This is a genomic window from Micromonospora sp. NPDC005172 (assembly GCF_040608555.1).
In the GTDB taxonomy this organism is placed as follows: Bacteria; Actinomycetota; Actinomycetes; order Mycobacteriales; family Micromonosporaceae; genus Micromonospora.
Genome location: NZ_JBEXIL010000006.1, coordinates 1 through 40,752 on the forward strand (window position 1 = coordinate 1; position 40,752 = coordinate 40,752).

9 protein-coding genes and 1 pseudogene are annotated in these 40,752 nt (G+C 70.5%); 3 read left to right on the forward strand and 7 right to left on the reverse strand.

The window, feature by feature from the left end:
• The coding region (locus tag ABZV06_RS05825; RefSeq protein WP_355618984.1) for a non-reducing end alpha-L-arabinofuranosidase family hydrolase at window positions 1-555 on the forward strand (555 nt) is incomplete at its 5' end.
• A gap of 60 nt (window positions 556-615) precedes the next feature.
• On the opposite strand, the gene ABZV06_RS05830 is transcribed toward ABZV06_RS05825, so the two are convergent.
• The 4 genes from ABZV06_RS05830 to ABZV06_RS05845 form a co-directional block, all read right to left on the reverse strand.
• A complete protein-coding gene (locus ABZV06_RS05830) occupies window positions 616-1,239 on the reverse strand; it encodes a response regulator transcription factor (RefSeq protein WP_355240681.1) in 624 nt (207 codons plus the stop codon).
• Between the two features lie 38 nt (window positions 1,240-1,277).
• Window positions 1,278-1,877 (reverse strand): response regulator transcription factor, encoded by a 600-nt coding sequence (locus tag ABZV06_RS05835; RefSeq protein ID WP_355240679.1) that lies wholly within the window; start codon window positions 1,875-1,877, stop codon window positions 1,278-1,280.
• A 98-nt stretch (window positions 1,878-1,975) separates the two neighbouring features.
• Entirely contained in the window at window positions 1,976-19,732 is a 17,757-nt protein-coding gene (locus ABZV06_RS05840) for a hypothetical protein (RefSeq protein WP_355618987.1), read from the reverse strand.
• A 28-nt stretch (window positions 19,733-19,760) separates the two neighbouring features.
• Window positions 19,761-21,959 carry a hypothetical protein gene (locus ABZV06_RS05845; protein WP_355240674.1) on the reverse strand — a complete coding sequence of 733 codons (2,199 nt, stop codon included), beginning with the start codon at window positions 21,957-21,959 and terminating at the stop codon, window positions 19,761-19,763.
• 23 nt (window positions 21,960-21,982) lie between these two features.
• On the opposite strand from ABZV06_RS05845, the gene ABZV06_RS05850 reads away from it, so the two are divergent.
• Window positions 21,983-26,881, forward strand: a complete 4,899-nt coding sequence (locus ABZV06_RS05850) for a hypothetical protein (RefSeq protein WP_355618990.1) — start codon at window positions 21,983-21,985, stop codon at window positions 26,879-26,881.
• A gap of 72 nt (window positions 26,882-26,953) precedes the next feature.
• Here the strand turns inward: ABZV06_RS05850 and ABZV06_RS05855 are convergent, their stop codons facing one another.
• The 3 genes from ABZV06_RS05855 to ABZV06_RS05865 form a co-directional block, all read right to left on the reverse strand.
• Window positions 26,954-27,760, reverse strand: coding sequence for a hypothetical protein (locus ABZV06_RS05855; protein ID WP_355240668.1), 807 nt, complete (start codon window positions 27,758-27,760; stop codon window positions 26,954-26,956).
• 26 nt (window positions 27,761-27,786) lie between these two features.
• Window positions 27,787-28,101, reverse strand: coding sequence for a YbaB/EbfC family nucleoid-associated protein (locus ABZV06_RS05860; RefSeq protein ID WP_355240665.1), 315 nt, complete (start codon window positions 28,099-28,101; stop codon window positions 27,787-27,789).
• A 72-nt stretch (window positions 28,102-28,173) separates the two neighbouring features.
• Complete coding sequence (locus ABZV06_RS05865) at window positions 28,174-40,182, reverse strand: hypothetical protein (protein ID WP_355618992.1); 12,009 nt, start codon at window positions 40,180-40,182, stop codon at window positions 28,174-28,176.
• A 279-nt stretch (window positions 40,183-40,461) separates the two neighbouring features.
• Between ABZV06_RS05865 and ABZV06_RS05870 the strand changes: the two are divergent.
• Window positions 40,462-40,752 (forward strand): annotated as a pseudogene (locus ABZV06_RS05870) (hypothetical protein); the annotation flags it as partial.

Here is a 40,752-nt window from a genome sequence, read left to right on the forward strand (position 1 = left end):
CAGACCCTGTTCACCGGCAGCATCTCCGGCTCCGGCACGGGCCCCATCGACCAGACCCTCATCGCCGACGACACCACCATGTACCTCTTCTTCGCCGGCGACAACGGCAAGATCTACCGCGCCAGCATGCCGATCGGCAACTTCCCCGGCAGCTTCGGCTCGAACTACACCACCATCATGAGCGACAGCACCAACAACCTCTTCGAAGCCGTGCAGGTGTACAAGCTCCGGGGCCAGAGCCGCTACCTCATGCTCGTCGAAGCCATCGGCTCCCGGGGTCGCTACTTCCGCTCCTTCACCGCCACCAGCCTCGGCGGCACCTGGACCCCCCAGGCCGCCACCGAGAGCAACCCCTTCGCCGGCAAGGCCAACAGCGGCGCCACCTGGACCAACGACATCAGCCACGGCGAGCTGATCCGCACCAGCGCCGACCAGACCTTCACCGTCGACCCGTGCAACCTCCAACTGCTCTACCAGGGCCGATCGCCCTCCTCGGACGGCGTCGACTACGGCCTGCTGCCGTACCGCCCCGGTCTGCTCACCCTGCAACGCTGACACCACCCACAGCACAGAGCGGGCCCGGCTGTCACCGGGCCCGCTCTGCCACTGCCGGTGCTACCGATGCGGCGACACGTAACCCAGTTCGATCGCCCGACGGGTGAGTTCGGCCTTGTTGGCGGCGTTCAACTTCGTTCGGATGCGCTTCAGGTACGTGCCGACGGTCGACTCGGTCACGCCCATCTGCTCACCGATCATCACGTTGCTCAGCCCGCTGGCGACCAGCCGCAGTACCTTGATCTCGCGCTCGGCCAGACGAACCGGATTGGAACTGAGGTGCCCACATACGGCCTCGACCAGTCCGGGACTGATGTAGACGCTGTCCAGGGCGGCGGTCTCGGTGGCCGTCCGCAGGTCCCGCTCGGCGTCGTCGGCGAGGATCATCGCGCGGACTCCGGCACGGAGCGCGTCCGGCAACGACAGCCGTACGTCCGGCCGGCACACCAGCACCACCCGGGTCCGCCGCGGCAGCACCGACCAGAGATGGCCATGTACGGACGCGCGCCGCAGCCCCGTGATGTCGACGATGGCCAGGGGCGGGCTGGTCGGGAGGGCAAGAAGCCGCGCGACCGAGGCGAGTTCGAGGCTCACCTCCAGACCCGGCAGGTTGGACACCAACCGGACCAGCCCGGCCCGGGCGACGTCGGACGGGGACACCACCGCCACGTCGAGGGTGCTCACACGTGCTCCTTCGCGTGGTTCAGGGCAGCATCTCCCGGTCAGCGGGGTGCGACGTAGCCGAGTTCGATCGCCCGTCGCGTCAGGTCGGTCTTGTTGGCCGCGTTCAACTTGCTCCGTACCTGCCTGACGTACGAGGTGACGGTGGACTTCGTGAGGCTCATCCGCCCGCCGATCTGCTCGTTCGTCAATCCCCTCGTCACCCAGTGCAACAACTCGATCTCTCGTTCGCCCAGCGCGAGATGGCGGCGCTCGGTGTCCCCGGTCAAGATGCCCAGCATGTCGGCGGCCAGATGTATCCCGCCGTGCCGTGCGGCCTCCACGGCGAGAAGCAGGTCGTCCACCTCCGTGTCACGGGTCAGGAAACCTCGCACGCCGGCAGCTATCGCCCGACCGAGATCCGGTGGGTCGGTCGGGTCGCAGAGCAGCACGGCACGGGAGTTGGTCGGCAGCGTGCGGACGAGCGCGTCGACGGCGCGGGTCGGCCAGTCGAGCACCACCACGTCCGGAGCCAGTTCGGCAGGCATCTCCGCCAGGGACGCGAAGCCACACGGCGTGAACCTCGACGACGCCTCGGCGAGCAGACGACAGACGCCCTGCCGCACCACCGATCCGGCGGCGACGACAGCGATTGTTGTCATACGGACTCTCCTGTAGATCGCCCGACGAACATAAACAGATCGTCTTGACATCCACTGAATTCGCCTTGCGCGAGCGGGCGGTTACCGACGCCGCCCGGTCAGCAGTTGTAGACCTCCTCGGCCAGTGCCTGGAAGTCGGCGGCCCGGCTCTCATGCCCGGCGGCGACTCCACTGATCGCGTCCACCCAGTGCTGCTTCGCGTCGTTACGCAGTTCCGCCGAGTTTTTCTGCACCCAGTCGAGAGCAGCCGGCAGACCGTCGGCGAACATAAGGTCCACCGCCCGGAGAGCGGTGGCTGCGCCGGCGACCTGATGACCCGAGTCCTCAATGAGGCCTACGCGCAGGCCGACGTCCATCCCACGGCCCACGTCGCCGATCAGCAGGCTGTTGCGCTCCACCGGGCTCGTCAGCTCCTGGAAGTCGAGCACGAACTCGGCCCTGCCCGACCTACCGAGCTCGCCCAGCAGCGGCGTGAACTTCCGGAACCAGGGGTCGCCGTCCACCTGTTCGACGATCTTCCGCAGGTCGTCACGAGCGGGTTGACCAGTCAACTCGTCGCGGAACGCAGTGATCACGTCCAGCTTCGCGTTCCGGGTCGGTGCGAGCAGCAGCTTGCCGACCGCCCGGCTGGTCGAGTCGCCGTTCGGCCTGGCCAACTCAAGGGCCCGGAACAGGACAGAAGCCCGCAACGACTCGCCCTGTTCCTCGACGTCACCGTTGCCGCCGACGACCTGCCAGACCGGGGTCAGCGCGGACTGTTGGGACAGGACGGCCGACGGCAGCGCCGCCAGACCGCCCGACATCGCGCCCGATTTGGGAATGAGGTGCACGAAGCTGAAGCCGTACGTCTGTGCCATGGTCCTCAACGCAGGCGTCAGCCGGGCCGTGGTCACCACGACGGGTTGCTCTTTCCGCAGCGCCAACTGCTGCACCAGGCGCCCGACATCGCGTACGTCCGCGTCCAGCGGCTTCAGGCCCGGCCGGGCGCTGCCCAGGTAGACGACCGGGCCGTCCACCTCCGCGGCCGCCGAGCGGATTCTTTCGCCGCGAGCCGCGCTGGGTTGCGGCCCGACCCAGTAGAGCTGACCCGCATCGAGTTCCGCCCTGCTGCCCGGCGGCAGCACCACGGGGTCGGTCAGCGGTTCGACGGGCGTCGGCCGGGTTTCCAGGACCGGCGACGGCACGCGCGGCTCCGGTGTGACGAGGGTGTCGGGTACGCCGCTTCGGACGACGTCCGGTGGCGGATGGTCGGTGCCGGACGCGAGGTGACCGGCGGGGTCGATGCGCCGGGAGGTCACCGTGCCGTCCGCCTCGGTCAGGTCGAGGTGCACGTAACGACGCAGGTTGTGCGCGATGAGCCGGGCGGTGAGGAGCGGATCGTAGGTGTCCGGCGTGAGTCCGACGGGCGGTACGAGCGTGGGTTCCCGCTCCCGGACCAACTCGATCAACCTGGCGGTACGTGTCCGGAGCTCGTCGACGAAGGCGGGCGTCGGTTCGCTCTCGTTGATCTTCCACATCAGGTCGTAGCGGCCCGCGACGTCCCGGCGAAGGCGGACAGCCTCCGGGTCGGCCTCGCCGAGGTGTCGGACCGCCCACTCCTCGACGAGGAGAAGGCGGTGGTAGGCGCGACGGGCCGCCGAGGACGACACCACGACCTGGTTGGTACGAGCGTGGTCCCGGATGTGGTTGGAGATGTGCTCGGCGACGGTCAGCTGGTCGTGACCGGCCCGGCCCGGCACGTTGGCGAGCTGGTCGAGGTCGTGGCGCGGCGTGTGGTCGTCGGGTCGGGGCCACCGTTCCGGCTCGGTCGCCGGCTCCGACAGCGGAACGGCTTTCAGACGTGTCCGCAGATCGGCGATCTCGTGCTCGAACAGTTTGGCGTACACCGCACCGGTGAACCGGTCGCTGACGAAGCTGCCACTCGACCGGGACGGGTCCCCCTGCTCAAAGCGTTCCGCCTCCAACCGGCCCTTGAACCGCATGCGCACCAGGTACAGCCGGCCCTGTTGCTTGACGTGCTGTTCGGTCCGGTAGTTGACGGTCTGTCCGCTGCCGTCGCCCCGGGGAGCGACCCGGGCGAACTTGGGCTCGGCCGTCCCGGTGTGTGTTCCCCACGGCGCATCCGGTTGGGCGGTATCGTTGACACTCACCGCCTGGTTCTGGTTGACGCTCGTCGACAGCTCTACGCGCAGGTGGCTCCTGCTCGCGGTCGCGGTCGTACCCGCCTGGTCCTTCGCATACCGTCCGGTGCCGCTGCCGTCGAGTTGGAACAGCACCTCGATGTGGTGCAGGTCGCCGACGAGGTGCAGGCTGGCGCGGGTACTGGAGTGACCGGGCAGGAACATGTCGTCGGTGAGGGTGTGTCGCTGACCGGCGACCGCCTGGTGCAGGAAGTTGCTGAGGTGGCCCGGCGAGAGGAGCGCCGGCAGCGTGACTGACGACCGGAATGTCACGTCGTTCGCCTCGGGGCCGAACATGCGGCCGAGCAGACCCCAGCCGGCGGCCAGGGCATCGGCCAGGAACACGCTGTGGATGTACGTACCCGGCGGCAGTTTCGGGAGCGCACGCAGGTCGGACCTGTCGAACAGCCGGGAGAGCCGGCGTGCCTCGGCGACGCTGTGCGGCAGTTTCAGCACCAGTTCGCCCTGGTGCTCGCGCCGCAGCGGCGCCGACTGCCCGGTGAAGGGCCGGGCACCGCGTAGGAGCAGGTTGGACAGCGGCCGGTTCGGCATGTCGAGCCGGTTGACCTCGACGCTCAGGGAGACGTCAGCGCGGGCCAGGTAGTGCGCCACCCAGTCGTAGACGGTCTGTTCCTGGGTGCTCTGGTGGGTCTGGACGATGCCGGTCTGCCGTCCGCCGGAGACGCCGAGTCCGAGGCCGCCGCTGGTGTTCGCGGTGTCCTCGGCACCGGCGAAGGCCGGCTGAAGCGGTGCCAGCACACCGGAGAATCCCACCGACGTGCCCGAACTCTGCGCGTTGTACGCGTGGCCGTACCTCTCGATGCCGGTTTTGGGGACGAAGTCGAAGATCTGCGGGGGCGTGGCCAGTGTCAAACGCAGCTTGACTTCGACCACCTCGGTGAGTGCGCCCGCCACCTTGTTGACCAGGTAGAACTGGACGCCCTGCATCAGGTCGTCGCTCATCGACTTCAGGCGCGTGCCCGCGAACATGGTCTCCAGGTAGTCGAGGCCACCGACGAGACGCCCGATGACGGGCTTCTCGCCGACGAGACGCCGCCACCACACCTCCATCGGTCCGCGGTCCGCCGCGTTCGGGGTCCACTGGGATCGGCGCGCCCCCACGAGGCCCGGGACGGCGGCCTCGATCGCCTCGTGGACGATGTCGAAAGGCCGCACGCTCTTCTCCGCCGACCTGCGGAACGTCAGGGAGTGGACGCCGCTGTGGCCCAGCGAGGTCGGCCCGTTCGGGAGCAGGTAGTCCGGGATGGTCAACTCGGCGATGCTGTCGAAGCCGAGGGCGGCCAGGCGCGAACTGAGTGCGTCGTGGCCGCGATCGATCAGGTGCGTCCGCAGCTTCTTCAGCTCCTGGTGGTGCGGGTAGTCCGGCCACGCTCGCGCCTCCCGCTCCATCCGCTCGATGACGGCCCGGACGTCCCGATGGTGGAGTTCCAGCTTCTTTTCGCTGTCCCCGTCCCCGCCCTTCCAGCGGCGCAACGCGTTCAGGAGTTGCGTGTGGCTGATCGGTACGGCACCCGCGCCGTACCGCTTCAGCGCCTCGTTCTCGGGCAGCAGATAGATCATCTGGCGACCGTCGACGGACTCCGACGGCGGCCGGCGCACCGACGTGGGCAGCAGCTTCGCGTGCGCCTCATACGTTCCGGTGACGGTGAAGTCGACCGGGGCGAGGAAGGCGTACATGTTGTGGAAGTCCAGGTCGAGGATCTCCACACCGCCCGTGCGGGATGACGACCCCGACCTGTTGGTGCCGTACCGGACCCAGGCCGAAGGCTGACTCTGGACCGCGGAGAGGTTGGCGGCGGTGGTCACCACCCGGGTCCGATGATCCACCGAGAACTTGATGCCGTGGTCCCTGCTGTGTCCGTGTGACGCCTGGGACAGGTACAGCTTGATCAGGCCGGCGGTGAACTGGTCGCTGGTGGCACCGACGAACTCGCTGGCACCGAGCGCGCCGTGCACGCCGAGGCTGCCCTGCTTGTGCCGGACAAGGCCGGAGCGGAAGAGGTTCTCGGTCTGATACTCGTCGTGCAGGATCTCCTTGAAGTACGAGCGCACGGCGGCCGTGCCCGTGAAGATCGAAAGTTCCTCGTCCCCCGGCTGCCCGGGGCCGCTGAGGTCGGGCTGAAGCCGACGTGCCGCGTCCAGCAGCCCGTGGGTGTCCGCGTAATAGATCACCGCCTGGTCCAGCACGCTCACATCGGTGGGGTGGGTCATGGGCTCCTGGTCGTCGAGCCGAGTGTTGATCGAGGGCACGAGCAGCACGGCCGCCGCACCGTCGACCGGGCCGCTCTGCCAGGTCGAGGACTGCTGACGCGGCTTGTACTCGTAGTCGACGGTCACCTGATAGCGGCTCGGTAGACGGAACTCGTCCACGTCCCCCGGGTACTCCAGCAACTGCGGCTCGCTGAGAGTCTGGCCCGCGGTCTGCGTCGCGCCCTTCGCATAGCTGTACTCGGCCGCCACACCCCAGGTCTGCATCAGCTTCACGCCGGCGCCGAATCGGGAGCCCAGGGCCAAGCCCCGTCGACCACCGGCGGTGTACGACCCGGAACTACTCCCGATAGCGAGGTTCACCAGGTGGTACTCGCCGGTCCGGCGCTGCAGCAGCGTCGAGTTGCCCCGTTCGTCCGTCCTCTTCAGCTCCTCCGGATCCTGAACCGCCCTGATCGTCACCCGCGCCGCGTGTCGTCGGTGTCCACGCGGGTCGCCACGCAGAGTGAAGGAGAGACCGTCCTGGTGGAGCTGGTCGTAGAAGGCGGAGAAGGCGTTGGTGGAGACGAACTTGTCGATCAGCGACAGGTTCGCCAGGCGACTGTCGCTGCCGATGTGGGCGTTCGTGCCTAGCGTCGGTTGCGTGGCGAACGGGAACCGGCGCGGCGGGACGTACCCGGTCCGGGCCAGCTCCGACAGCACCTCCCCTCGAAGCTCCTCCGCGACGTTGTCGTCTACCGTCGCGAGACCCATGCCGATGCCCCGCCCCTGGGCGACGTGGCGGGGCAGGACCACGTCCTGGAGTTCGCTCGCCGGCGTGCTGCCGTCGTTGACCAGGCCCGGGGCGTACTCGACGGTCGCCACCGAAGGGGCCGGTGGCTGTCGGAGCGCGGCGGTGTCGACCGGGAAGCCGTGCGCGAACGCCGCCGGCTCCGGGAGTCGGAGCAGCGCCTCCCCGCGTACGTCGGCGGTGGTCGTGGGCGTGCTCCGGACCCTGTTCGCGACGTGCACGACCGCCTTGTGCCGCAGGCCCACCCGGTAGCCGGCGGTGCGTCCGGTGTACCGCGACACGTGCACCCAGATTCCGGTGTGACCACCGCTGACCGAGTCGCTGTTGCTCCAGGTCCAGCCGACACCGACGCTCGGGCCCAGCACCAGACCGGGCAGAGGCATGAAGTTCAGCTCCCCGCTGGCCCGTACCTCGCTCTCGTTGGTCAGCCCGAAGCTTCCACTGTGCGCGCCGATCGCCGTGCTGACCCGCTCGATGTGCGACTTGTCGCTGGTGGCCCCGACCCGGGTGATGGCGGCGTCGGCATCCCGCTCGGTCTGGACGACCACCACGGCGACGGCGTGACCGGCCCGGTCGTGCAGGGTGATCGGATAACCGCCCGCATTCGCCTGGACCCGCCGTCGCCGCGCCTCCTCGTCGTCGGTCACCGCCGCGGGCTGCCGGTTGTTGATCGCCGTGTCGAGGTTGAAGCTCAACTTCCACAACGCCTGGCGCAGCTCGCGGCGCTCCGGGCCGTTCGGGTCGAGCGACAGTCCGTTGGTCCGTAGCTCGGCGACGATCCGGTCGTACAGTTCCGGCAGCCCGGTCAGCCCGGTCGCGAAGTACGTGTCCGGGATCTGCCTGCTCAGACGAGCGAACTCCGCGCCGAGCCCCTCGTCGGTCGGCCGCATGGCCTGGACCTGCGCCTCCCCCTGTTGCAGGTAGTGATCGGGGACCCAGACCTCAAGGCGCTCCTGCCCGTCCGGGTGCTCAGCGGCACTCGACCAGGTGGTCGGCAGATCGGCCCACGCCGTCGAGTCGTCGGGACGCGTCCGCACCGACCAGTTCGGCGTGTACGACACCAGCGTCGAGTCGATCCGGTCGTCCTGCACCCGGCCGGACTCGGCGTCCTGCACGCCCACCGTCGTACGGTCGACCCGGTTGGCCGTACCGGAGATCGTGACCCCGGCCCGCGCGACCTCGAGTACGCCCGGCCCAAGACCGACTCCGACGCCGAGGCCGACCGCGCCACGCAACGCGCCGGCCTGACCCGAGTTCGACAGGGAAGCTCCGCCCGTGTTGAAGCCACTGCTGGTCGTCTGGGTGGCGTGGAAGAGCTTCTTCCTGGCCTCCGGGTCGGTCAGGTGCGCGCCGCCCACACCCTCGGCGTCCCAGTCGTCGACCTCGTCGGCCGCGTAGCGTCGGTCGGCGAGGTTCGGGGCGAGAGTGGCGTCGGTGGGTTCGATCCGGACCAGCACCTCGACCGGGCCGACCTGGACGAGGTGACCACCCCCGACGAGTTCCCGGTAGTTGGCGAGCAGCCGGGAGGGCAGCATCGCCTGCTCGTTCGGCGACATCGTCACGCCCCTGACGTGTGCCGCCGCGATGATGTTCGCGACCGCTTCGTCGAGGTGCGGCAGGGTCTGGTGCGGGGTGCCGATCGTGTGTACGATCGAGCCCGGCTCGGGTGCCCGCACCGGTCGGGATTCACCCTCGGCCGCGCGCGAGTCACCCGTCGCGGTGGCGTCCGCGAGGGCACCGGTGGCGTCGGCGGGGCGGCGGATCGCGTCGTACCGATCGGCCACCGGCACGGCTGGCATCACGTGACCGTCGGCGGTCACCAGCAGACGCAACGGTGGCGCGTCGGTCGGCTCGACGGACTCCGTTGCCGGAACGGATTCGACGTGGGTGGGATGGATCAGGTCCACCCGCACGGCGAACATCTGCGCGAGCACCTGGGCGATCCGTCGCGGCGTCTGCCGGGCAACGGGCGCTCCGGGGGTGGCTAGCCGGGAGATCCAGCGCAGCACCGACTCCCGGTTCGCCGCCAGCGTCTCCGGTGCGAGACCCAGCAGCGGGGCGGCGACACCACCCGACGCCACCAGATCCGCGAGCAGCACCGCGGCGATGTTGTGACGCAGGGCCGGCGCGGGGATCTCGGCAAGGCCCGACATGCGCTGCTGACCGTGGCGCGCCGAGAGGCGCAGGGCCTCGAAGACCGAGTCCGGACCGGGCCGCGTCCAGACCGCTCCCAGGCGTGCCTCTTCGAGCGTGGCGATCTGGAAGTCGGTGAGCCGGTTGACCGACGTCGAACCCGGTGGCAGCACTGTCAGTTCGGCCGGGTCGGTGGTGGCCCCCTCGCCGCGGTCGACCACCGCGGCGCGTACCTCGCGCAGCGCCTCGGCGAGGCCGTCCCCGACGGGGTCGGCAACGCCGTGCAGCGCGCCGGGCAGCGACGCGGCGAGGTGCTCGGACGCCGGCAGGGGCAGGTCCTCGGCATCGACGAGGTGCCGCAGGAACAGGTGCAACCCGTCGAACGTCGCGACGTCGCTCGGCATGCTGCCCTCGGTGCCGAACTCGGTCGCCACCACGATGCGGTCAGCTCCGGCCGGCACCAGGGCCGGCACCGCCGCACGGGGTACGGTCGCCAGGAGCTGACCGTCCTCGGTCGCGACCAGCAGCAGGGCGTCCCGAGCCGGGTCCGGGTCACCGGTCCGGTGCACCCCGCCGTCGGGAAGAAGCACGTCGATCGGACGCTCGACCAGGTGGGACATGAGCGTGACCATCGCCCGGGTCCGCCCCGACGCCGAGTCCTCCAGTCGCAGCGCGGTACGGATCGTCTCGGGCACCCGGCTCGGTGGCAGACCCTCGGCGAACCAGTCGACCACCTGTTGGCGCGCGGTGTCGTCGGCGGTGTCCAGGCCGAGCCGGCGACCGACGGCATCGACGCCCGACAGTTCGGCCTCCAGCATCCCGGCCATGGCCAGGTGGAACATCTCAGGAGGTTGCTGGGCGAGTTCGGCGCCGCCCGGCAGGCGACGGTGCGTGAGGGTGGCGGTGACGGCCGCGAGGTAGCCGTCGTTGGCGGGCACCAGGGCCCGGAGTCCCGCCCGTTCGAGCACGGCCGCCGCCGAACTTCGGAGCGCCCCGGGCCCGACCGTCCAGGCGAGTTCGTCCGCGACAGACGCCGCAGGGCCGCCGGCCGACAAGCGAGGCAGGCCGTGCGCCCGGAACTCCCGGTACGCCCGCATCGCATGGCTGTCGCCCGTTCCCAGCTTCGCGGCGTCCCCGTCGGGAATCGTCGCCGGCGCCAACCGGCTCGGATCGGCGGTGGACAACTGCTCCGGAGGTGCGGCAACCAGGCCTGGTTCCTGCTCGCCGGCCGGCGCACCCACCCAGACCCGGACCCAGTCGTGGCTCCGGCCCCGATCGCGGGACGCGGTGGAGACCAGACGGACGGCGTCCGGTGTGAAAGCCACGCCATTCTTCGTCTGGTCGTGCGCCGCCAACAGATCCGTCAGCGTCTCGGTCAGCCGGGTGGAACGGGCCTCCGCCGTGCGTCGGCCCAACCCGCGATCCAGCCCGGGTACCCGTTCCGCGAGGCGGTCGATGAACCCGGGCGCACGGCCCGGCCCCACGGCGGCACGGAGGCGCAGTGGTGGCAGTCCGTCCTCGACGCGCCGCGACGTCTCGGCCACGACCGATCTGACGAAGGCGTCCAGCTCGGCATGATCGGGCCAGGAGAGGTCAGTGGCACCGGGCGCGAGGACGAACTCGGCTTGGAGGTCACGCCCGAACAGGGGTGTGGGCAGGGGCGGCGGCCCGTCGCGCAGGAACCGGTCGACGAAGTCACCGGCCACCTGTTCCGCCTCGTACTGCTGCCGATGGTCGTTGTTACGCAGCAGGTCGAGCATCCGGTCGGCGAGTTCGGCGCGGCGCACCGGGGTGAGTGCCGCGACCGCGCCGGTGAGATTCCGGGCCTCGACGACCTCGTCCGCCCACGTTCGGTACTCGTTCCGCAAGCTCCTGGGCAGGGCCGCGACCCGCCGGAACACCGCCGCCGGGTCCTCGGACAACTCGCGGGACGGTGTCACCCGGTCGGGGGCCGGCCGCCGCCGGCGGGTCGGGGTCAGCGACGTGAGCGTCGGCTGGTCCATCCGACGGTCCGGTACGTGCCGAGGAACTCCGCCACGAGGCCGCGCCACAGTGGGTTCCGGTTTACGCAGCACCCGCTGTCCGGTCGGAGGACGGCGCAGCGCCGACCACTCGGGAACCGCCGGCTCCACCAGGTCCGACAGGTCGACCAGCACCCCGGCGACCTGGTCCGCCTCGGGCTCGGACGGCTGCTCCTGCTCGAAGTAGCCACCGCCGTTCGGCCAGGACTGGCGCAGGACGAGCGGCGCGTCCGGAGAGGGAAGGACGAATCTCAACTCTCCCTCGGGGCTGTGCAGCAACAGGCTGGTCGAGTGGACGACCACCACCGTGTAACCGTCCGGGACGTCCTCGAACTCGAAGTCGTCGCTCTGCCCCCGCAACGGGAACCGTTCACCCGCGACGAGACGCTCGGCCACCGTGGCGGGAAGCATGACGTAGGTGTAGCCCTCGACCCGATCCGGGTTCCAGGCCAGGAGAGCTGCGGTGACGTCGTGCTCGTACCGCAGGTTGTCGGCCAACCTGCCGGTGGTGACGGCTGGGTGCTCGGCGAACATCCGCTCCAGCAGGGGCGCCGGGCCGGGCGCAGTGGGCGCAGTGACGTCGATGGTCCCGCCGCTGCGGCGTACGACGGTGTGCGGCGCGGTGGCGTGGCTCTCCTGGACGAACGCGATCTCCCAGAGATAGCGCGGCGCGATGATGTGGTCCCCGCCCGCGCGACCGATGTCCTGCATCAAGGCGGGAGGCAGGTCCGGACGTCGCGGCCCCCGAGGATCGTTCGTCGCGCGCTTGGCGCGGCGCAGGACCGACGAGTTCCTGTCCGGGCCGCCGCTCGCCACGTACTCGTCCGGCAACCCCAACAGGTGCAGCATCTCGTGCAGGACCGAATCCCGGACCTGCTGGACAGGCTCACGCAGGACATCCCGGGGCCAGGTGCCGGCGTCCATTCCGCCGCTCTTCGGCACCCTGATGACGTGGTGAGCGTCCTTCGCGTCGTCGGTGAACCGTACGTCCAGGTGGAACTGGTCCCCGCCGGGCAGGCGGAAGCGTCCGTTGATCTCCTGTCGGACGGCGTCCCGTGCGTGCGCCGCGTACGCCTCGACATCCGAGACGGACACGTCCTCCTGGGCCGCGAGGTGGATCCTGAGGTGGAAGACCCGCAGGAAACGCGGTGCGGAATCCGCACCTGAGAGCGCGCCGTCCTGGACCTCGACCCGTGCCACGTCATATTTGACGTCGGTGCCGGACAGGCTGAACAGCTGCGGACGGCCGGATCGCTCACCGATGTCCCTGATCTCGGCGTCCACCGCCCGGAAGGCCGATCCCGGTAGCGCCGCCACGATGCCGTCCGCGTCCGACATCGGGTCGTGTGCACGCCACCACCCGTCCTTCTCCGACGAGAGCGGGCTCAGACGCCATCGGCTCAGGTAGTCCAGCTTCGGGCCGGCGAGATCGTCGACACGTGTCGACGGTGCGGGCGGAATGACGTAGCCGAGTTGCACGGCCGGCTCGGAGCCATCGAACACCGGGTATATCTCGTGCTGGACCCCCACGCGGGAGAAGATCTCCTGGACCTGCTCCGGATCGGCGCGGACGCCTGTCAGAGCCGTGATGCGGTCGCCGATCGCTGTCCGGAGGCTCCGCTCGAAAGGGTCGGCCACGTAGAGGATGGCCTCCTCCGCGTCGTCCGGGCTCTCGTTGGCCTCGTCGTACGTGGCCGCCAGTTCGACGTACGGGCCGGTCGTCTCCTTCGGGGCCAGCTTGACGATCTGCTTGCCGAAGAACTCGTGGACGATCAGGTGCCGGAGCACAGCCTGGTCGGCGACCTCCCGGGCCAGCGCGTCGATCGCCGGCACCGCCTGCTCGGTCGGGTGCCGCGAGGAGGCGTCCAGGGCCACGTCGATGGCGCGCCCCCGCAGGATGTTGGCCCACTGTCCGGTCAAGCGGTGGGGTTCGCCCGGTACCGGCTCGTGGGTGAGGCCCCGCAGGCGGACGAAGTCCACGGACGCGGTACGTACCACCGAGTGCCGTACCCGGACCTGCGGTAGAACCCGTTCCTTGCCCTCCCGCTGCGCCCACCCGGTCAGCCCGACGTTGAGGTGTCGGTACACCTGCGCCGTCAGCCAGCCGCCGAGGTCCGCCTCCCTCGCCTCCCGGATCTCACGCGCCTGCGCCGTCTCGTCGGCGGGCACCGGCCGCAGGCCGATCTCGACCTCGACGGTCAGCCCGCGCGGGCCCGTCCCCGGCTGTTCACCGAGCAGTGTCGCCAGTGCGCTGTCGGTGGTCGCCGCGTTGACCGTGTCGCGCATCCACTCGATGGTCCGCCAGGCGGCTCCGCTGCCCCGATCGGCCGGTACGTCGTTCTCGGCCGAGGGGGCGCGCAGTCTGCGGAGGTAGCTGGACAGGCTGTGGCCCCAGGACACCGGCCAGTGGTCCGGACCGGGTACGACGTCGAGCAGGCCGGGCTCCTGCGCCACGACCGGCTCGTCCCACAGGACGGGTCCGCTCGTCTGCCGCGTATCGGGCTCACCCTGGACGTTGGTCACGTGACCGTCGCCAGACTGGTCGACGACGACCGGCCACCGTCCATGCATGCCGATGGGAGGGGCGGCAAGGGCGGAGTCGCGCCCGCTCCGCGCCGGCTTCGAGGCGGCGGCGGGCGGCAGGACGAGCTGGCGATTCTCGATCGTCCCGCCACCGGGATCGACGAGTAGAATCCTCGACTCCACCGGGTTTCCCAACTCACCGACGACGCTCGACCGGCCGTCGTCGGTGACGAGCCGTGCCTCCTCGGCGGCCCGGGGAGTGATCCAGACGTTGCGCTCGTCCGAGGTGCGGTGAACGGCCAGGCTCCGAAGCCGCCCGTCGACTCCCGGAGCGAGGACGAGCGCCGTGCTGCCCGGTCCCGATCGTCGAAGGGCCTCCTCCACCGCCTCCCACGACGGGGGCCGACTCCAGTGCTCGATGGTCCGGAAGTCGTCCACGGCGGGACGCATACCGGTGACCATGTGCTGTGGGCCGGGCAGGGGTCGTACGCCCGCCGGGTAGAGCGCGCCGGCCAGGGCACCCAGCAACGCCAACTCGTCCTGGCTGCCCCCGACCGACTCGACCACGCGGTTGGTGATCGACGACAGCCGGGCCCGGGTGAACGCCCGACCGTTGAGGGCGAGCGACTCCCGGCGCGGATCGCCGTCGGCGAGCAGCTTCTCGGGCATCCGCCGGCTCTGGCCGTACAGGCTCTCGGGCGATCGCACGGGGACCGTCCGCCCGTCCGGCAGGTGCACCACGAACGTCAGTCCGTAGCGGTACAGCGCGTGCGGAGCGCGGCTCTCCGTGTTGCGCTCCACCACCTCGGTCAGGTCCTCGGCGAACGTGCCGGCCGAGCGGCGACCCGCCTTACCGGCGATACGTGCGCCGGCAGATTTGGCCTTCGCCGCCGGATAGGCAGCCCCGTCCGCGCTCAACCCCGCCTCCCAGCCGCTGGTGAAGCTGTTCGACGCCACCGGCTTGGTCTCGTTCTGCGCGTACCGGCGGGCCTTCACCGTGGCGCGCACGGGCATGCCGTCCTCGTCGAGCAGCTGCGCCACCTCGTTCAGCACGATGCCGACACGGACGTCGGTCCCGGGCACCCGGTACCGGTGGTCCAGCAGTTGCTGCACGCGCGGACGCAGGTTCGGCTCCGACACGAACCGCTCCGGATCGACCAGGGCGTCCCCGAGGGTGAATCCGGTGAGCGCCAACAGGTGGCGGTACACGAACTGCCCCACGCTGTTCGTCGGCGCGACCTTGGCCGACAGGTCCGTACCCGACCCGCCCGGCTCCAGCGCCTGGATGAGGTCGTGGCCGAACTGCTCGGTGATCGGCAGGGCGATCGGAATGAAGGTGGGGTCGGCCGCCACCAGGTCGTTGAGTCCCGCGTCGCCGGCCTCCGGGGCGGCGAGCAGCGGTTCCCACTGCTGGCCGGCGCGGCCGGCAGGCCCGGTCAGGTACGCGGGCAGCAGCCGACGGACCGCGCCGGCATCCGGCAGCGGTGTGGTGAGCTCCCACGCGTTGCGCTGCGGATCGATGATTTCGCGCAGCGCCGGGAAGCCGGACGCCAGAGGCAGCAGAGCCGACCGTACGGCGTTACCGAGCACTTGGAGCTTCAGCGGCATCCGGAACGAGTAACGCATCTCGACGGTGAAATGGACGCGGTTGTTGAGCTCGTGCGCCCCCTTTGTGCCGTACCGGAAGATGTTCTTGGTGGTGTGTTCCGCACCCTGCTCCTGCGACGCGCCGCGCCCGTAGTCGAACCGGAGGCCGCCACCCCCGATGCCCTTTTTCTCGCCGGCGGTACCCCGGCCTCGACCCGCGAGATTGACCTCCGCCGCCCATCCGGAGGAAGCGCTCTCTTGCGCAGAGTCGAGCGCCTGGGTGCGGAGGGTGAGGTCCACCTCGGGCCGGGACCGCTCGGACGTGACCGCACCGAGGCTGGCCTTGACCCGCACGGAGAGGTAGCCGGTGCCGAGCAGTCCGCCGGGAACGACGAACGACTCCTGGACGCCCCCACCGAACAGCTCGAACGCCTGGCTCTCCAGGGCGGACAGCGAGAACGTCCTGCTCAGTGCCGTACTCAAGCGCTTGGGGGCACCCTGACCCGGCGCGGGCAGGACACCTCGCTCGACAAGCGTGTCGAGGATGAACTGCAGCGGTGGTCGTTCGGCACGCAGCTTCTCGACGTGGCTGGCGGCCCGACCCAGCTGAGGGTCCAGCTCGTCGCGAGGCTGCGTCGGCGGCTGGACCGCGACCGCCTCGGGTAGGCCGAGGTCGTGAGCCAGCCGGTTCGGTACCTGGAACTCCAGGCCGTTGTGCAGGTCGACTGTCGCTTGACGGACGATTGGCGGACCCGACGAGCGCCAGCCGGTCAGCTTCACAGTGAAGCGGACGAGACCAGCCCGGTAGCTGTGCACGAGTTGTTTGTAGGTGGCCCGGGTGATGTCGATGCTGCCCACGCCACTCGCGGCCGAGGCGTCCTGATGCACGGAGCCGTGTACGACCAGGGTGCCCCCGCCACTGTTCGAGGCGATCGTGGAATCCGTCGTGTCGCCCGGCGAATCGGAGTAGAGCACCCCGCCGCCGGCACCGAGCGAGGCCTGTCCACCCGCCTCTTCGGTGACGTCGAACTGCGAAGCCGCCTGCGCGTACTGCTCGATCTCCACCCGCTCGCTCGACGAGAGGTGGCTGACCTGGTGCACGGTGGCCGAGATCTCCGCGACGGCGGTCACGTCCCCGTCCGCGCCGAGAGGGATGGTCCACCGCTGCTCTCCATCGACCAGATTGGCGAGGTTGGCGCTGAGTTCGGTCGGCACGGCGAGGTCACGCGCCCACAGTTCGGCGGGCCAGTTCGACGGATCGCTGAACCAGGTCGCCGGCTTGCCGTGCACCTGACCGTAGAGACGTGCCACCACCGCCGGCAGCTCGTGCAGTTCCGCGAAGCGCGGATACACCCCGGCGACGCCCTCGCGGTCGAACGGCACCATCTCCTCCGGCAGCGCGGGCAACGGGCCGGCGCCGTGCAGGGCGACCTGGACCCCGACCTGGTCGACCTGCGCCATGGTCGGAGTGATCTCGGGCAGATGCTCGACGGGTACGACCACCTGCTGCTGGACGTCCGGTCCGTCGACCACCATCCGGATGGGTGGACCGTCGTCCGGCCGCACCGTGATCTCGTACGCCAGCAGGTAGTCGTGCTGGACCACGTCACCGGTGGTCTCCGTACGTCGGTAGCTCTTCACCGCCCGGGCGCCGCCGCGCTCGGTGCTCCGCTCGTACGTGCCGTCGGCGCTCAGCCCGCTCAACTGCCCCCGGAGCTTGCCGTCGTACCCGAAGACGGCATTGGCGGAGACGCCGGCGTGCAGCCCCTGATCGCTGGTGACGCTGCCGCTCGTCGAGGCCGTCGACATGGCCCGGTTGTTGACCGACATCGGGTAGGTGCTGCTGCCCACCCACTCCCGCGTCTGGGCGGTGACCAGCACCTGGTACTGCCGGCCGCCGATGCTGAAGGTGGTGTGGATTCCCGCCCGCACTCGCGCCGGGTCGCCTTCGAGCGCCGGCAACCCGTAGCGCACGGCGACGAGCCGCCGTGCCTCGGCCCACTCGTCGCTTCCGGCCGTCGGACCGCGGCCGCTGCCCAGCGCGACACCCAACGCCTCCAGCACGTGGGCGGCGACCCGGTCCCCGCCGGGCAGGCCGATGGTGGTGCCCGGTCCGTCGCCCCGGCGGGCCGCCATGATCAGCGGCTCCCGGGGGGCCGCCGTCTCCGGCCGGTACGGCTCGCGGACCTGCGGCGCATCCACCCGGGGCGGGCCCAGTCGCTCCGCGACCTCGGCGGCGGTCACCTCGGTCGGCCGTGACACGGGCGGCACGATGGTCCCGTACCAGCCGACCTCGGCGGGCAGCGGAGCACCATGGTGGTGCCGCTCGAACGCCTCGGCCTCGGCCGTCGGAACTCCGAACTCGGCCTTGACCGCTGTCGCGAACCACGGAATCCGGTGGGTGGTCGACTCCAGCTTCACGTTGACCGAGACGTCGGCCGCGTAGCGGGCCTGTTCCGCCGAGCGGACGAGGACGGTGTGGTTCATCGCCGCGTCGCCGACGGCCTGCGCGGTGGTCTTGCCCCAGCCGGCCGACAGGACCGGCCCGATTCCGCCCCGGTCGTTGCCGCTCGCGCTCGCGGTCAACCCGGACGGCAGCAGTCGGGGGGCGAAACTCAGGGTGTACGACCCGCTCTGGTGCCGGGAGTCATCCCGCACCACACCGAGGTCGTCGCGGATCGCCACCCCCTCGGTGTCGCCGATCCGCTGTAACCGACGCACGACCAACTCGACGACGGCGTAGCCCTCGAAGCTCCGTCCCGTGCCGATCGGCACCGCCAGCCGTTCGGTCATGTCCCCGCCGCTGAGCAGCCAGCGGCTCCGGCCCCGCGAGGTGCGTTCGTTGAGGAGTCGCTGGCCCACCCGCTGTGCCACAGTCGCCGCGCTGTGTGCCGGCAATCCGCCGTCGCGCAACTGTCGGTGCAGTCGCGCGACCGCCGGGGTGTAGTCGATCGCGGTGAGCACCTCCCGCGCCGTCTCCGGTCCCGGCGTCAGGGTGCCGTCCGCCTCGACCACCGGGCCAGGACGGGGGCGCTGGTCCCGACCGACGTACTGCTCCGGGAACTTCACGACGAGCATTCCGTCGTCCGAGCCGAGCTGGTGGGTCTCGCCCCATCGCCTCCCGTCGACGAACACGTCGACGGCCAGCCCGCTCGCGTAGCTGGGCCCACCGTTGAAGAAGATTTTCCGACCGGAGATGACCCGGTACGAGGAGGTGCTGGCGTCCGAGGTGGAGCTCTCGACGTCGAACGGCAGCCCGATGGTCATGAGCTGGAACTTGCGGGGCAGCCGCAGCAGCAGGTCCGAGCCGATGCTCAACGCGCGGGAGGCGGGCGTTTCTCCGCTGACGCTGGCGGCGGTCGAACCGAACGACACGTCGTACGTCTGGTCATGCGTCGGAGTGGTTGGCACCGGTTTGGCGTCGTGCAGCCGCGGTTTGATCCAGACCAGCCGTCCGTCGATGACTCCCGTCCACCCCTCCCGCAGCAGGTCGTCCCACCGCTCGGTGTTGGCCGCGGCGGAGGACAGCTCGACGAGTCGCGCGGCGGCCTGCTGGTCCGGGGTCGCGGGCAGCGGAGCCTCGGCGTGGCCGTCGATGCCGAGAAGGTCGGCCAGTCGTGCTCGTACCGCCTCGCGCAGGTGGTGCGACTCGGCCTCGGTGGCCTCGTTCGGCGCCCGGTCGGGAAGCGCGTCCACGACCCGGTCCGCGATCTCGGCCGGGTTCCGGTAACCGGCCGCCTGGATGATCATCGCGCCGGTCGCGCCGTGCTCGATGTACCAGGGTGCGGACGGCACGTCCGGGTCGACGACGGTGGCGCTGTCCTCCGCACCGAGACCGCGCCGGGTCAGCTCCCGTGTCGCCTCCAGGTCGAGACCCTCCCGGGCCAGCGGATTCACCGGCTCGACCGGCAGGTCGACGACGAAGCGTCGTCCCGTCAACCGGTCGGCGGTTGTCCCGGTGACCTCCTGGCCGGTGACGCCGTGGGCGGGCACCGTCCCGGTCAGGCGTTCGGCGGGATAGACGAGGACGGCCCCGGTCTCGCCGAACGCCTCGAACGGCACCACCCGCGGTCCGCTCAGGGTCAGCGAATCCGGGGCCTGCACGAGCACCGGCAGGCCGAGCTGGTCGGCGTGGCCGACCGCGGCCTCCGGACCAGGTTCGAGAACCTGCGGTACGTAGACCATCCGTTCGATGACGGACTGCGGCTGAGTGCGCAGGGCGTCCGCGACGAGCCCAATCGCGGCCAGATCGACATGGACCTGGTGGAGTCCTGGTAGCTGCGCGGCGGCGAGCACCGAGTCGGGCACCGGGGCGCCGAGGCTGAGCCACTGTCCGGAGCGCACCCAGGTGGCGACGAACTCGGGGCAGCCCACCTCGGCGACGTCCGTCATCGCGGACCTCCTCGTCCGACCCGGCGCGTCAGTGGCAGGTCAGAATCTCGTTTGTCAGTGCCTTGATCTCGTCGGCCAACGCCGGCGTTCCGTTGAGCCGGTCACTCGCCAGGAGTTCCTTGAACCGGAAGTGCCAGGGCACCCGGTCCGCGCCGCTCAGACATTCCACTGACAGCACCTGACGCCAGTCGTCACTCCCCGGCACCCGATCCTCGCTGAGTAGCAGCTTGACCGCCTCGAAGATGGAGGCGTGCGCCTGGGCGACCTCCTTCGCCCCGTCCGCCACCCGCGCCATCTGTTCCTCGTACGACTCACCGACGGCGCGGACCAGCGTGATCGCCTCGGTCGGGTCGATGGCGTGGTCCAGCATGCCCTGGAACAGCAGGCTGTCCCATGCCATCCGGGTGCCGTGCGTCGTCCTGGGTCGCGTGCCCGGGTCGGGCACCAACTCGCCCTGCCATCGGGTCGACGCGGTCAGATAGTCGAAAACGAAACGCACGTCGACGGGCTGACCCGTCGGCCAGGGTGGCTGGGCGTCGAACATCTGCGCCAGGGCGGGTTCGACCGGCTCCGTCCCGGCGACGACGGGTGTCCGGGCGGCCACCCGCAGGGCCAGGTCGAGCCCTTGAAGCCGGAGATCCTCCGGGAACTCGGCGGCCAGGTCCCTCGAAGCCGTGAGAACAGCCGGATCACGCAACTGGTCGGCATGGTCGGCGAAGTGGTCCGCCGCCTGCTGGTAGGAGTTCTGGGTCAGGAACTCGACCAGAACGGGCGGCAACGGTTCATCGGCCGTCATGCTGGACAGGTTCGCGGCGTCCAGGATCTTGCGGGTCACGACGCGACCGTCGAAGGGCTGCGGCGCGGCGTCGGGCGCGATGACCTGCCAGCTGGATTGTGCGTCGATACCGCCCCGCATCACCTTTTGGACCACAGACGCTTTGTAGGTCCGGGCGAGCTGCTCGATCTCCGAGTTCGGGCGGGTCGCCACGACCGTCGGTCGCACGTTGTTCAGGTAGTACCGCTGCAGCTGCGACCTGATCTCGACGAACTGTGCCGGGTCCAACGGGTGGCCCTCACCGGGCTGCTCGCGCACGTCGACTGCGACGACTGGCTCGCCCAAGAAGTCGACCTCGTCCATCCCGTACCGCTTCACGTTCTCCTCTGGCCACGGACCGACCCACGTCACCTCGTAATTGAGCGGACGGACCATCCCGGGCCCGACGGCCTCGCGCAGGGCAACCGGCGTGCCGTCCGGGCCGACCAGCATCACTCGCGCGTCGTCGCGTTCGAGGACGGCCGTGCGCCAGTCGTTCCCGCCGTCGATGTCGAATTCCCGCGTCTTACCGTCGGCGCGCGGGTCGTGCCACGTGAGAGTGCCGTTCTCGTCCGAGGTCAGCCAGAACACCTGCTCGGTGGAGGTACCCGCCGCGGTACCGGTGACCAGCGCCGACGAACCAGGGGTATTGCGGAGCACGGTCGCCAGCGCCGCCGGCCGCACGGGTGTGAGGCTGCCCCCGATCGCGTTCGCCACGCGGGTGGTCGTCGGCGGCTCGGTCGAGGTGAGCAGGTCGAAGGCGCCGGTACCCCCGTACCGCGCGGCGTACGCGCCGAGCGCGTACATCGTCGCGTGCGTCGATGGTCCGGTGTGCGCGAGTTCCCCGGGGCTGACGCCAAGTCCGAGCTGCGTGCGGGTGAGCGCGGTCCGTTCGTGCCAGCCGGCGAGCCGATCCATTCCCTCGCGGATGCTGGACGGCGTCCCGGGCAGGCTGACTGCGTCGAGCAGCGCCGCTCGCTGAGCCGCCGCGCTCGGCGGAAGAACCCGGTAGCTGGCCGCCTCTTCGGCGGTCACGCGACCCGCGGCATCCACCGGCACGACATCCTCGCCCGCGAGTGGCTCGACCGTCGAAACGGGCAGGTCGAGGCCGGCCGCGACGGACCGCAGCGTCTCCGGGTCGCTGACCGGAAGCAGTGTTTCCGGGTCGAGCACGGTGACCACGTGCGTCGCCCGCGCCCTCGGGTCCAACTGGTCCAGGTACCGGCGGAACGCGGGATCGAGGGCGGTATCCCGGCCGACGAAGACATTCACCCCGTCGCCGACGCTCATCCGCTCGGCGGTCTCCAACATGCCGGTCTTGACCTGCGGCGCTGTCGAGTCGGCCAGGTATATGAACCCTTTGCCTAGCACAGTGGCCAGCACACCAGGCAGGCAGTCGGACAGTGCGGGCATAACTGCTCCCTCGGTGGCGGGGCGTGATACGTCGTGTCCGCACAACGGACGGGAGGGGTTCCGGGTTCAGTCCGCAACAGGCGAGAAATCGGAGCCGGGCAGGGACGTCGTGTCCCACACATGAGGACTACGGCCGTTCCGTCCCCTACTGGGAGGCTGAAATTTCCTGGTGTTCGGAGGCATGCGTGGCGGACGGCGCAGATGTGGATTGTCTCGAGTTCGTCACCACGTGGGTGCGATCCGGTCAGTACCTGAGCGTGGACAAGACCGCCCTCCCACCCGAGGTGCGTCTCGCCGAGCCAGTGGCTGGCCTGCACCTGATCCATTCGATCTCGGGGGCGACCGCCCCCGAGATGACCGCGCAGGCTCTGCTGGCACAACCGCTGGGCGTGCTCGCCCGCGCGGTGGACGCCCCGCCGATGTCGGTCGCCGCGGACTTGGATCTGGACGCGGCGATCACCCGCGCCGACGCGCTGCGACTACCGGTCCGCGTACCCGGCAACACGTTGGCAGGCTCGACCAGTGACCGAGTGCTGCCGATCGACGCCCACGGGATTCCCGCCGAACCAGCCACCGCGGAGTACGTGCTGGTGCTGCCGGCGACGCATCTCGTCGCCGAGCACTCCGCCGCCGAACTCGGTCACGACCTCGGTCGGATCGTCCCGGGACCACCGATGCCCGGCCAGGTCCGCCTGGCTGGTGACCGGGTCGAGCTTGGCCTGCCGCTACCCATCGTCGACGCCCGCTTCGCCGGTATCGACCTGACGGAGGTGGCGGCCGGCGAGTTCCGGACCGTCGAGGGCGGGATCAAGGGGCTCTGGCGCGATCTGGCGAACCTGGCGGTCGGACACGCGACGCGGGTGCGGGTCACCCAGGCCGGCATCGACGCACCCGAGGACTTGCTGGCAGTGCGCTCACCCGATGGTGTCGCCCTGCTGCGTGACACTCCCACGGGCGCGCAGGCCGCAACCCTGCCGCGCCACCCAGCCACGATCGAGGTCGGCCCGGCCATCGTCTCGGCGGAGCTGGACGCCGCCGCCGTCCTGCGGGAGCCGTTCGCCGGTGCCGTGCCGGCAGTGCACCCGGATGTGACGGCGGCGGCGGTCTACCTGGCCGGCCGAGGCGGCCTCCTACTGCTCGATCCCGACCAGACCGCGCAGATCGACGCCGCCCAGAACTTCCGGGCGGACTCGACCGAATATCCGGTGTTCGTGCACGGCACCCCGGCCGGCCCGGTCGTCGGGGGCCGGCTGGTCACGGCCGAGCAGCTACGCGATCTCATCGCTGCCGACCCCCTGTCCCGGGGCAGGACCATCATCCTTGTGCAGTGTGACGCGGCCTCGTCGACCACAATCGTCGATGATTTCGCCGCCGCGTTGTTCGCGGCGTTGCCACGCGAGTACCCCCGCATCGTGGCGATGGGGGGCACCGCCTGGGTCCAACCTAGACCGGTTGAGTCCGACGAACTCACCGAGGTGCTCGTCACCAGCACGGACCTCACCCCCGACGGCCAGTTCCGGCTCGTCGCTGGCGGCATCCGCACCTATACCGGCGCTGATGCCCTGGCCACCACGACCCCGGCACGCGTCCCAGTGGTCACCCAGCACGGGCCCGCACTCTCCAGGACACGCGGGGGAGACGGTGTACGCCTCACCGACGCATCCGGTGCGGTGCTCACCGGTGACGAGGCGCCGACGACCGAGACGGTGCGGGAATTGACCGGCATCGGCACAGCCGTCGACTCGACCGCGGTCGGTGTGCCGTTTTCCTACACATTCGCCCAGGCGTACCAGGGGGTTGAGGTTGCCCGTACCGCTGCGGCCAACGCGGCGGAGGCCATCGTCACGTGGGCCACGCAGGCAGGTGACCGCGCGCTGGCGCACGCCGGCATGCTGTTCCACGCGGCCGACGCACTTCAGCACTCCGACCCGGCAAAGATGTCAGCCAACGTCTTCGAGCGCCTCAGAGCGGACGATATCGAGAGGGTCCGTGCCGACCTGGTGCAACGCGCCAAGTCGGCCCGAGACGGCCTCTGGACGCGGACCAGAGAGCTCAATGACGCGGCCGGCCAGGCGCGGCACGTGGTAGCGCATATCGGCAGGGACCTGAACCAGCGCGTTCGACTGCCTGGGCTACGCCCGCACGTTCATCCCCAGCACCTACCGACCTTCGACCAGATCATCCAGTATTTGCACCTCTCCGCGCAGGGTCACTACCGCACCCCCCAGGAGAGTGGTGTGCTCAACAGCCTGCTCGCTCACTTCCGTGGGCCGCAAGGCGCTCTGACCGCTCTGACGACCATTCTCCACGAACTCGACACCAGGCTGACAACGCAGGCCACCCAAGTGATGGCTTCCGCCACCAATCTGGAAACCCAGATCGCCGCCGTCGAAGCCGGTCTCGCCTGGGAAAGGGCCTGGCTCGACACCTCACACGGGGTCGCCGAGGGCGTCATCAGACGGGTACGGGAGAAGCTCAGCTACGGCCCAGCCAACAACGACGAGATCATCGCGCGCTACAACGATGGCGCGGTCGCCTTGGTCCACCACGTTCGGGCACCCGTGTACCGAAAGATTCCGAACGACACCGACCCGCTCCGGTTCCAGAGCACCAAAGCCTTCATGGCCGCTTACTTTCGCACCGGCCTCTGCGACGAACACGCGGCCGTGGCGCTCGCCGAACTCTTCGCCAGGCCGGACATGGTTGGCGTCCCGATCACGCTCGTGTACGGCAACGTCGTCGATCGGGGCCAGCTTCGCGCTCACGTCTTCCTCGTGCTCGGCCCACTGGGACACCCGAACGCGCTCGTGGTGGATCCGTGGCCCCTGTACCCCACCGCCGTGCGGGCGGGGCGGTACATCGCGGAGATGAACGCGGTAACCAGGGCCTACACCTTCGTAACTGACACACCGAGGGATCTCTACGCGTACGGTCGCGAGCAGGTCCATGCACACCTCCTGCCCCGTTTGCGACATCCGGTGCTGCAGCCGGTTCCGATACCGGTTCTCGCTCCCGATCCGGAGTCGTTCGACACCCACTACACGGATCGCTACGCCGAGAGGGCACGGGCACGGAGATATGCCGCTACCGTCGCACCCAGCGGGGTGCACGCCTCGCCGCAGGACGTCGCCGTCTACCTCCCCGGCGATCAGCCCGGTCTCTACCTGCTCGGCCGGGATCAGCAGCACCTCATCGACGCGGCACGCGAGTTCCGGGCCGGCGACAACGAGTACCCGGTGTTCATCGACGGCACCGCCGCCGGACCGGTGATCGACGGCCAGCTCATCACGGACGAACAACTGCGCGACCTGATCGTCGCCGACCCGAACTCCGCTGGTCGCGATATCGTCGCCGTCATCTGCGATCTGGCCGTAACCCGGGCCGGCGCCACGGCACTGGATGATTTCGCCACCCGCCTGTTCACCCTGCTACCCGCCGGAAACAGACGGGTGCTGGCCGCTGGCGGGGTCGCACAGGTCGTACCTGGCATTGCGAGCGACCTGACCGAGGTGGTGATCTCACCGACGGTGCTCGGCGACGACGGCCGGTTCCGTCTTGTCTCCGGCGGCTTCCGGGAGATCCGCGACGCCTCCGCCGACGGACAGGTGTCAGGCCGTACGCCGATGGTCGTGCAGCACGGCCCGAGGCTGTCGCGCGCCCGAGTCGAGACCGGCGTGGCTCTCACCGCCGACGACGGAAATCTGTTGACGGGGGCCGACCTCCCGGCCGTCACCGACCTGACCGCCCTCGGCCTACCCGACCCCGCGCGTATTCAACGCCTGTTCGACAGCGCAGACCGACAAGCGGCCACTGCCACCGAACAGCCGGTCATGCCCACCGAGGCGGTTGGTCCACCGACTTGGCGACTGCGGCTGGCCCACGGTGTCACCGAACACGGTGACGTGCACGTCATCTCCTCGAACAGCAGGCATGCGCCGCAGCGGCTCATCAACCAGCTGGCCGAGGCGGCGGATGCCGAGCACCCGGTGATCCTGCTGGGCGCTCCGGGACCCGGCGAGGCCGCGCTCGCCAAGGACGTCGCCGCGTTGAACAACCTGCTCGAACAGTTCGCCCAACGTGAGCAACTGCCCGTAGTGGTCAGCCGCGGCAGGGCCGACCTCGACCTGCTCGACGTGGTGGCCAGGTACGGGGCGACAGTCCTGCATCCGACCCTGAACAAGACCGACGGCTCGGGGTTGGGTGGCCTCCAGGTGGATCACCGCTGGAAGGTGGCCACCCGGCTGCGGGAGGGTGGCTCTGAGAACTCCAGCGACATCTGGGAGAGGATCACCGCCGGCGTCCTGGACGCGGCGGCCAGGCTGGCCCGGCCGACCGAGGCCGTCACTCGGGTCGACGACGCCCTTGGCGAGCTGATCTGGGCACCCGACCTCACCGTGAGTCGCGAGGTCTTCCACCGACTCGAAGAGCAGTGGTCGGCCGAGCGGATGACAGCGGCCCGGACCCAGGTCGAAAAGATGATCGAGCGGGTGCCCGGTCAGCCGGAGCTGGGCATCTTCGCTCCGGTGCTCGAGCTGGGCGCGGTCGGTCAGGCGGACATCGTCTTCGACTACGCGGACGCGGACGAGGCGCTACGGCCCAAGGTGCTGCTCGACTCCGTGGGCCGGCTGGAGACCACCGGTCAGCTCAACATGCCTGTCGACGGTGGCCTCACCACCGAGCGACTGGGAGCGATGGTCGAAGCCGTCGGTGTCACCGACATCTCGGTCTCGGTGCTCACCGTGCTCGGCGACATCAAGGCTGGCGAGTTCGAGAACGCCCAGAGTTTCATCGCGGCCAACAGAGGCAAGCTCACCGTCGAGCAGAAGAAGCAGTGGGTCGACGCCATCACCGGCCTGCAACCCGCCATGAAGAACCACACCGACGAGCTTCGCCTGTTGTCGGCGGGCGTTCTGAACTGCTGATCCAGCCCTGACCACGTACGGCGGAAGGCGCCGGGCCCGACGCGGGCCCGACGCCTTCCGCTCACCGACGGGTCAGACCGACCACGCCGGTGCGACGTCGACCGGCCGGAACAGCTCGGCCAACGCGCGGTGCCGACCGATGTCGGTGACCGGGGAAAGCAGGTAGTTGCCGGCCCGGATCGCCGCCAGGAACTCCGGGTCGGGCGCCAGCTCGTGGTGACGCAGGTAGTACGGAACGCTGTCGGTCCATACCCACACCCCATCGGTGCGGTGATCCAACGGAACGACGTTGCCGCGCTCGGGGTCCACCACGTCGATCATCCGCTCGGTCGAGGTGAGCAGCAGCGGAGCATCCTCGAGGTAGCGCAGCACGGCGTCGCGTTCAGTTTCGTCAAGCCGCTCGTGTTCCGGGGCGAACCCCGGGCCAGTGACCGGATCCACCACATCGAAGGCCCGCGCGATCCGCATGCCTTCCCCGGCCTCGGCAGCCCACAGCAGCGCCGCGCCGCGCCGGATCTGCCGCTGATACGGCGATGCCTCCGCGTCGGTCCCCACCAGCTCGACCAGGGTGCCGTTGTCGGATGCCGTGGCCTCTGCAAGGCGGCTGCGGAACTCGGACGGGTCATCGTCGGGCCGGTCCACCTCGATGAGCAGGACCCGAGTCACGTCCGGGCCGGGACCGGTGCGCCACGCCCGCCACAGTGCCACCGCCCCGGGCAGCTCGGCCACCGCCGACCGGGCCGCCTCGTCCACCTCGTCGACCGCCGCCTCGATCAGCGCCGAGGGTGGTCCGGTCAAGTCCACCACCGGTGGGACCTCGATGCCTGCCCGGACCAGCTCCGCCCGGCGGACCGGCTCGAACTCGTACTGCTCTTCCATCAGGTTCTCCTCGATCTCGGCGGGCTCTAGAACCGACCTGTGGAACGAAGCACGTCCTGAAGGCCCGCCATTCGCTCGGTGGCCTGCTCGCGGAGCTGAGCGGCCGCGTCCCGCAACGCCAGCAGGACCGTGTCCTCGACCTCCGCGCGGCCGGCGGCCACGATCTCGTCGTCGATGCGCAGGCTTCTGACCTCGCCCGTCGGGGTCATCGTGACGGCGACCGCGCCCCCTGCGGCGGTGCCGGTGACCTCGAGGACCGCCATCTGGTCCCGTACGGAGGCGATCTGGTGCTGCAGTTCCTGGGCCTGCCGCAGCAGCCCGTCCATGCCGTCTTCCGCCATACTCCGAGGTTGCAGCGGTTCAGGGAGCGTCCCGTAGTCCTCGTGTGAGGGACACCCGACGTCCACCGGCGACTAACAGTCCATGATCCGGTTACCCAGCTCGATCATCCGGGGGTCCTCGATCATCCGGGGGTTGAGGACGTGCAGCGCCATGACGAACTCCATGAGCGCGCCCCGGGACCGCACCCGCACGAAGGCAGCCCGCTTGAAGGCCGCATCGTAAGCAGCGGCGTCGCCCTCCAGGAACTGTGCGACGTCGAGCAGAAGACTACGCACGACCGCCATATCGACGCCCATCGCGGGCAGCGCGGCGAGCAGCGACGGCAGGGTGGCCAACGCGTCTGGGGTGGCGTCCCGGGCGAGGGACGACAGAATGGTGTCCAGCCTGCCCATACTGGGCCGCTGCAGGAACTCGCGCCCTTCGGGCCTCCTTGCCAACGCCCGCAGGGCCGCGTTGTTCGCCCAGTCCAGGGCGGCCCGGTCCAGATCGGCGCCGAACTCATCGAGGGCAGCGCCGACCCGGTCCGGCGCGAAGCGGGCACCGGTGGCCGCGATCCGGACGCGATGGGCCAACTCCGCGCTCGCCTGGTTCACCCGGGAGCGGAGGAAGCCTTCGAGCGCCGTCCGCTCCTCGCCCGCCGGCACCGTCCTGAGCGCTCGGCCCAGCCGGTCCGGGTCGGACGCCCGGACAGCCATCCGTTCGTCGAGGATCGGCTGTCGGGCCTGGTCGACGAGGACCGCCAGCTCCCCTGCGAGCTGATCCCCCGAGTCGGCGGGGTCGGTCAGGCGCCGGGTGTACGCCTCCAGTCCTTCGCGCCGCACGGCCTCCGGCGCTCCGTCCGGAAGGTCGGCCACGAAACGGGTGTATTCGTGGGCGAGGGGAGTCAGCCTCCGCAACACCTGCATCGCGTCGGCGTGGTGTTCGTGACCCGTCGTCACCACCTGGGCCCGCGCGGCGTCGTACGCCAATTCCCGCGCCTGCGGGTCGAGGTCACCGTCCTTGACCTCGGAGACGCGCAGATACATCTCGATCAGCTCGTCCGCACGCGCCCGCCGCTTCTCCTCCCTACGGGCCTCGGTCCTCTGGTCGCGGGCGGGCGTGCGCTCGTCGCCTGTCGGGACTGTCCGGTGCTCGGGGATCGGGTCGACCACCTCGGCGACCGCCTGCCGCCGGGCCTGGGCGGCGAGGGACGCCAGCACCCGTTCGAGGTGATCCGCCGAGTCGGCAGGCCCGCCGATCAGCCGGGCGTACGCCTCCAGTCCGTCGCGCCGCACGGCCTGCGGGGCGCCGGCGGGGAGGTCGGCCAGGAACCGGCTGTACGCGCCGGCAAGGCGGAACTGCCCGTGCAGCGCCTGCACCGCGTCGGCGCCCAGATCGCGATGGGCGGGCACCACGAGGGTCTGCGCGGCGTAGCGGGCGATCATGCGCGCCTGCGGGTCGAGATTTCCGTGCTCGTTCTCGAAGTCGCGCAGTTGCGTCGTGATCAGCTCGTCGGCGCGCGCCCGCAGCTCCTCCGCCTCGCGGATCTCGGTCATCCGCCGGTCGGCGGCGTCGATCAGCACGGCGTGCTGGCGCTCGAAGATCTCGGCGGCGGCGTCGACCCGGGACGCCTCGTACTGGGCGGCGGACCAGGCCTGGCCGGCCAGCCGTCGTACGCCCTGCTCGAACTCCGCGACCACCTGGTCGACGAGCTGCGGGTTCCCGCCGTCCCACCGCGCGCGTACCTCGGCCACGTCCCCGGACCTGCGTCGGAACGCGACGACCCGCTCGTAGAAGGGCTCCTGTTGCCGGAACCGCAGGATCAGATCGTGATAGTCGGCGCGTGCCGACGCCTCCGACACGCTGCTGGCCGGCCGGTCGAAGATCCGCTCCGCCTCGCGGACGAAGTCCCGCTCCATCTCCGCGTGCGGCTCTCCAAGTGGCCCGGCGGTCATCCCCAGCACCCGACGCCGGAAACCATCGGCGAAGTCGGGCGGGGTCAACCGCGCAACGGCGGGGGCCGAGGCCTCCGGTGTCGGTTCGGGGTCGCCCAGGGCGTCACGCACCTCGCCGATCAGCGCGGCACGCAGGCTGGCGGCGAGCGTACGCACCGCCGGACTGATCCGGCCCTCGTCGGCCCAAGCGCCGACGGTACGTTTGAGCTGTTGGGCAAGGTCCGCCACCGGAAGGGTGGAGTGGTGCCCGGGAAGGGCTCCGGCCAGCCGTGCCGCGGCAAGCCCCGCAACCAGACGTTGCCCGAGTTCGGCCAACTGGTCGAGTTCCCAGTCGGCGACATCGGCCTCCCGCCAGCGCGCGTGCTGGTCGGCCACCACGGCGCCGACATCGTCCGTCAGCCTGCTGGTCAGCTCGGTACGCTGCCGGTACTCGGGCAGGCCGTCGAGGATCCGGCTCTGCTCGGCCTCCCAGCGTTTGCGGGCCTGGCCGATGGAAGACGCGGAGCCGCTGCGGCTGTTGTACAGCCGATCGAAGGCTCCGAGAATCAGCTCCCGGGAATGCCGGCCGGGGTTGTTGTCGTCGAGCGTCCGTTCCAGCGCGTCACGGTCGGCGCTCCGCATCCGGTCGCCCGCCGCCCAGTCGTCCAGCCAACGCTTGCTTCCACTGACGGTGGCGTCGTACTCCTGCCGCCAACGCCCCCGGTCGAAGTTCCAGTCACGGGCGAACCTGGCGTCGAGGTCGGACAACACCTGCGCCCGGAACGCCGCCGCGGCGGCCTCTGCAGCGGCGTCCACCTCGGATTCCGCCCCGTGGTCCCGCAGCAGGTCCGACACGCGTTCGTCCAGGGCCGCGCGCTCGGCCGCGAAGCCCACTCCCTCCCGGGCTGGCACCTGGTTGCGGAACGAATCCACGACCGCAGCGTCCGTACTGCGGACGACAAGTCGAACGATCCGTTCGACGAGCGCGTCACGCTCGGCCGGACCGAACCCGGCGGGCAGGTCCTCGATCACGGCGACGTCGAGGTACGGCCGCAGGACCTTGTCCACCGCCTGAGCATCGACAGTCGGCGCGAGATCCCGAGCCCGCTCGGCGATGGTCCGCACGGCGAGCCACGCGTCCAGACGGGGCAGGATCTTGCCGACGCGGTTGGTCCACCACGTCTGCTGGTCCGCTGCGAAGACGGTGTGCGAGGGGTATCGCCGGTCGAAGTCCTCGATGACCGCGTCGACGAACGCGTCGGCGGCGACGGCGGCCTCGTCCGTGGTCAGACCCGACCGCGCCTTCGCCGCGTCGAGTTGCGGTCGTAGCGCGGTCGCGATGCCCGCCCGGGTCTCGGTCCACCTGGAGTACGCGTCGAGCCATGCCGGCGCGTCCTCCAGCCGGGTCGTGAGCCGCGTTGGCCACGCCTCGACGTCGAGGTTCCACCACCGCGCGTGTGCCGTGTCGAATTCACCCAGCACGTCCTCCCGAAGCGCCGCCACGGCAGCGGGGTCACCGGGGATCTGGTCCAGACGTTCCTGGAGCTGAACCCTGCTACTTGCGAGGTCGTCACCGGGCGGCACGGCTACCGGATCGGTGCGCAGCCACTGCCGCGCAGCCTCGCCCACATCGCCGTCGAACCCGACCTCTGCGAGGTCCTTGGTGCTGACGTGCCCGACCAGGTACGCGGCGAAGTCGGCCTGTTCCTGAGGCGTGAGCACGGACGGGAGGTACCGCTTGGACCTGAGCGAAAGGTGCGCGTCCATCGCGTTCCCGATGTGACGGACCAGCCGATCAACCGTCTGGCCCACAGGACCCTGATCCGCCTCGTCGACGCCGTGGGCGGCGGCGGCGGTTTCGCGCAGGCCCTGGACGATCCGGCTGCCGACCTGCCAGATGGCGAGCCAGCCGTTGATCCGGCTGGTCAACACGTCGAGCCTCCGCTGCCACTCACCAGTCTGCTCGTCGGCGAAGCGAGACCCCGGCGGGTAGGTGGCGTCGAACTCGTTCATGGCCGCCTGCCGGAACTCCCCGGCGGCCCGTACCGCGGATACCAGGCGTGACGGCCCGGTAAGGCCAATCGCCAGCGTGGTCGCCACGCCAGGCAGCTTCTCCAGCGCGGTTTCCAGTGCCTTGTCGAGGGCGTTGCCGAAGTCCGTCCTAGCCTCGGCCCGGCGCTCCCGGGACCCGATCCAGTCGTCCTTCGCCGCCAGCCGTTGCTCGAGCTCAACGCTCCAGGCCGCCCGGTCGAAGTTCCAGTCCGCCTCGTTGGCGGCGTCGAAGCGGCGGAGTTGGTCCTCCCGGAACGCCATGCGCGCCTCGTCCGTACCGGGCACCTCGGACTGCAGCCGTTTGTCGAGTTGGATCCACTCGTGCGCGAAATCCGTGGGGTGGTACGAGTTCGCCCACGTTGGGTCGGAGGCCACCAGGTCGCGGTGCACCATCCTCCTCAACTTCTCCGCGGCCCGCGCCGGAATGACCCTGGCAAGCTCGTCGACCAGGCGCTCCTGCTCGTTCCGGCCGAGGGACCGCGCCGGGCTGACCCGGTGGCGGGATCCGAGGTCGAGGTACGGCGTGACGATCTTTTCGATCGCGGCGGCGAACCGGCGCGAGCGCTTGTTCTGCGCGCCGCGGCCGGCCGCGAGCTGATGAGCTCGGTCTGCCAGCAGACGGATGGTCTGCCATGCCTGGGAGCGTGTGATGAGCTGCCGGTACTCCCGTTGCCACGCGTCGTACTGGGTGGCGCCGAACTCCTTCCCGGCAGGAGCGCTGGCGGTGATTTGTCGGAGCACGGCCGTGCGGAACGCGGCGGCGGCAGGCCCGACGACGTCCACAGCGAGTTCTGACTGCAACTCGTCCAGGGCGTACGCCCGGATCATGCGGGAGGTCACCGCGCTCGTCGACGTGGCGATCGCGTAGGTGATGTCGAAGGACGGCGCGAACCTCCAATCCTGCTCGAAACCCGCGTCGGCGGCGGCCAGAATCTCCCTTCGGTGCTCCTCGATCGCGGCGCCGAGGTGCCGGAGTACGACACGCCCCGCCTCGATGCCGAACGGTCCGCTCCCCCAGCGATGCCGGGCAGCCTTCGTACCCTGGTACCGGGCCTGGTTCTTGATCGCGGCCCTCGTCTGGGCGAGCGCGATGTCCAGACGCTCCTCGATCTGGGCCCGCCGGGTGGCGAAATCGTTCCCCGGCCGGGTCGGTACCGGCGTCGTGCGCAACTCCTCGGCGAACGCGTCGCGCTCATCCTGGGTCGCGTCGGCGAGCAGGGAGCGGCCGAGCACCTCCTGTTCGCGCGGACCCATCGAGGCCGGCAACGGGGACGTCGACGACAGGTCGAGGTACGGCCGTAGCGCCTGGCGCACCGCGGCAGCCTGCTCGGCGTTCTCGGCCCTCTCGACGGCCCGGACACCAACCGAGTGAGTGACCAGCCAGGACTCGAACCGCCCGACCATGCCGTCGAGGCGGGCGTGCCACGCTGCGGCTTCCGCTTCGCCGTACCGGCCGTCGACCGGATGAATCCGGTCGAACTCCTGGATGACCGCAGCCGTGAACTGCGTGACGGTTCTCATCGACGGGGGTGGAAGGTCGCGCAGGGCCTCAGCGACACGACGGTGTACGGCGGTCCGGCCCTCGGCCCGGCGGACGTATTCCGCCACGAACTCCCCAGCCCCGGCCAGGTCGTCGTCCACCTTGCTCGCCAGCGCCTTACGGTCGAACGCCAAGCTGTTCTCTGCCAGTGCGTCGAAGCGTTGCCGCACCCGGTCGACGAGGGCCAAACGAGCCTCCGTCACCACCGGGTCCGGCTCGTGGGCCGAAAGGACGCCCTGCAAGCGCTCCTCAACCTGACGGGTCAGCGCCGCACGCTCGGCAGCCAGGCCCGCCCCGGTCCGGGCGGACACGGGATGTTGACGCAGTGAGTCGACGATCTTCTCGCTCAGTGGGGCCACACCCTCGGCACTGGCCACCTCGTCCAGCCGCTTGCCGATGTCACCAGCGAGCCGCACCTGTTCCTGCGCACCCATCGAGGGCGGCAGGGTGGCGTGCCCCGCCGTGGTCAGGTACGGCGCGAGAGTGTCCGTGACCACCTGCTGCAGCCGCTGCCGGACGTGGGCCAGCCGGTCGGCGTCGACCTCGGTGGTCGTGCCCGGCTCCGGGCGCAGGTGCCGGTGCACGAGCTGTTCGATCCGTTGACCGATGAGGTGGGTGGTCACCCACGAGTCGAACGACCCGATCAGTTGGCCGTACTGCGCGTTCCACTGGTGCACCTGGGTGAGGGTGAACGTGGGGGTAGCCGCGAACCTCCGGAACTCGGTGGTCACCGCGTTCGTGAAGGCTTCCCCCGCCGCCGCCAACGCCCCGATGCTGACCGAGTTGCGGCTCAGCGCGGCAAGTGCTTCCGGCACGTCGTGGTCGAGACTGGCGACGAGAAGGTGCTCGGTCTCCTGACGCAACGGCTGTGAATCGATTCGCCTACCGATGTCCCGCACCGTGTCGTCGAACTGGCGCTCCCAGGGACCTCGGTCGAACTTCCAGTTCCGCTGGTGCAATCCGTTCAGCTCTGCGAGCACCTCGGCCCGTACGGCGGCAGCCGAGGCGGCCCGCGAGGCGTCGGTGAGGGCCGGTGTCGGTCGACTCAGCACCTCGGCGATCGACTCGTCGAGCTGCGCGAGGGCCCGCTTCACCTCACCGGCGAAGCCCGCCTCCGCCGACGTCGGCACTCTGCCGGGACCCGAGAGCTTGTCGGCCGTCCACCGCACGGTGTCCGACACCAGCTTGCGGACCGGCTTGCTGATCCCCTCCGCGAGGAGCGTCCGGTTCACATCGGCCGGCACCGCCGGGCGAATCTCACGCAGCAACGCTTGCTGCTCGGCGGAACCGAGGGAGGACGGTAGGTGCGGGATCTCTCGGCGCAACGCCGCGCCGAGTTCCTTGCTGACCACCTCGCCGAGGCGACGCAGCTCCGTGTCGGGAAGTTCGCCGGCATGCGGTGCAAGGAAGTCGTCCGCGACGTCCTTGATCCGGCGTTCCATCATGACGACCGTCAACTGCGTGTCGACCGAATCGCTCAGGCTCTGGTACCGCTTCTGCCATACGCTGGTGAAGTTGTCGCTGTATCGCGCTCCGTGCATCTCGTCGGCGAAGGATCGCCGAATGGCCGCGGCGGCGGCCTCGGGCTCGGCCCGCTCGACGCCCCGCACGCCGATGCGGTCCACCGCGGCGCGCAGATCGCCGTCGAGGCGCCACTGAAGGTCGATTGCCCACGAATCCCGCCGCAGGTCGGCGAGGTGGCTGCCGTACTGGTCCCCCGTGAGATGTTCGTCAGCGAGCCAGGTGGTCCGCTCGGAGTCGATCCGCAGATTGCGGGCGCGAGCGGCCATGAAATCGGCGCGATGCGCGGCGGCCAGGTCGGCGACCACATCGGAACGCAGCGGCGCCCCGGCACGAGATGCTGCGAACCTCTCGATGATGTGGAACTCCTGGGCCGCACTCTTGAGGTTGCCCAGCGAATCCAGTTCGGCTTCCACCCGGCTCGACAAGCCGGCGCGGATCTCGTCCACCTTGCGTGCCCACGCCTCGTGCGCCTGCTCAGGTGGGCGGCCCGGGGTATGGATTTCGTCGAAAGCGCGCCGAACCTCGGCGGAGAGCCGTGTGCCGAGCCGGTTGAGACTCGCGCTGTCGAGCGGGCCTGCCACGTCGTCCAGACGAAGCAGGAGGGTGTCCCGGGTGAAACGCACCGTGTGCGGCTCGGCCAGCACGTCCAGCTCGGTGGCGAGACGGTCGCCGGTCAACTCGTCGAAGCGCGCCCTTGCCTCGGCCGGTGATGCCGCGCCACGCGGCGCGGCGCCGTCGACCTCGTCTCGAGGGCTGCTGGTGTGCAGGCCGTCGTCGAGCCGGGCGATCAGATCGTCCTCAAACCGCGCCAACTGTTGCGGGGTCAGATCAGGTCGTAGCCCGGCAGCCTTCCGCACCTCGGCCCGGGCGGCGGCGGCCTGCTCCAACCGTGCAGACGCGTGATGGGCGGCGGTCAGGCGAGCGGGCAGGCCGACCGAGCCCTCGATGTTCGGGTCGATGCGCAGCAGCGACTCGAAGGCGCCCCGCACCCGCTTCTCGACGGAGGCCAGGTGCTCCGGGGCGAAGACGTCCTCCAGTTGCCGCGCCTCGGCGGACCCGGCGAAGATGGATTCCGGCTTCCACCGCTCCACCCCGAACACGCCGTCCGGCCCGAACGCCTTGTCGAAGGCATGCCGGGTCTGGCTGGACAGCGTGGCGACGATCTCGTCCGCGATGGCGTTGCCACCGGGTCGCATCTCGTCACCGATGGCGTGGCTCTTCGCGATTCCCTTCGTCAGCGCCGAGTTGCCCGTCAGGTACGTGTCGACGCGCAGTTCCGCATCCGTTGCCAGGCTGGTGATTCGGGCGTCGACGGCGGCCGCGAGGTCCGCGTGCGAGCCGCCCTTGGCCAGGTCGTCGATCGCCTTGGCCGCCGTCGGGGAGAAGCGTTCCCAGAACGCGGTGATGTGCTCACCCGTCTGCGCCGGACCGGCCTGCGAGAGCAATGCGGCCCGGTCACGCAGGCCCGCGTCGCGGTGGAACGCCTCCTCGACGGCACGGCGGACCTCGCTGGCCCGCGTCTCCCAGCGCACCTGGGCGTCGAAACGCCCCGACAGCGTGGACCGGAGTTCGTCGTACTCGCGGCTGAAGCCCACTGCGTCGGCGTGCCCGTGCCAACCGTCGCGGCCGCCCAGGTACTTGGTGATGAGCGCCTCGGCGTCCGCCTCGTACGCCCGCAGCAGCTTGTCCACGGCTGCCGACGACGGCAGGTCGACGTTCGGCTCGACCGCCCTGAAGTCGCGGCCGGCCTGCTCCCCCACCAGCCGCCGGGTCTCGGCGAGGTCGAACGCGTCCCCGTACTTCTGGGTGCGGGTCAGCGTGGTCGGGTCGGCGGAACCGTCGACCAATTGCTCGATGGTCTCGTGGGCCCCCGGACGACTGAGCCAGGTGACGCCGGGCCGTTGACCTGCCGGCAGCCGATCCACCAGGTGGTGGATCTCGCTGACCACCGCGTCCGGGACGTGATTTCCGGACGCACCCACCACCACAGGCGTGTCGCCGTTGAGCTCACCGAGCCGGGTACGGAACGCGTCGATGACCGCCACCTCCGGCGGACGTGCCCACACGCCCCACGAGTGCGATTCGAGCGTCCAGCCCTCGCTGAGCCGGTACAGGCCGGGCCGGGCTCCGGGGGTCAGCCCGAACGGCGCGTCCACGGCCGGCACCCCGGAACGCCATTCGACGGCGAGGTGTTGCAGCGTGGCGACGCCGGCGGCGTCCACCGGATGGGCGACGGCGTCACCGGGTGCCGGGCGGCTCCGGAAGGAGACGGGCAACCCGGTGCTCCGCGCGACCCCCACCAGCGCGCTGTCGTCGAGGAACGGCGCGTACAGCACCACGCCGTCCCGGGCCAGTGGACCCAGGCCGGCAAGGTCCACCTCGGGCCGTACACCCGGACCGGCCACGATCCGGAGGCCGTCGGGCAACTCCCCCAGCTCTCTGGTGGCCCGCACGACGGCGCTGTCCGCGACCGCCTGGGCGGCGTCGACGTGGACGACCAGACCGCCGGACGTCGGGGTCACCGCCAGTCCGCGTCCGTTCAACAGTTCGCTGATCTGCCGACGATGCTCGGTCCACGATTCGGGTGCGCGACGCGTGACCGACGCTCCCGGGTCGCCGGCCGCAGACCGGGCCTCGACCCGCAGATCATGGAGAACCTGGACGGGAACCCGAGCGTCGCCGGTGTGCATGATCCCGTCGTACGCCGTCAGCCGCTCGTGGACGTAGGTCGCCTCGAGGCGGTCCAGCATGCTCTTCGGCAGCTTCGCCTGCGACAGCGGATCCAGGCTGGCGAAGTCCCGGATCGCCTGGTCGCGTACAGCCACCAGATCAGGGTGGAGCGCGGACGCAGGCGAGCCGTCGGGCACGGGCCGTTGCTCGGTGAACGGGTCGCCATCGACCCGCTCGGACTCGACAGGTCGACGCCCGGCGGCCGCCTCCGGGGTGAAAGCTCGACGTACCTCGGTCTGCATCCGGACCGTCAGGTCGTCCCACCGGGCCAGGTCCGGCCCTCGGCGGCCGATCCCGCGCACCAGGTCGCCGATCTCGGTGTGGTACTTCTCGCGAATCACCTGGAGGGCTCGGCTGACGTCGCCGGCGGAGCCACCGCGGAAGGCGAGGTCGGCCCTGGCCTCCGCGATGTCGTCGACCACGCGTTGGAATTCGTGGTACGCGAAGCCGTCGACCCGTAGCTGCTCGCGCATGCCCTGGAATCGGGCTGCCCAGACCTGCTCGGTGGCCTGGAATCGGGCGCTGCCGGGCCCGTGGCCCGCCTCGTAGACCGGCCGCCAGACGCGCTCGAACTCGTTGTCGACGGCGTTACGGAACGACGCCCGCCACTCGGCCGCCTCCTTCTCGGGCAACGACTCCAGGGAGCGCAGCCGGGGCGCCCCCGCCACCTTGGTCAGACCGGCGATGTCGCGCGTGGCCCGCACCTCGGCGTTGAACGCCGCATCCGCGTCCGGTCGGAAGCGTTGGACGGTCGACGCACTGTCGACAGCCGCTTCCCACCGCTTATTGATGTGCGCGACCGCGTCGTCGAGCGACCGCGCCGGATTCTGGCCCGGCCGGTACTCGACGCGCTGCTCTCGCTGCACGTAGGCCGTCGCATAGCGCTCCTCGGCGAACTGTTTACCGAGGCCCTTGCCGAGACTGGTGAACTCCTTGTCGCGGGCGGCGGCCCAGTTCCGTGCCTCGGTCTCGACCTGCCGCATGACCTGGGCCGCGTCGTCAGCCGCACGCGTCAACTGCGGGTCGCTCCGCTCGCCGGCCGCGGCCCGGGCATCCCGGGCCGCGGTCACACTCGCGTCCGCGTCGAACTTCGTCCGCGCCTGGTCGAGGGTCGTCGGCCGGTCACTCGCGACGTCGTACCGCCCACCGCGCGCCTGTTCGGTCCGGTGGTCCCGAATGGCGTTGCGGAAGTCGTCCATCGCCTGCGTGAACTCTGCGCGGTTGGTGCTGCCCAGGCGATTGACCAGGGGTTCGAACCTGGACGGGGGAAGGCCGGCCCGCCGGACGATGTCAGCCGCCACCGTCTTGACGGCTCCGGCCATCTCACCCTGGATCGTCGCCGAGAAGTCCCTGCCGATCATCGTCCGGATCGCGGGGAGTTCCTTGGCCACACCGGCCTCGCTCGCGAAGTACGCGGCGAAGCGCTCCAGGGTCTGCAGGTTCTGGCCAGCCATCCGACCGGCGTGCGGCCCGAACTGCGCGGCCATACCCTCGCGGACCGACGACATGAACTGCGTGCGCGCTTCGGCCATCGACGCGACCCGTCGCGACGCCGCCGCCTCCTTCGGATCGGGAATCCGCTCGGCCCGCTCGGCCTTGGCGGAGACCAGCTCGGTATGACGGTCGGACAGGTTGCGGGCGACCGTGTCCAACTCCCCGCGCGCCGGGCGGGCACCACCCGCGTCGGACCGGATCTCGGACCGATCGATCGGAGCGCTGCGGACCGGTTCGCCGCCGGTCGGGCGACCGGCCTCCGGTGACCGCGGCGCAACCGCCGGCGTACCCGACCTCGCGCCCGAGGCCGCAGGCGCGCCATCCGTCACCCGCGAGACACCGCCCGCCGTGGACGGCGTGGGTACCTCGCGAGCACCCACACCGGCAGCGGAGAACGATTCGGAACCCACCGCCCGCGCGGTGGTGACGGACGGCTTGGGCACCGGCGCCGAGACCGCCGGCAGCTTGCCCGGCAGGGACGGATCGGCACGCGGCACCTTGAGCGCGTCGGCCGCCGAGACGGTGATCGCGGTGGGCGGCTCACTGTGCCCCACGGCCGCCCGTGGCAGCGTGGGGGGTGCGCCGACCGAGTGCGGGCTGACGCCGACACTCGGCCCGGCGACCACCGCGTCGCGCGGCGGTGAAACCACCACCTCGTCAGACCCACCCAGGGTACGACTGCCGGAGAACGGCGCCTCCCCGCTGGCCGTACGCGGTGGATCGCCGACCCGGCCCGTTCCCGGCCTGGCCGTCGCGGCAGCCTCTCGTGCTGGACCGCCGGTCGGCTGAGCCCCGTGCGGCGAGGTGGCCACATCCGGAGGAGCCATCCGCGCACCAGCCGAGCCAGTGGTCGGCGGCCCATCCAGGACGCCTCGAGGGCCTGCCGGGCCGACCTGGTCTCCGACCGGAGGCATCCGTGTGCTCGACGAAACCTCCGGAGCACCCGCCCGGAAACTACCGGGGCTGGCCGTCGCGGGCGTGTCCACACCAGCCCGAGCAGCACCCGGCCCCACTGCCGAGGGGCCGTCCACACCAACCCGGGGAACGCCCGGCCCTACGGTCGGAGGCCCGTCGACACCGACCCGGGTGCCCGACCCGACCGCCGGGTGCCCGTCCGCACCAACCCGGGGAACGCCCGGCCCGCCCGACGGGTGCACGTCCCCAGCAAGCCGGGAAGCGCCCTGCCCGACCGTCGGAGGCCCATCCACGCCGACCCGGGGAACGCCCGGCCCGCCCGACGGGTGCACGTCCCCAGCAAGCCGGGAAGCGCCCTGCCCGACCGTCGGAGGCCCATCCACGCCAACCCGGGGAACGCCCGGCCCGCCCGACGGGTGCACGTCCCCAGCAAGCCGGGAAGCGCCCTGCCCGACCGTCGGAGGCCCATCCACGCCAACCCG

Bases quoted from the DNA above. Each gene is read 5' to 3' on its own strand.
- ABZV06_RS05835 (WP_355240679.1), bottom strand. From the start codon at position 1,877: ATGACAACAATCGCTGTCGTCGCCGCCGGATCGGTGGTGCGGCAGGGC.
- ABZV06_RS05840 (WP_355618987.1), bottom strand. From the start codon at position 19,732: ATGACGGACGTCGCCGAGGTGGGCTGCCCCGAGTTCGTCGCCACCTGG.
- ABZV06_RS05845 (WP_355240674.1), bottom strand. From the start codon at position 21,959: ATGCCCGCACTGTCCGACTGCCTGCCTGGTGTGCTGGCCACTGTGCTA.
- ABZV06_RS05855 (WP_355240668.1), bottom strand. From the start codon at position 27,760: ATGGAAGAGCAGTACGAGTTCGAGCCGGTCCGCCGGGCGGAGCTGGTC.
- ABZV06_RS05860 (WP_355240665.1), bottom strand. From the start codon at position 28,101: ATGGCGGAAGACGGCATGGACGGGCTGCTGCGGCAGGCCCAGGAACTG.
- ABZV06_RS05865 (WP_355618992.1), bottom strand. From the start codon at position 40,182: ATGGCTCCTCCGGATGTGGCCACCTCGCCGCACGGGGCTCAGCCGACC.